General features: G+C 71.8%; 51 protein-coding genes, 1 tRNA gene and 1 pseudogene (1 of these 53 cut by a window edge). 31 read left to right on the forward strand and 22 right to left on the reverse strand.

The annotated features are described in order from the left end of the window. Positions 1-780 precede the first annotated feature (780 nt). The 3 genes from ACFWUQ_RS02895 (at position 781) to ACFWUQ_RS02905 (ending at position 4,094) form a co-directional block, all read left to right on the forward strand. Positions 781-1,572 carry an IclR family transcriptional regulator gene (locus ACFWUQ_RS02895; protein WP_384532139.1) on the forward strand — a complete coding sequence of 264 codons (792 nt, stop codon included), beginning with the start codon at positions 781-783 and terminating at the stop codon, positions 1,570-1,572. Between the two features lie 412 nt (positions 1,573-1,984). After that, positions 1,985-3,109 (forward strand): tryptophan 2,3-dioxygenase family protein, encoded by a 1,125-nt coding sequence (locus ACFWUQ_RS02900; protein ID WP_384531885.1) that lies wholly within the window; start codon positions 1,985-1,987, stop codon positions 3,107-3,109. A gap of 85 nt (positions 3,110-3,194) precedes the next feature. Continuing rightward, positions 3,195-4,094, forward strand: coding sequence for an aminoglycoside phosphotransferase family protein (locus ACFWUQ_RS02905; RefSeq protein WP_384531887.1), 900 nt, complete (start codon positions 3,195-3,197; stop codon positions 4,092-4,094). Positions 4,095-4,124: 30 nt separating this feature from the next. Here ACFWUQ_RS02905 and ACFWUQ_RS02910 read toward each other — a convergent pair whose 3' ends face one another. Next, a complete protein-coding gene (locus ACFWUQ_RS02910; RefSeq protein ID WP_384531889.1) occupies positions 4,125-4,556 on the reverse strand; it encodes a GNAT family N-acetyltransferase in 432 nt (143 codons plus the stop codon). 141 nt (positions 4,557-4,697) lie between these two features. Between ACFWUQ_RS02910 and ACFWUQ_RS02915 the strand changes: the two genes are divergently transcribed. Beyond that, entirely contained in the window at positions 4,698-5,735 is a 1,038-nt protein-coding gene (locus tag ACFWUQ_RS02915) for a magnesium and cobalt transport protein CorA (RefSeq protein WP_384531891.1), read from the forward strand. A gap of 24 nt (positions 5,736-5,759) precedes the next feature. On the opposite strand, the gene ACFWUQ_RS02920 is transcribed toward ACFWUQ_RS02915, so the two are convergent. Beyond that, complete coding sequence (locus ACFWUQ_RS02920) at positions 5,760-6,188, reverse strand: ATP-binding protein (RefSeq protein WP_384531893.1); 429 nt, start codon at positions 6,186-6,188, stop codon at positions 5,760-5,762. 481 nt (positions 6,189-6,669) lie between these two features. On the opposite strand from ACFWUQ_RS02920, the gene ACFWUQ_RS02925 reads away from it, so the two are divergent. Further along, a complete protein-coding gene (locus tag ACFWUQ_RS02925; protein ID WP_384531895.1) occupies positions 6,670-7,002 on the forward strand; it encodes a MerR family transcriptional regulator in 333 nt (110 codons plus the stop codon). 282 nt (positions 7,003-7,284) lie between these two features. Next, positions 7,285-8,505 (forward strand): PP2C family protein-serine/threonine phosphatase, encoded by a 1,221-nt coding sequence (locus ACFWUQ_RS02930; protein WP_384532141.1) that lies wholly within the window; start codon positions 7,285-7,287, stop codon positions 8,503-8,505. Positions 8,506-8,651: 146 nt separating this feature from the next. On the opposite strand, the gene ACFWUQ_RS02935 is transcribed toward ACFWUQ_RS02930, so the two are convergent. The 3 genes from ACFWUQ_RS02935 to ACFWUQ_RS02945 form a co-directional block, all read right to left on the reverse strand. Continuing rightward, positions 8,652-11,066, reverse strand: coding sequence for a glycoside hydrolase family 2 protein (locus ACFWUQ_RS02935; RefSeq protein WP_384531897.1), 2,415 nt, complete (start codon positions 11,064-11,066; stop codon positions 8,652-8,654). A gap of 955 nt (positions 11,067-12,021) precedes the next feature. Then, on the reverse strand, positions 12,022-12,189 hold the full coding sequence (locus tag ACFWUQ_RS02940; RefSeq protein ID WP_384531899.1) for a hypothetical protein: 168 nt from the start codon (positions 12,187-12,189) through the stop codon (positions 12,022-12,024). Positions 12,190-12,260: 71 nt separating this feature from the next. Beyond that, positions 12,261-14,243 (reverse strand): amino acid transporter, encoded by a 1,983-nt coding sequence (locus ACFWUQ_RS02945; protein WP_384531901.1) that lies wholly within the window; start codon positions 14,241-14,243, stop codon positions 12,261-12,263. 523 nt (positions 14,244-14,766) lie between these two features. Between ACFWUQ_RS02945 and ACFWUQ_RS02950 the strand changes: the two genes are divergently transcribed. Then, a complete protein-coding gene (locus ACFWUQ_RS02950) occupies positions 14,767-15,258 on the forward strand; it encodes a hypothetical protein (protein ID WP_384531903.1) in 492 nt (163 codons plus the stop codon). Here ACFWUQ_RS02950 and ACFWUQ_RS02955 read toward each other — a convergent pair. The 3 genes from ACFWUQ_RS02955 to ACFWUQ_RS02965 all read right to left on the reverse strand — a co-directional run bounded on the left by ACFWUQ_RS02955 (position 15,255) and on the right by ACFWUQ_RS02965 (position 17,863). Then, entirely contained in the window at positions 15,255-16,484 is a 1,230-nt protein-coding gene (locus tag ACFWUQ_RS02955; RefSeq protein ID WP_384531905.1) for a hypothetical protein, read from the reverse strand. The two genes, ACFWUQ_RS02950 and ACFWUQ_RS02955, sit on opposite strands and share 4 nt — an antisense overlap. 122 nt (positions 16,485-16,606) lie before the next feature. Continuing rightward, positions 16,607-17,002, reverse strand: a complete 396-nt coding sequence (locus ACFWUQ_RS02960) for a hypothetical protein (RefSeq protein ID WP_384531907.1) — start codon at positions 17,000-17,002, stop codon at positions 16,607-16,609. Positions 17,003-17,323: 321 nt separating this feature from the next. Further along, on the reverse strand, positions 17,324-17,863 hold the full coding sequence (locus tag ACFWUQ_RS02965; protein WP_384531908.1) for an EF-hand domain-containing protein: 540 nt from the start codon (positions 17,861-17,863) through the stop codon (positions 17,324-17,326). Positions 17,864-18,372: 509 nt separating this feature from the next. Here ACFWUQ_RS02965 and ACFWUQ_RS02970 point away from each other — a divergent pair. Continuing rightward, entirely contained in the window at positions 18,373-18,519 is a 147-nt protein-coding gene (locus tag ACFWUQ_RS02970; RefSeq protein ID WP_384531910.1) for a hypothetical protein, read from the forward strand. A gap of 97 nt (positions 18,520-18,616) precedes the next feature. Here ACFWUQ_RS02970 and ACFWUQ_RS02975 read toward each other — a convergent pair whose 3' ends face one another. Further along, on the reverse strand, positions 18,617-19,030 hold the full coding sequence (locus tag ACFWUQ_RS02975; RefSeq protein WP_384531912.1) for a TraR/DksA family transcriptional regulator: 414 nt from the start codon (positions 19,028-19,030) through the stop codon (positions 18,617-18,619). 147 nt (positions 19,031-19,177) lie between these two features. Beyond that, the gene (locus ACFWUQ_RS02980) at positions 19,178-20,008 is read right to left on the reverse strand and encodes an alpha/beta fold hydrolase (RefSeq protein ID WP_384531914.1); all 831 of its coding nucleotides are present in this window, start codon (positions 20,006-20,008) and stop codon (positions 19,178-19,180) included. Positions 20,009-20,083: 75 nt separating this feature from the next. Between ACFWUQ_RS02980 and ACFWUQ_RS02985 the strand changes: the two genes are divergently transcribed. Next, complete coding sequence (locus tag ACFWUQ_RS02985) at positions 20,084-20,686, forward strand: sigma-70 family RNA polymerase sigma factor (RefSeq protein WP_384531916.1); 603 nt, start codon at positions 20,084-20,086, stop codon at positions 20,684-20,686. On the opposite strand, the gene ACFWUQ_RS02990 is transcribed toward ACFWUQ_RS02985, so the two are convergent. From ACFWUQ_RS02990 to ACFWUQ_RS03000, 3 genes are all read right to left on the reverse strand, one after another. Continuing rightward, on the reverse strand, positions 20,671-21,663 hold the full coding sequence (locus ACFWUQ_RS02990; protein WP_384531918.1) for a Rieske 2Fe-2S domain-containing protein: 993 nt from the start codon (positions 21,661-21,663) through the stop codon (positions 20,671-20,673). The two genes, ACFWUQ_RS02985 and ACFWUQ_RS02990, sit on opposite strands and share 16 nt — an antisense overlap. Positions 21,664-21,913: 250 nt before the next feature. Beyond that, positions 21,914-22,159: a hypothetical protein gene (locus ACFWUQ_RS02995; protein ID WP_384531920.1), complete on the reverse strand. Its 246-nt coding sequence runs from the start codon at positions 22,157-22,159 to the stop codon at positions 21,914-21,916. A gap of 225 nt (positions 22,160-22,384) precedes the next feature. Beyond that, positions 22,385-22,942, reverse strand: coding sequence for a pyridoxamine 5'-phosphate oxidase family protein (locus ACFWUQ_RS03000; RefSeq protein ID WP_384531922.1), 558 nt, complete (start codon positions 22,940-22,942; stop codon positions 22,385-22,387). Between the two features lie 292 nt (positions 22,943-23,234). On the opposite strand from ACFWUQ_RS03000, the gene bla reads away from it, so the two are divergent. Beyond that, positions 23,235-24,182: a class A beta-lactamase gene (gene bla / locus ACFWUQ_RS03005; protein ID WP_384531924.1), complete on the forward strand. Its 948-nt coding sequence runs from the start codon at positions 23,235-23,237 to the stop codon at positions 24,180-24,182. A gap of 12 nt (positions 24,183-24,194) precedes the next feature. Here the strand turns inward: bla and ACFWUQ_RS03010 are convergent, their stop codons facing one another. From ACFWUQ_RS03010 to ACFWUQ_RS03035, 6 genes are all read right to left on the reverse strand, one after another. Continuing rightward, complete coding sequence (locus ACFWUQ_RS03010) at positions 24,195-24,626, reverse strand: pyridoxamine 5'-phosphate oxidase family protein (RefSeq protein WP_384531926.1); 432 nt, start codon at positions 24,624-24,626, stop codon at positions 24,195-24,197. A 148-nt stretch (positions 24,627-24,774) separates the two neighbouring features. Next, positions 24,775-24,849: transfer RNA gene (locus tag ACFWUQ_RS03015), tRNA-Trp, on the reverse strand. Positions 24,850-24,960: 111 nt separating this feature from the next. Continuing rightward, the gene (locus ACFWUQ_RS03020) at positions 24,961-25,419 is read right to left on the reverse strand and encodes a hypothetical protein (RefSeq protein ID WP_384531927.1); all 459 of its coding nucleotides are present in this window, start codon (positions 25,417-25,419) and stop codon (positions 24,961-24,963) included. 159 nt (positions 25,420-25,578) lie between these two features. Then, positions 25,579-26,316, reverse strand: coding sequence for a D-Ala-D-Ala carboxypeptidase family metallohydrolase (locus ACFWUQ_RS03025; protein ID WP_384531928.1), 738 nt, complete (start codon positions 26,314-26,316; stop codon positions 25,579-25,581). 122 nt (positions 26,317-26,438) lie between these two features. Further along, positions 26,439-27,674 carry a PucR family transcriptional regulator gene (locus ACFWUQ_RS03030; protein ID WP_384531929.1) on the reverse strand — a complete coding sequence of 412 codons (1,236 nt, stop codon included), beginning with the start codon at positions 27,672-27,674 and terminating at the stop codon, positions 26,439-26,441. 376 nt (positions 27,675-28,050) lie between these two features. After that, positions 28,051-28,692 carry a hypothetical protein gene (locus tag ACFWUQ_RS03035; protein ID WP_384531930.1) on the reverse strand — a complete coding sequence of 214 codons (642 nt, stop codon included), beginning with the start codon at positions 28,690-28,692 and terminating at the stop codon, positions 28,051-28,053. Positions 28,693-29,162: 470 nt separating this feature from the next. Here ACFWUQ_RS03035 and ACFWUQ_RS03040 point away from each other — a divergent pair, with 470 nt between their 5' ends. After that, positions 29,163-29,618: a phospholipase gene (locus ACFWUQ_RS03040; protein WP_384531932.1), complete on the forward strand. Its 456-nt coding sequence runs from the start codon at positions 29,163-29,165 to the stop codon at positions 29,616-29,618. A 605-nt stretch (positions 29,619-30,223) separates the two neighbouring features. Here the strand turns inward: ACFWUQ_RS03040 and ACFWUQ_RS03045 are convergent. After that, positions 30,224-31,435 carry a glycosyltransferase gene (locus ACFWUQ_RS03045; protein WP_384531933.1) on the reverse strand — a complete coding sequence of 404 codons (1,212 nt, stop codon included), beginning with the start codon at positions 31,433-31,435 and terminating at the stop codon, positions 30,224-30,226. Between the two features lie 482 nt (positions 31,436-31,917). On the opposite strand from ACFWUQ_RS03045, the gene ACFWUQ_RS03050 reads away from it, so the two are divergent. The 14 genes and pseudogenes from ACFWUQ_RS03050 to ACFWUQ_RS03115 all read left to right on the forward strand — a co-directional run bounded on the left by ACFWUQ_RS03050 (position 31,918) and on the right by ACFWUQ_RS03115 (position 46,685). Continuing rightward, the gene (locus tag ACFWUQ_RS03050; protein WP_384531935.1) at positions 31,918-32,673 is read left to right on the forward strand and encodes a hypothetical protein; all 756 of its coding nucleotides are present in this window, start codon (positions 31,918-31,920) and stop codon (positions 32,671-32,673) included. A 596-nt stretch (positions 32,674-33,269) separates the two neighbouring features. Next, on the forward strand, positions 33,270-33,755 hold the full coding sequence (locus ACFWUQ_RS03055; protein WP_384531936.1) for a lamin tail domain-containing protein: 486 nt from the start codon (positions 33,270-33,272) through the stop codon (positions 33,753-33,755). 136 nt (positions 33,756-33,891) lie between these two features. Then, the gene (locus ACFWUQ_RS03060) at positions 33,892-34,263 is read left to right on the forward strand and encodes a hypothetical protein (RefSeq protein WP_384531937.1); all 372 of its coding nucleotides are present in this window, start codon (positions 33,892-33,894) and stop codon (positions 34,261-34,263) included. 169 nt (positions 34,264-34,432) lie between these two features. Continuing rightward, positions 34,433-34,798: a hypothetical protein gene (locus ACFWUQ_RS03065; RefSeq protein ID WP_384531938.1), complete on the forward strand. Its 366-nt coding sequence runs from the start codon at positions 34,433-34,435 to the stop codon at positions 34,796-34,798. A 206-nt stretch (positions 34,799-35,004) separates the two neighbouring features. Further along, positions 35,005-35,784, forward strand: a complete 780-nt coding sequence (locus ACFWUQ_RS03070) for an SDR family NAD(P)-dependent oxidoreductase (protein ID WP_384531940.1) — start codon at positions 35,005-35,007, stop codon at positions 35,782-35,784. Positions 35,785-35,932: 148 nt separating this feature from the next. Further along, the gene (locus ACFWUQ_RS03075) at positions 35,933-37,675 is read left to right on the forward strand and encodes an immunity 49 family protein (RefSeq protein ID WP_384532144.1); all 1,743 of its coding nucleotides are present in this window, start codon (positions 35,933-35,935) and stop codon (positions 37,673-37,675) included. A 247-nt stretch (positions 37,676-37,922) separates the two neighbouring features. After that, positions 37,923-39,301: pseudogene (locus tag ACFWUQ_RS03080) on the forward strand (hypothetical protein). Positions 39,302-39,525: 224 nt separating this feature from the next. After that, positions 39,526-40,815 carry an AAA family ATPase gene (locus ACFWUQ_RS03085; RefSeq protein ID WP_384531942.1) on the forward strand — a complete coding sequence of 430 codons (1,290 nt, stop codon included), beginning with the start codon at positions 39,526-39,528 and terminating at the stop codon, positions 40,813-40,815. Then, on the forward strand, positions 40,812-42,047 hold the full coding sequence (locus ACFWUQ_RS03090) for a VWA-like domain-containing protein (RefSeq protein WP_384531944.1): 1,236 nt from the start codon (positions 40,812-40,814) through the stop codon (positions 42,045-42,047). The genes ACFWUQ_RS03085 and ACFWUQ_RS03090 overlap by 4 nt, the downstream gene beginning before the upstream one ends. A 155-nt stretch (positions 42,048-42,202) precedes the next feature. Continuing rightward, complete coding sequence (locus ACFWUQ_RS03095; protein WP_384531945.1) at positions 42,203-42,610, forward strand: YciI family protein; 408 nt, start codon at positions 42,203-42,205, stop codon at positions 42,608-42,610. Positions 42,611-42,618: 8 nt separating this feature from the next. Further along, the gene (locus tag ACFWUQ_RS03100; RefSeq protein ID WP_384532146.1) at positions 42,619-43,785 is read left to right on the forward strand and encodes an RNA polymerase sigma factor; all 1,167 of its coding nucleotides are present in this window, start codon (positions 42,619-42,621) and stop codon (positions 43,783-43,785) included. 286 nt (positions 43,786-44,071) lie between these two features. After that, complete coding sequence (locus ACFWUQ_RS03105) at positions 44,072-44,917, forward strand: hypothetical protein (RefSeq protein ID WP_384531947.1); 846 nt, start codon at positions 44,072-44,074, stop codon at positions 44,915-44,917. A 4-nt stretch (positions 44,918-44,921) separates the two neighbouring features. Beyond that, complete coding sequence (locus ACFWUQ_RS03110) at positions 44,922-45,293, forward strand: GntR family transcriptional regulator (protein WP_384531948.1); 372 nt, start codon at positions 44,922-44,924, stop codon at positions 45,291-45,293. A gap of 72 nt (positions 45,294-45,365) precedes the next feature. Continuing rightward, on the forward strand, positions 45,366-46,685 hold the full coding sequence (locus ACFWUQ_RS03115; RefSeq protein WP_384531950.1) for a hypothetical protein: 1,320 nt from the start codon (positions 45,366-45,368) through the stop codon (positions 46,683-46,685). A 158-nt stretch (positions 46,686-46,843) separates the two neighbouring features. Here the strand turns inward: ACFWUQ_RS03115 and ACFWUQ_RS03120 are convergent, their stop codons facing one another. Next, positions 46,844-48,274, reverse strand: a complete 1,431-nt coding sequence (locus tag ACFWUQ_RS03120; RefSeq protein WP_384531951.1) for a pre-peptidase C-terminal domain-containing protein — start codon at positions 48,272-48,274, stop codon at positions 46,844-46,846. Between the two features lie 353 nt (positions 48,275-48,627). Between ACFWUQ_RS03120 and ACFWUQ_RS03125 the strand changes: the two genes are divergently transcribed. From ACFWUQ_RS03125 to ACFWUQ_RS03150, 6 genes are all read left to right on the forward strand, one after another. Further along, positions 48,628-49,584 carry an ABC transporter substrate-binding protein gene (locus ACFWUQ_RS03125; RefSeq protein WP_384531952.1) on the forward strand — a complete coding sequence of 319 codons (957 nt, stop codon included), beginning with the start codon at positions 48,628-48,630 and terminating at the stop codon, positions 49,582-49,584. Positions 49,585-49,587: 3 nt separating this feature from the next. Beyond that, complete coding sequence (locus tag ACFWUQ_RS03130; RefSeq protein WP_384531953.1) at positions 49,588-50,559, forward strand: amino acid ABC transporter permease; 972 nt, start codon at positions 49,588-49,590, stop codon at positions 50,557-50,559. An 8-nt stretch (positions 50,560-50,567) separates the two neighbouring features. Then, the gene (locus tag ACFWUQ_RS03135) at positions 50,568-51,320 is read left to right on the forward strand and encodes an amino acid ABC transporter ATP-binding protein (protein ID WP_384532149.1); all 753 of its coding nucleotides are present in this window, start codon (positions 50,568-50,570) and stop codon (positions 51,318-51,320) included. Next, positions 51,317-52,549 carry a M20 family metallopeptidase gene (locus ACFWUQ_RS03140; protein ID WP_384531954.1) on the forward strand — a complete coding sequence of 411 codons (1,233 nt, stop codon included), beginning with the start codon at positions 51,317-51,319 and terminating at the stop codon, positions 52,547-52,549. The genes ACFWUQ_RS03135 and ACFWUQ_RS03140 overlap by 4 nt, the downstream gene beginning before the upstream one ends. A 16-nt stretch (positions 52,550-52,565) precedes the next feature. Further along, positions 52,566-53,861, forward strand: coding sequence for a cyanophycinase (locus tag ACFWUQ_RS03145; RefSeq protein ID WP_384531955.1), 1,296 nt, complete (start codon positions 52,566-52,568; stop codon positions 53,859-53,861). A gap of 112 nt (positions 53,862-53,973) precedes the next feature. Next, positions 53,974-54,846 carry a MurR/RpiR family transcriptional regulator gene (locus ACFWUQ_RS03150; protein ID WP_384531957.1) on the forward strand — a complete coding sequence of 291 codons (873 nt, stop codon included), beginning with the start codon at positions 53,974-53,976 and terminating at the stop codon, positions 54,844-54,846. Between the two features lie 45 nt (positions 54,847-54,891). Here ACFWUQ_RS03150 and ACFWUQ_RS03155 read toward each other — a convergent pair whose 3' ends face one another. Beyond that, positions 54,892-55,555: the 3' portion of a hypothetical protein gene (locus ACFWUQ_RS03155; RefSeq protein ID WP_384531958.1), read on the reverse strand. It continues 536 nt past the right edge of the window; only the last 664 of its 1,200 coding nucleotides appear in the window; the start codon falls outside the window, past its right edge; its stop codon occupies positions 54,892-54,894.

A 55,555-nucleotide genomic window follows, 5' to 3' on the forward strand; every position in this document is an offset into this window, starting at 1 on the left:
ATGAGACTGGCGCGGGGACTGGGCGGGCCGCGGGCTGGGGCCGCCGCCGCCGCGGCGGCGGCCGACGCCCTCGCCCTGGACGCCGCCTGCCACGTCCGGGCCGCGCGCGGCCTCGACGACCTGACCTGGGCCCTCGTCGAGAGCCAGGCCTTCACCGAAATCGCCCTGGACGCCGCCTCCTGGCCGCACGGCCCGGACTCGGCCCTGCTGTTCGGCTGCCTCCTGCACCTGTCGGACCGGACGGAGAACGCGCAGTTCTGGCTCCGGTACGCGGCCGGATCCGGATCCCGGACCGCCGCCGACTGCCTGTACCTGCTCCACCTCTCACGCGCGGAGGTCAACACCGCCCGGCACTGGAAGATCCAGGCCGACGCCCTACCCCCCGACGACCACCTGCCACCCCTGCCCGCCGTGCCCGAGGACCTCGAAGACGCCCTCGTCGCCTCGGTCATCTGGACCTCGCCACCCCTCACCACGCAGGACCTGAGCGCCCTCACCGCCCTCAGCACCGCGACAGCGGGCGCCGGACGGCCCCCCTACCGGCTCCCCGCACTCCTGCGCCACGCCATCGCCGCGCTGCCCGTCGCGGAGCACCCCGACCTGGGTGAGATCCGCAGCCCCGGCCCCCCGCTCGCGGCCGCCCTCGCCCGCCACGCGCGGCTCGACCCGACGGGGCTGACCCCCGAGGCGGTCCTGTGGGCCCCCGACGCGCCCAAGCAGCCTCCACCGACACCCGCCGCCCGCAGGTGCCCGTCCGCCGCGCGGCCCGCGCCGGCCGCGCTGGAATCCGTACACCAGGCCCTGCGTGTCCTGGAAGTCATCAACCGCCACTCGGGGGGCGTCAACCTCCCGCAGATCGCACGTGAGACGCAGCTTCCGCAGCTCGTCCTCGCCCGTGCGACGGAACGGCTGATCCGCGCGAACCTGGCCACGGCCATCGGCCCCGACGCGTACATCGCCGGCGGCGCCCTCCTGTTGACCCAGCGGGCCGGCGCGGACGGGCGCGCCAAGGTGCGCGAGACCCTCGCCTGGGTACGGGACGCGGTCGGCGCCGCCGTCTACGTGGCCCGGTACACCGACGGCGAGGTCTCCATCACCCAGTACGCGGACGGCCCGGGCACACCCCTGGTCGACGAATGGGTCGACTTCCGTGCCGCCGCCCACGCCTCCGCCGTGGGCAAGGCCCTGCTGACCCAGCTCGACCGGGCGGAGCGCGAGGACCACCTCGCCCGCCACACCATGGCCCGGTTCACCTCCCACACGCTCACCAGGCGGCAGGACCTCTTCCACCAGCTCGACACCCGCCGCCCGAACGCCCCGCTCCTCGACCTCCAGGAGTACGCGACCGGCACCGTCTGCGCGGCTGTCCCGATCACCTCCGGCCCCAACGCGGAGTGCGTGGCCCTGTCCATCCCGGTGCCCGACCCGCACCGCCTCAGGCAGGCCGCCCGGATCCTGCAGAGCGAGGCGGCGGCCGTCCTGCTCGCCCTCATCGTCGCCGGACAGCACCACGAGCCCGAGGAGGAGCTCCCGGCCGGGCGGGAGCACATCATCCTGCCCACCACGGTGTAGACCGCCGCCGTCCCCCCCCACGACCACCGTCCGGCCCCGCCCCGCCTCCGTGCGGCGCGGGGTCGGACGCCGTGGCGGCGGAGGGCCGGCCGGCCCGCGATACGTCGAGACGGATATCGGCCCCGCTGTCAAGACACGAATTCCCGAGTCATGACGTCCGGCGTCTCGATCATGCCTAGTGGAAACCGGAAACCCCCTCCACACGACGGCATGGGAGAAACAAATGGTGACGACTCCGGCGCACGGTCCGACCGAATGCGCGAAAAGGACGTCCGGAGGCTGCACGAGCGCCCTCCGCGACATATGCGGATCGCGGACCGCAGCCCTTCGGGACATCAGGCACTGGGCGACCGCGGACCGAATACCGGACGAATGCGACGGAATTTCTTTGGCCAGGTCCGTGACGGAGCACGTGCGGCGCACAGGAAAGCACTTCCTGTCCGAGCGGACGCTCGTCCGGTTGAGCGACATAAGGCGCCGCCATACCGCGCACCGCCCACTCCTCAGCACGTTTCTCGACTGCGCTCTCGACAAGCACGAGGGGCGTTTCTGGAACCGCACGTACCTCGGCCTGCCGGTCCTGGAGCTCCTCGCGGACGGAGGCCGGGCCGCCCCGCTGAGCGCGGACCGGATGTCGACCCTGCTGATGGCCGATCTCGCCCGTTTCGAGATCGAGGCGGCTGCGGCCGGGACTCCCGGAGAGCCCGAACCGGGCCGATTGGACCCCGCGACACTCAGCACCCGGCTCCGGCACACCTTGCGACTCGTGGCGAAGGGGCTCGGCCGGGCGGAGGCCGGCGACCTGCCGTCCCGCATGGCGCAGACGCCCCGGTCGAGGCTGGAAGACCTGCTGGACCATCTGCCCCGCCCGCCGGCGACGGCGTCCGGCCGATGGTTCGACGTCACCGTCCAGCCCGTCTCCGTCGTGCATGACGAGTACTTCTTCATCCGTGTGCTCCAGACCCACGAAATGCATTTCACCGAGATAGCGGCAGCGATGAGAAAGGTCATCCAGGCGCTGCGAGCGGGAAACCTGCGGGAATCCGTCCGGCAGATCGACCATGCGGTAGCGATGTTCGAGCGTGCGGCCATGCTCTTCCGCATCGTGGCCACGATCCGCGCGGAGCAGTTCTCCGCCATCCGGCAGTACACGATGGGAGCCAGCGCCATCCAATCCGAGCAGTACAAGCGCTTCGAGGGCCTGTGCGGTGTTCCGCCCATCCCGCGCCTGCGGTCAGCCGCTTTCACGGGCGTGCCTGCCGTGCGGGCCGAGCTGGCGGATTCGGGTCACGACACCGTCACCCGCGCCTATCTCGACCTCCGGAGCGGGGGAGGTTTCGAGGATGCTCGGTGGAGCCGCCTCGACGCGGCGATCGGCCGCCTGGAGAGCGCGCACCAGCGGTGGAAGTCGGCCCACCGCGGCCTCGCCGCACGCATGCTCGGCGACGCGCACGGCTCGGGCTACACCGAGGGCGTCCCGTACCTGACGCAATGCCTGGAGAACCGCCTGTTCTGGCAACTCGGCGCCCCCGCCTGAACCCGCACGGCAGGCACCTACGCTCCCCCTGTCAGTGCCGGAAAAGGTTTGACGCCCAAAGCCCTGCGGTGGTCAGGTGGCGTCCATGAGCACAGGCCACATGCACTCCGGTATGCACCCCATTGACGTCGGCCTCGTACGGCAGTTGATCGCCGGGCAGTTTCCGCAGTGGGCGGGGCTGGCGGTGGAGCGGTGGCCGTCCGGTGGGACGGTCAATGCCATGTACCGGCTGGGCGACGGCATGGTCGTCAGGCTGCCGCTGGTGCGGGGCGGGGCAAAGGACGTGGCGCTGGAACAGGAGTGGCTGCCCCGCCTCGCGTCCCGTCTGCCCACGCGCATCCCCGAGGTGTTGGGAGCCGGAAAGCCCGCTCATGGGTATCCGTGGCCGTGGTCGGTGTACCGGTGGCTGGAGGGGGAGCTTCCCGAAGCGGGAGCATTGAGTGACCCCGTGCCGCTGGCCGAGGATCTGGCCGCGTTCGTGGCGGCGATGCGGGGTATCACGCTGCCGGCGGCGCCGAACGCGCACCGGGGTGGGCCGGTCGCCTCGCAGGACGCGGAGACCCGCGGAGCCATCGAGGAACTGCGTGGGATACCGGAAGAGGACGTCGACTGCGACGCCGCGACCGCCGTGTGGGAGGAGACGTTGCGGGCGCCGGGCTGGGACGGGCCGCCGGTGTGGCTGCACGCCGATCTGATGCCGGGCAACGTGTTGATCGACGGCGGCAGGCTGGCCTCGGTGATCGACTTCGGGTGCGCAGGGGTGGGGGATCCGGCCTGCGATCTGTTCCCGGCGTGGAATCTGCTGCCGGCGGATGGAAGGGAAGCCTTCCGCGAGGCACTGGCCGTGGATGAGGCGACGTGGATCCGCGGCCGGGGGCGGACCCTCTCGCAGGCGCTGATCGTGTTGCCGTACTACCGGGAGACCAACCCCGCGATGGCACACAATGCCCGGCATGTGATCCGGACGGTTCTGGACGAGATCTGAGACGTACCACCGCCGCGGCCTCCGACGGGATCAGGGTTGGAGCCGCTTGAGGAAGTACACGTCCTCGTGGCCGGCCGGGAAGCCCGGGACCCGGGCCGTCTCCTCGTAGCCGTGCCGGGCGTAGAAGGCCGGCGCCTGGAAGGTGAACGACGAGACCAGGATCGTGGCGCAGCCACGGCGCCGCGCCTCGGCCTCGGCGGCGGTCAGCAACTTCGCGCCCCAGCCGCCGCCCCGGCTGTCCTCGCGGACCCAGGTCATCCCGATGCCCGCCCGGTCGCCCCAGCTCCAGCCGGACAGCCCCGCGACCAGTGCGCCGTCCGCGTCCGTGATCCGTACGGTGAACTCGGACTGCTCGTGCCCGGCCGTCGCCGCCCGGTTGAAGGCGTCCAGTTCCTTGCTCAGCCGTGCGTCGAGTTCGGAGTCCGGTCCGCCGGTGGTGATGTCCGTTCCGCTGTCGTCCATGGCGCTCATCATATTGACGCCTCCGTGTTCGGCTGGGCCATCGCGCCGCTCTCATCAGCGCGGTCAGGGTCGTGGGTGATCACCTGGTGTTCGCGGGTAGGTTGCATCTCTACGCATCGGACAAGGGGCACGGAGCAGCACATGGTGGCGCAGCGGGGAGACAAGGGCGGTGCGGGTCTGCCGTCGGCGGTGGTGGACTGCGCGCTCTACGAGGACGGCCACCGCATCCCCGGCCAGGTGAGCCTGGACACGGTCATGAAGCGGATAGACCCGCAGGAGGGCCGGTTCGCGTGGATCGGCCTGTACGAGCCCACCGAGGAACAGCTGCAGGAGGTCGCCGAGGCCTTCGGCCTGCATGCCCTCGCCGTGGAGGACGCTGTCCACGCGCACCAGCGGCCCAAGCTGGAACGCTACGACGACATGCTGTTCCTGGTGCTGAAGACGATCGTCTACGTCGACCACGAAAAGGTCACCGCGACCAGCGAGATCGTCGACACCGGCGAGATCATGGTCTTCGCCGGTCCCGGCTACGCGATCACCGTCCGCCACGGCAGTGCCCCGCCGCTGGACGACGTACGCCGACAGCTCCAGGACGACCCGCGGCAGCTGGGCTGCGGACCCGCCGCCGTCCTGCACGCGGTCGCGGACATGGTCGTCGACCGCTACATGGACGTCGCGGACGCCTTCGCCGGCGACGTCGACAGCCTGGAAGCCGAAGTCTTCTCCCCCGACCACCCCGTCGACGCCGCCCGCATCTACCAACTCAAGCGTGAACTGCTGGAGTTCAAGCGCGCCGTCATGCCACTCGCCGGCGCCCTGCAGCGCCTCAGCGACGGCACCGTCCCCGGCATTCCCCCGAAGGTCGCCACGTACTTCCGGGACGTGGCCGACCACCACCAGCGGGTCAGCGAACAGATCCTGTCCTTCGACGAACTCGTCACGGGCATGCTCAGCGCCAGCATCGCCCAGCTCGGCGTCCAGCAGAACGCCGACATGCGCCGCATCAGCGCCTGGGCCGCCCTCATCGCCGTCCCCACCATGATCGTCGGCGTCTACGGCATGAACTTCGACCACATGCCCGAACTCAAGTCCCCGTACGGCTACCCCGCCGTCTGGGTACTCATAGCGATCGTGTGCACCGTCATCCACCGCGCGCTGCGCCGCAACAAATGGCTCTAGCGGCGCCTTCGGACCCCGGACCGACTAGCGGGGGAGGAGGGCGCTCACGGTCTTGCCGCCGGTGGTCAGGTGGGTGACGGCGGTGGCCTGTGCGAGCTGGTTGACCATGGACCAGCCGAAGCCGCCGCTCCCGCCGTACAGGTCGGGGGTGCGTGTGCGCGGCGCGTGCGGGCTGGGGTCCTGGACCGCCACCTCGATACCGTCCGCGTGGGCGGTCAGGGTCAGGGTGCAGGTTCCCCCGCCGTGGCGCAGGGCGTTGGTGACGAGCTCCGAGACGGCGAGCACCGCGTCATCGGCCGCCCGGGTGGAAACCGGCGGCTGTGCGAGACGGTCGAGGAAATTCCGCGTACCGGCACGCGCGTCGCCGAGGGAGGCCGTGGACGGGTCGGCCGACACATCGAGGCTCATCCTGTGCCCGGTCATGATCGGAACGGCGATGCTCGTGGTGCCCATCAGGTCCCCCTGGCCTCTCCGGGCCGGCGACGTCGGCCCGCGTCCGTTCTTCTGCCCGTCGCTGAGGCGCTCAACCCGAAGCGACTCCCGTGTGCCCTCTCGGCATCTGTAGCCGATTACCTCCTCATCGCACACGCGAAAATCTATGGTGTGCGGAGTAGACATTGGGTCGTGGTGTGGTTACGATTTCTCCCGTAACGCAGAGAGACCGCAGGGCCCGGCGGAGACGAAGTGCCGGGCGGAGGGACTGGACGCCACCAGGATCGCCCGGACGCCACGCGAGTCCGGGTACCGCAGGACATCGTGAGTGAAGTGGTCTCCGGTCACGCATCCGCGATCCCCGCACCCCCGACGAAGTGCAGGTCGGGCGAGCGGAAACCCACGGCCGGCGCAGTACAGGCCGGCAGATGGTGCTGCAGTTCCTCGGGGCCCTGGTGCCACAGGCATCAGGGCCCCTCCACATGCCCCACAGAGAGGTGTGATGACCGCAGACGACTCCTTCGGCCGTCTCGACGACGACGACTACCCCGCCTTCACCATGGGCAGGGCCGCCGAGATGCTCGGCACCACCCAGAACTTCCTGCGCGCGATCGGGGAGCACCGTCTGATCACCCCCCTCCGCTCACCTGGCGGGCACCGCCGCTACTCCCGCTACCAGCTGCGCATCGCCGCCCGCGCCCGCGAGCTCGTCGACCAGGGCACCCCCATCGAGGCCGCCTGCCGCATCGTCATCCTCGAAGACCAGCTCAAGGAAGCCCGGAACCGCAACGCGCAGCAGCGCGGTGGTCAGGTGCGGGACCGGGCCAACGCCTGAAGGGCGGTCTTTCCGGGCGCGGGCGAGGATGGAGTGGAAGGGCGGGCGGGGCTGCCCGCAGGTCGTCGGTGTCCGGCGGGCTGGTGCCCGCGGCTCCGTGTCCACGTGGTGCAATGTGGTCGGTCCGGGGCCCTGCGTGCGCGAGGCCGGCTGACTGGTGGGCGCGTTATCGATTCATCTGGAGGGGCTGTGATCGCAGGAGAGCCGGGCGGGAGCGGTGGGCCTGGTTCTGGTCTTCGCGTGAACGGTGGTCCTGTCCGCCAGGGGACGACGCTGGCGGGGATGCTGGAGGCGGCGGAGGCCGCGCCACCCGTGGAAGCCCTCGATGTGGTCGCGCGGATGCTCAAGGAACGCCTCGGGGCGGTGTCGGTGTCCTTCCTGATCACGGACTTCACGGGGAGCTCGGTCGTACGGCTGGGAGCCGCGGGCAGCGTCGACACGGGTGAGCGCGCCCAGCGCATCACGCTGCGCGGCACGCTGTACGACGACGTGATCCGCAGCCAGCGCCCCAGCGTGCAGGACGAAGGCCCGGGGATGCTCGTACGGGTGGTCGTTCCCGTGACCAATCGTGGGGACGCCATCGGGCTCCTGGAACTGTTCCTGCCCGCGCCGCCCGACGCGGAAGTGACGCGGGAGATCGGTGAGACGGCGCACGCGCTGGCCTACATCGTGATCGCGAACCGGTCCTTCACCGACGTCTACCAGTGGGGCCGTCGTACGCGGCCGCTCAATCTGGCCGCGGAGATCCAGCACCGGCTGCTTCCGGCGTCGTTGGCGTGCGAGGCCGCGCAGTTCGCTGTGGCCGGTGCGCTGGAACCGGCCGACCATGTCGGAGGTGACACCTTCGACTACGTGGTCGACCGGGACACTGTCCAGTTGTCCGTCACCGATGCCATGGGGCACGACGTCGCCGCCTCACTGCTGGCCACCCTGGTGGTGGGCGCCCTGCGCCGGGCCCGGCGGGCGGGGGAGGGCCTGCGGGAACAGGCCCGACAGGCCGACGCGGCCATGCGCGAGCACGGCCGCGAAGGCTACGTGACCGGTCAGCTGCTGCGGATCAGCCTGCTCGACGGTGCCACCGAGTTCATCAACGCCGGGCACCCCTGGCCCCTGCGGATGCGGGACGGCGAAGTGACCCAGATCGTTCCGGAGGTCGATCTGCCGTTCGGCATCCTCAGCCCGCGCGACTACCGGGTGCAGTCACTGGACCTGCGGCCCGGCGACCGGCTGGTGATGCTGACGGACGGCATGCTGGAACGCAACGCCGTTACCGTGGACCTCTCCAAGCTCATCGTCCGCACCCGCGACCTGCATCCCCGGGAAGCCGCGCGCACCCTCATCGGGGCGATCGTCGAGGCCGGCGACGGGCACCTGGAGGACGACGCGACCGTCATGTGCCTCGACTGGCACGGCGTCGCCCCGACCCAACGGGACGCCGCCACCGGCGCCGACCTCGCCGACGCCTCTCGCCCCTCAGCCCCAGGGACCCCTCCCGAACGGTGACTCCCGGGGTGACGCGCCCCACATCGGCCGCCGCGGTTCGTTCTGCGACCCGTTCCCCTCGGCGGTGGCCGTGCGCCACCCGATGCCGGGCGGGGCGGTATACCGCCTCGTTGATGGTGACGCGTGGAGGGGGAACACGCACGCCGTCACACGTTGAACAGGGCGCCGCGGACGGCATCGGCGCCGGCATCGGCGTCGGCTTCGGCCCCGGACCAGCCCGTCACGGTGATGCGGGTCTCCTCGCCCGGGAGCAGAGTGACCAGCCCCCGGTCCGCCACAGCTGCGGGCCCGAGCCGGTCGGCCTGCAGCAGGAGATCGCGAACGACGGTGCGTGCCGTGACGACGACGACCGGGCCGCCGTCGCCGGCTCCCGCCTCGATCCGTACGTCGTACTCCGCGGCGGTGTAGCCGAACTCCCGGTCGACCACGGGGAAATGCACCGCGCGCAGGCTGTCGCAGTCGGCGACGAGGAACTCCTTGCGGGAACCCTCTTCGGGTAGCAACTCCACCGGGACCGCCTGCCTCACCACCGTGCGCGCGTCGGCCTCCAGTACGAGGCCGGTCCTCCGCAGCACCGTGCCGCCGGCATCGAGGCGGCGCAGGGTGACCGTGGTGCGCCAGGGCGTGCCGGACTGGTTGTCGAGGACCAGCACCGGCCCGTCGTCCGTGGGAACGAGGGCGAGCACCCGGTCGGCGTACACCCGGCGCAGCTCGTGGTAGAGCGGCTTGCAGCGGCCGTCGCCGTCGATCGCGGACCAGGAGCTCACCGGCCAGCAGTCATTGAGCTGCCACACCACCGTGCCCGCGCACACGGGCCAATTCGACCGCCAGTGTTCGATGCCGGCGGCCACGGCCCGCGCCTGGACCACCTGGGCCAGGTAGTGCCAGCGGTCGAAGTCCCCTTCGGGGAGGTCGAAGTGGCGCTCGATGCCCCGGTTCAATTTGCCGTTGCCGTCCTCGGCCTTCTGGTGGTGCAGCATGCCGGGCGATTCGGGGGCGAGTTCCTCACCTGGAAGCGCGCGGCGCAGAGTCGCGAGGGCGGCCGGGGCCTGCCAGCCGAACTCGGCGCAGAAGCGGGGGACGTTCGCCCGGTAGTCGGCGTAGTCCCGGCGGTTCCACACCTCCCAGGAGTGGTGGGTTCCGTGGCGGGGGTCGTTCGGGTGGTGGTCCCAGGAACCGGACCAGGGGCTGCCCGCCGTGTACGGGCGGGTGGGGTCGAGCTCGGCCACGACTCGGGGCAGGAGTCCGAGGTAGTAGCCCTCTCCCCAGGAAGCGCCCGCGAGCGGCTTCTCCCAGTCCCAGTCGCGAAATCCCCACAGGTTCTCGTTGTTGCCGTTCCACAGGACCAGACTCGCGTGCGGCATCAGCCGGACAACGTTGTCGCGCGCCTCAGCCTCGATCTCGCGGCGCAGCGGCTGCTCTTCGGGGTAGGCGGCGCAGGCGAAGAGGAAGTCCTGCCAGACCATGAGGCCGAGTTCGTCGCACACGTCGTAGAAGGCGTCGTCCTCGTAGATGCCGCCGCCCCACACCCGGACCAGGTCGACATTGGCCTCGGCGGCCTGCGTGAGGCGGGTGCGGTAGCGCTCGCGGGTCACGCGCGAGGGCAGGACGTCGTCGGGGATCCAGTTGACGCCCCGGGCGAAGATCCGCACACCGTTGACGACGAAGGTGAAGGACGTGCCGTGCTCGTCGGCTGAGCGGTCGACCGCGACCGTGCGGAAGCCGACGCGGCGTTCCCAGCTGTCGAGGCGCTGCCCTCCCTCGTCGAGCAGGACTACTTCGAGGTCGTACAGCGGTTGGGCGCCATGTCCGCGCGGCCACCACAGCTCCGGTTCGGCGACGTCCAGGATCAGCACGGTCTCGTCGCCCTCGAAGGTGGTCCGCGCGACGGTTCCGCCGACGGTGGCGCGCAGGGTGAGCGGCCGACCGGCGCCGCTCGGGGCGCGTTCGGTGCGGATCCGCAGTTCGACCCGGCCGGCGGCGCCGTCCACGTCCACCGTGACCAGGGGGCGGACTTCGGCGAGCCGCCCGGTCGACCAGTGTTCCAGGCGTACCGGCCGCCACATTCCGGCGGTCACGACGGTGGGCCCCCAGTCCCAGCCGAAGCTGCAAGCCATCTTGCGGATGTACTGGAAGGGCTCCGGGTAGACGTTGGGACGCTCGCCCGTCAGGACGCGGACACGGTCGGCCTCCTCGTAGGCCGAGCCGAAGCGGACCTCCAGCGGACCCGTACGCCCGGTGACGTCGAAGCGGTGGACGCGGTGCATGTTGCGGGTGGTGCCGAGGCTCTCGCCTGCCAAGACGACCTCGGCGGCGGTGTCGAGACCCTCGAAGACGAGATGGGCGCGCTCGTGCTCGCTGTCGTGACGCAACTCGGTGACATAGGTCCAATGCCGGCGTCCTACCCACGCGATGCCGTTCTCGTTCTGTCCGACGCAGGGGTCGTCCAAGACCCCTGCGGCCAGCAGATCGGTGTGAACACAGCCCGGGACCCGGGCGAGGAGCAGGGCGTCCTCGTGGCGCAGGCTCCATCCCTCGTTCAGCTGCGTGACGTCCCTCATGGTGTGCGGCTCCAATTGCCCTCGTGCGGGCGGTGGTACGGGGGTACGCCGACAAACTAGCCGCACGGTCATGGCCCGCGGGGCCGCCTTCGCTCCGGAGCGCGATGTGCCGGTCGGCCGTCATGCGGACCATGAGCGTTGGACCACGACCCGGACCACGCCTCGCGGGGGAGGGCCACCATCCTGCCGGCCAAGCGGCGCGACCCGGCGATCTGGTCGGTAGCCGCAGCGCTGAGCACGCATCCGGCACCGTCCCACAGGCCGTTCGGTGCCGAAGTGCTGCGGCTGACACATCTCCTCGTTGACGGCGACGAGGACGCGCTCGCGCCTCGCCCTGCACGACGACGAGCGCTGCTGATGCTGCGCGCCAGCTGGGGCCTCGGCTCGGTCGCGTGGCACCCTTGTCAGTAGACCTGATGGCCGGAGTGAAAGTTGAGCCGTTCGTTGATCCGTGTCGCGCGAGGAGCCACTGGGTTCCGGGGGCAGGGCGATGATCCGTTGCCGCGGTCGGACGTCGTGGCCTTCAGGACTTCCTGCCACGCTGCGGCCCGATCGATTCTGGGCACGGTCGGCGAAGTGACCCCGGCCGGAGCCGCGTCGAGCTTCCATACAGCCCTGGTCATCACCTCGTTCAGTCGGTTCACAGTCCTGTGCCACGGCGTGCTCCCGGTGGTCGCCTTTGTGGCGAGCCCACCGCGGGCTGGTGCGCCGTTGCCGGCCTTCACGCCCCCGCCGGCATGGGCGGCCGCGCTTGCGGTGGGCGGCTTTCGGCTGCTGGGAGTCGGTGAACTGAGCATTGCCGTTGGCTTCGGCTGACACCAGTGAGCTCACCGCAGAAGAGCTGAAGCAAGTGGGCTACTGGCGCCCGAGCACCGTCGGCGAGCTGATGTTCAACTGGTGGGACTGAACGGGGTCGGCCGGGGCCGGGCGGGCAGCGAGGCGACGGGTCACCTGCTCAGGGACGGTAGATCAACTGCATGAGGGATGCCACGATCAGGGTCCACACGCCGATACCGAGCAGCCACCACCATTCGGCGACCGCGCCCGCCGTGATCATGGCGGTCGCGCCCACTGTGAGGGCGATGATCCTGAGCCGCATGCGGCGGTCCGGTGTGGAGGTCATGGTCTGGCATGCCTTTCGGTCCCCCCCCCGCCTCGGCGTCCTCGCCGGTGGCGGGTGCGGCGCGTGGTTTGTCAGCCTCCGACGTGGATGCCGGGGCGGCGTCCGGGGTCGGGTTCGTGGCTGCGAATGATCTCGCGGGTGACCGGCGCGGTGTCACCGCGTCCCAGGAGGAAGTAGCGGACCATGTGGACCAGCGGACTGCCCTCCGCCCAGGCGAAGTAGCAGTGCGGTTGGACGCCGGTGGCATCCCGCAGGGCCAGCAGGATGGCGGCGATGGCGTTCGGCGCCGCCGGCGCGGCCGCCCGTAGGATCCGGTGGCCGCCGACCTCGACTCCCTGGACGGTGAGGGTGTCGCTGAAGTCCGAGGGGTCGACCACGTCGATCTCCAGGAAGAGGACGTCTGCGCGGCCGGGCACCGGGTTGACGCCGCGCTGTTCGCGTTCCTTGTCGCTGTACTCGGCGACGTCGCCGGCCTGACGGCGGTTGGCGATGATGTTGATCGAGTCGTCGTGGGCCAGCGTGGCATCGATGAACCGGCGTGCGTCGGCGTCGAAGACGATGCGGTCGGCGCGCAGTTCGGTGGTCCGGGAGACGCGCGAGACCAGCGACACGACGATGATTCCGGCGATGAAGAAGGCGGAGATGACGATGCCGTCGGGCTTGTCGATGATGTTCGCGACCAGGGCGTAGAGCAGGACAGCGGTGAGCAGCGCGAAGCCGACCGTGGTGGCTCGGCGGCGGTGGCGGGCGGTGGACACGGTGACGGCGAAGGCGCCGGAGACCATCATGGCGAGAATGCCGGTGGCGTAGGCGCCGGCCTGATCGTCCACGTCGGCGTCGAAGGCGATCGTGATCGCGATGCACAGGAGGGTGTAGACAATCACGACCGGGCGGACGGCCCGTCCCCATTCGGGGGCCATGCCGTAGTCGGGCAGGTAGCGGGGGACGATGTTGACCAGTCCCGCCATGGCGGAGGCGCCGGCGAACCACAGGATCAGGATGGTGCTGATGTCGTAGACGGTGCCGAACGCCTCCCCGACGTGCTCGTGGGCCAGCCAGGCCAGGGCACGGCCGTTGGCGGCGCCACCCGGTTCGAACAACTCGTGCGGGATGAGGAGGGTGGTGACGAAACTCGCGGACAGCAGGTAGACGCTCATGATGAGGGCGGCGGTGGTCAGCAGTCGGCGGGCGTTACGGATCCGCGAGCGCAGCCGCTGCTCCGCGTCGTCGCCCTCGGCTGCGACGAGCGGCATCATGCTCACGCCGGTCTCGAAGCCCGACAGGCCGAGCACCAGCAGCGGGAAGGCGAGCAGTGCCGGGCCCATGAGGTCGCCGAAGCCGCCTCCGCCCGCTGTGAGGGCGTCGGTCCACGCCGACCAGGCCCCGGGGGTGGTGAACACGTGGACCAGGCCGATGCCGATGACGATCGCGTTCAGTGCGAGGAAGACCGCGACCAGGGGGATGGCCACGCTGACGGCCTCGCTGAACCCGAGCAGGAACACCCCGCCGAGTACGAGCAGAAGCGCCACCGTCAGAGCGACCTCGTGGCCGTGCAGCGCGGCGGGGAAGAAGGGGTTCTCCACCACGTGCACGGAGGCGTCCGCGGTGGACAGGGTGATCGTGATGATCCACGAGGTGGCGACGAAGCCGAGCAGGACCAGCACGAACAGCTTGCCCCACCAGAACGGCAGCAAGTCCTCCAGCATCGCCACCGACCCGGCGCCGTGCGGGCTCTCCTTCGCCACCCGCCGGTACATCGGCAGCATGCCCAGCAGGGTCAGTGCCACGATCAGCAGCGTCGCCAGCGGCGACACCGCCCCAGCCGCCAGGGCGGCGATCGCGGGTACGTAGGCCAGGCTGGAGAAGTAGTCGACGCCGGTCAGGCACATCACCTTCCACCACGGGTGCGGCTTGGCATGCCCCTCATCGGCCGCCGGCCCCACGGGCTGCACCTGGTGCCGCAGCATCCACCGTCCGAACCCGCCCGACGGCTGAGCCCGACGGGCAGGACTGTCCACCACCTCGGGCATACCCGTGTGATCCGCGTCCCTCATGTCCCCATCAACCTTTCCCTACCCGCCCACATCACCGCCGCCAGCTCGGGGCCGCACGGCGATCATCGAGTATGTGCCTGCCCCCGACGCGGACCGGCACCGGCCAGACCAGCCCCATTCCCCGCCCTCCCCGAGCGCCAAGCGCACCGCCCGCCCAGCCGGCCACGCTCGCAACACGCCGCGCCATAACGGGAAAACCCCCGGCCAGTGCCATGCCACCGCCTCCGAGCGCCACCTGCCCTGCGGACGCCACGGCGCTTCTGGGCACACCTCAGCCCGCAGAAAACCCTTACGCATCCCTAACGCCCGGAACGGCGCGCGCCACTCTGCCGGCGCAGCCTGCCGCCGCCCCCGGCCCGCCGACCTGGAACCGCAGGCAAACGGGCCGGTGTGACTCGGAGTGCTCGGAGTACTCGTGCCGGTCGGGGGCGGGAGTCTGCGGAGAGGGACCACTCATCAGGACGGTCGGGCCCAGGTCGCAATGTGTTCGACGGGATCAGCTCGTGCGGGGGATCATGTGCGGGTGTCGCCGATCGAAGCAGCAGCCGATGACCTGCAGGACCTCGCCGCGCTCTGGAGTATCGGCGAGGCCCGAGCGCACGATGTCGTCGAGGCCGCCTGCGCGGCACTCGTCGCCGGACTCGACAGCCCCGCACTCCGCATCCTGGCCGGATACACCCGCGCCGAGGCGCAGTACGAGTTGCCCGACCTGCTTCCCGTCGTGCTCGATGAGCTGGGCCTGACCTTCTACCCGCGCGACGGCGAGGCCGGGCCGGAGGCTGCCGTGCGGGCGTTCGCGCACCAACTGCTGGCCGGCAAGGTGACACCGCGAGAGCTCGCCCTGCGTATCCACCAGCGGTTCGGTCATCAACTGCCCCTGGCCGAACGTCTTGCCGAGCTCGATGACGAGTGCGACAGCATCGAGTACGGAGACAGGACGTTGGTCCAGCTCGATGCCGAGGTCACGGTCGAAGCCCGGCGTCTGGTGTACGGCCCGCCATCAGACACGGCCTAGTCCTGCCAGTAGAACAGCAGGGTCGCGATGTCGAGTGGTTCGCGCGCCCCGAAGTAGTAGACGCCGAGGCCGGTGACGCGGATCGATCCGGTGGCCCCGTCGATCCAGCGGAAGCCGGCCGCTTCGAGGGCAGCGCGGGCCTCCGGATGGTCCCCGTGGCCGCCGGCGAACCGCCCCAGCGTGCTGATGAGTACTTCGCGGCCGCCGGCCAGGCCCCCGTACCCGATCACGTGGTACGTACCGCCGCCCTGGTGGTGGGCGTCGCCGCAGGAGACCGCGGGGCGCGGCGCCAACCCGGCCGACGTCAGCGCGGCTCCGGCCAGGGCCAGTTGCCGCTCCTCGTCCGGCGGTTCCGGCGGCTCGGTGCACAGGGCCTCAATCCGCCAGCGCGGATCGCTCTGCTTCTCGCAGTCGCGTCCGTACTCGTGCACGATCGCCCGACGGAGTTCCTCGTCCAGTCCCTCCACCTCCACCCGCGGGCATCCCAGCTCCTCGTACACGGTCCGGGTCTGTGCCACGTCACCCGTCAGCCGGTGCAGTGCGTACGCGGCCCACAGCTTCGCGTCGACGGTCGGCGCCTCGGCGAGGTAGGCGGCGACCCGCACCGGGCAGGTCAGCAGGGACTGGGTGAGGTGGGCGACCTGAGTGTCGGGGTCGGCCAGCGCGTCGGTGACGTCCTCGCCGGCGCGGTGCCGCACGCGGACGGCGACGGCTCGATCCTCCGGCCGCGCGGCGTCGAGCCCGGAGAGTACGGCCCGCACCCCGTGCCGGTCCGCGAGCGTGTCCAGTCCGGCCTCCCCGACCGCCCGACGGGTCGGCCAGTGACTGAAGGCGAGGGTGGCCAACTCGGGTGCCGCCGTCAGGTCCCCGAGCGCCCCGCGCGCCTGGAGGACCGCCTCAGGCATCCCGTACGCGGCCTCGTGGCGCCGGTCCTCGTGACGCAGCCAGGGCAGGAGCTCGGCCCGGTCCGCGAGGAGGCCGAGCAGCGCCTTGCGGACCGTCCCCGAGTCGTCGGTGTCACGGACGCACGCGAGCAGCTCGCCGACCCGCGCCGACGGCACCCGACCGGCCAGAGCGTCCACGCAGGCCGTCCGGCGCCACCAGGGCTGCGTGCGCTCGACGGCGCACCGTGCGAGCAGGTCGGGGTCGTACGCCCGCAGCCCGACGGCGTCGGTCCGGCCGGCCTCGGGCGTCAGGGTCTCGATGTTCGGGGTGCGGTGCGGCATCCCGGGATGCTACTGCGCTCCGCGGCACGGCCCGAAACGGATATGCACCGCACCCCGACGCGACGTGCACCGGTGGTGAGCCTGAGGTGGTCCGGGTGCGGACGCCAGTTGCGCCCGGTGGGTCAGAGCGCGGTGAAGAAGTGGTCCGGCACGTCGTCGAGGACGAAGCCGTTGTCGAGGCGGACGCGGACCGTGACGCTGGGGCCCCGCTTCTCGTACTCCCTCCACTCGGGCCGCAGAGAGGCGATCTGCTCTTCGAGCCGCCGCCTGCTCTCGGTGGGCATGTCACTGCCGAACGAGTCGAGGAGTGACGTGAGCCGCGCGAACTCCCGGACCCCCTCGCTCTGGGGCCGCTCCTCGACCACCCGCTCGACCGTCCCCTCCGTGCCCGCCGCCAAGGACAGGGATCCGACGAGAGACACCACGGGCTCGGGGGAGGCGTCGTCCGCCCATCCCGTCGAGTCGAACAGCTTGGTGTCCGTCGCCAGTCGTACCCGCCGGCCTTCTGTCAGGGTCATCGCTTCTTCTCTTCATCTCTCGCGTCGGGACTCGCACCGGCCCCGTGCCGCTCGCCCGGGGACGATGCCAGTATCGGTGCCAGGCACCTACCGGTCCGGCCACCCAGAGCGGAAGCCCTACGCCGTAGGAGGGGCAGCGCCTACCCGCCCCACCAGTCCCCGGATCAGTTCTTCGTCATGCCGTACACGATCAACCCGACCATGACGATGCCCACGACCTTCAACGCGCGCCGCACACCGAGCAGTTTGATCAGCACAGGCAGTCCCTTCTCGAAGCGCCGGCGGGCGCCGACCCCACCGTCCGCGTCCGCAGGATACGACCTAGCCGGCGAACCGGCCGCAGAGCCAGTTGCCCGGTTCCGCCGGGTCGTCGCTGATCCAGAACTGGCGCCACAGCAGTGCGAACTCCTCGCGGCTGAGGTGGCCGTCACCGTTCAGGTCGAGCAGTTCGAAGACGCCCGTCATGTCCGCGGACTGCCCGTTCCAGGTCTCGACGAGCATGCGGTGTTCCTCCGGGGAGATGCGGCCGTCGCCGTTGGCGTCCACGGCGTCGAAGACGGTATCGGCGGTCGCGGTCACATCCGCGACCATCGCGGGCAGTTGGTCGACGAGTGAGAGCAGCTCTCCCATGTCGACCGCGCCGTCCCCGTTCGCGTCCCCGGCCTCCAGCAGCGCCGCCCACCAGCCCATCAGCAGCGCTTCGACCCGTGCGCCCAGTTCCGTTCCGGGTCCCGCTCCCGGCAGCCGGTTCCACCGGGTGACGAGTGCCTTGAAGTCCTCCTCGCGCAGGTAGCCGTCTCCGTCCGCGTCGAACGCGGCGAACATCCCCCTGAGCTTGCGCTCCTGGAACACACTGGCCATGAGCGGCCTCCCTCGACGCCGAACCGAACCGAGCCCTACGAACCGAACCCTGCCGTCCGCCCGCCGCCCACCGCGGACGCGGACAGCTCGTAACCATAGGTCGCGACGCACCTCGACCCCCACGGGCACATAGGCGCGAGCGGTCACCTGTTCTGCCGCCGCGGGACACCGCACCGGGACACCGCGGCGCCGGAACCTGAGCAACTCCCGTGCCGGGGGCGCCGCCGCGTTGGAGTACGTGCTTGCCGAAGCTCCCGACATCAACCGTGAACTGGGCGAGATCGCCACCCGAGCCGCCGAGGAGACCCGAGTCATGGCGCAGAACAACTTCCACTTCCACGGCCGGACCACGTTCATCAACCAGCCGGTGGACACGGTCATCAGCGACTTCCAGAACGACCACCGCACAGGCGCCGGGGTCGCCGAGCTGGTCCAGATGCTCCGACTGGTGCTGACGAGCAGGGACCTGGCCGACGCCGAGCGGCAGGAGGCGGTGTCCCCAGTCCACGGTGGCGGCCGACCTGGCGACCGGGGCCCCCGACCGCCAGGTACCGACGCGGCTCGAACGGCTGCACACCCTGGTGGCCGGGGCGGCGGACATCGCCCAACCGGCCGCCGTGCTGATCGGCGCTGTCAGCGGGCTGGCACCGCTGTAGCCCGTCACGGCACGCCACCGGGCGACTCGATATCCCCACCGGGCCCGCGCGGGCGGCCCCCGCCTCCCCGCCGCCGGCACCCCGGCACGTAACGGCGTCAACCGGGGCGCGGCGGCCGGCGGGGGCCGGGGCCGGCGCAGCGGACGCAGGTGGTCGCCGCCGGACGGATCTCCAGCCGCTCGGGCGGGATCGTCCGGCCGCAGGCTTCGCACTGCCCGTACTCGCCGCGTTCGAGCCGTTCCAGCGCCCGGTCCAGTTCTTGCAGGTGTTCGCGTGCCTGCGCCATCAGGGCGGCTACGTGGGCCCGCTCGAACGCCGTGCTGGCCCCCTCCGGGTCGTGCTCGTCGTCGACCGCGACCAGGGCGTTCGCCGCGACGATCCCGTCGAAGTCCTGGCTCAGCGCGGCCGCGCGCGCGAGCGTGTCGGCACGGTCGGCCGCGAGACGTGCGCGGACGCCCGCGAAGACGGCCTGTCCGCGCTCGTCGCGGTCATTCCGGGATGCATCGCCCATATGCGGCACAACGCCGGCCAGCGGTCCCCGATTCCCCCGCCCGCCGCACAGTCGGCCGGGGCAGCCAGCGCACCGTTACCCACAGGGAGCTCATGCTGTCGTTTCGGTGGTACTGGGAGGTGTTGCCCTTTCCGTACTCGCGGATGACTACCCGCGGAGGAATGCCGCCGTGGTCGCCACGAACCAGTCGGCGTCGTCGAGCCAGGGAGAGTGGCCCGCACCGGGCTGTACCGCGAGCGTGGCGTCGGGGAACGCAGCCGCGAATTCGGCGGCGGACACTGGCGGGCTGTTCAGATCGAACTCCCCGGTCAGCAGCAGGACACGGGCGTCACAGGCGGCGAGTGCCGCGCGAGTGCTCGCCGGACTGAAGGCGCCCTCGGCCGCGAAGAGAGCGACAGCTTCCCGGTTGGTGGGTCGACTGGCCGCGTGGTGTTGCCGGGCCGGCTCGTCCCACCGGCCGCAGAAGAAGGGTGCGACGGCTTCCCAGTCGCTGCCCGTGCCCTCGTTGATCGCCTGCAAGGCGGCGAACGCCGCCGGGAACCACGGCTCGTCCTTACGGAGCTGCGCGAGTTCGAGCCGGGTCTCGGCGGTGATCGCTATGTCGACAGCTCGGGCGCTGGGGCCGATGAGGGCGAGCTTGCTGACTCTCTGCGGATACCGGGCCGCGTACTGCGTCGCGATGTTCGTGCCGGCGGAATGGCCGAGCAGGTCCATCCGCGGAAGGCCCACGTGCTCGCGCAGTGCCTCGACGTCGTCGACCAGGCGATCGCAGCGGTAGGACGAGGCATCTCGGGGAATCGCGGAGCGGCCGGTCCCGCGCAGGTCCAGCACGATCAGCCGGTAGTACGTGGACAGGCCGCCGAGGTCGCCGAGGTAAACGGAGTCGGCAGGGCCTCCCGGGACGCAGAGGACCGGGTCGCCGTCACCGATCACCCGGTAGGAGAGCTCGGTTCCGTCAGGAGCATAGAAGGTGGGCATGAAGCGGATCCTGCCACCCATAACCTCGTTGTACAACCAGGTTATAGTGAGGACGTCCTGGTGTATAACCAGGTTGTGACATACGACGAGAGCGCCCACCGGATCCCCGCGACGCTTACCGAGGAACAGGCCGAGCGGATGCTGGCCCGCATGAACGAGGTCATCCGTGCGGGCGAGGAGATGCGAAAGCTGCGGGCCGAAATGATCAAGGTGTTCGCCGGCTTCGGCTGGACACAGGAACGCATCGCGCAGCTCACTGACATGAGCCAGCCCGCCGTGTCCAAACAGATGGCGAAGCACAGGACCGATGGGCCGGGACCACCGGTGGACGTGTCCCTCGACCAGCGCGATATCCCCTGGCTCGAAGGGCGGCTCTGGGGGCTCGGCCAGGAGATCTCCGAGACGCTCGATGAAACCGCGCGCTGTACCCGCTGCGTCAACGCACTCACCCGGGGGAGGAAGCGCTTCACACCCCAGACCGTCGACGAGCTGCGACGTCTCGTCGAGGAGGACCTGAGGCTGCACCGGAGGGAACTGCACGCCGGTCACCGGGCGGCGTACGACGAGATCAGCCGCGGTCTCGACCAGCCTGCCAAGGCCACTGGCGCCGCCACCGCATCAGCATCCCTACGCCGCTCCCTCGCCCACCGGATCCAGCGCGATCAGCTCAGCGGGTGACGCGTTGAGCCATTCTCCACCGGGCCCTCGTCCCCGCCGGCGGTGTCGGCTTTACCCGTCTGCCTGATCCGGGCCTCCACCCGGGTGCCGCTGACGCGGGTCTCGAACGCCGGTTGCGGCGCGGTGGCCGGGCCTGTCGTGTTCCAGCCGTCCGCGAGGCGGAAGGTGCTGCCGTGCCACGGACAGCGGATACAGCCGTCGACGAGTTCGCCCTCGGACAGCGGACCGCCCATGTGACTGCACCGATCGGCCAGCACCCGGAACGTTCCGGACACCTCGTGCACCACGACCACCGGCTCGTCGCCCAGACGGCCGCGGACGGGCCTGCCCGCCGGGAAGTCGGCCACGTCCCCCACCGCGTGCCAGCCCGGCCCGACCGCATCCGGAACGTGCTCGGCGTGATTGGCGCCTGCCGCCTGCCGGAAGGCCATGTGACCGCCGACCGCACCGCCGACGCTCACCGCGGTGAGCCCGGCCAGACCCCACAGGCGGCCGCGGGCGAACCGTCCGCGGGCACGGGCGGCGAAGGAGACCGCGTACAGGGCGACGCCTGCCGCATTCGCCGCGGCATGCACCATCCCGACGCGCATCTGAGGGCGGCGCAGCTCGGCCCAGTCCGTCCAGCCGGCCACCGCCGCGGGGAGCGCGGCCACGAGCCCGACGCCGACCAGAACCTGTGCCGCCCGCTTCTGACCCGGCACGAGATCGAGCACCGCGGCGGACATCCAGCTGCCCAGCGGCAGTTGCACCATCAGCGGATGCAGCGGATGGCCCAGCCACCTGCCGTGCAGGACGTCCCTGCCCCGTCCCAGGGGTACCGCGCGGACCGCCGCCCGCGCGGCGTCGACCAGCCGGTCGGCGCGCGGGGAGCGTTCCACGCGGTCCATCGCGCGCAGAACCCGTCCCGGCCCGGCATCGGACGGCAACACCGTGCCGAGGGCACACGTCAACCGGTCCCATGTCCCTGAGGTATCCATGCCTCCCGTACTAACCCACCGCGGCTCCCGGGAAACGACCCCTCGCCGTGCGCCACCGCCACGGAGGACCTCTCCGTCAGCCCAGCAGCGGGTACCGGCCGCCGAGGGACTCTCCTGTACGGCGAGAGGCTTCCACCCGTTTGACGGCTCGACCTCCCCGTCGTACGCACCACGCACCACGTACCACGCACCACGCACCGCGGGGGCGGTCGGGACCATGCCCGACCGCCCCCGCACCGCAGTCCGCGGGTCAGTGAGCGGCGGAGTGACCGAACTGCGCCCACTCACCTTCGCCCTGGGCCGAGCAGGTCGACGTGTAGACGGGACCGAACTGGGCGGGCACGGCGGCCGCCGTCGAGCAGGAGGCCGCGAAGCCCGCGTGGCCGCTGGAGAAGTACTCGCCTTCCGACCCGTCGTTGGCCAGGGCGGCGCCGGCGCCGCCCAGCAGGATGCCGGCGGCCAGGACGGAAGCGGTGAGGGCAGAGCGCATACGCATGTCTACTCCTGAGGATCCATGGACGACGCGCCAGGAAAGGTGCGCGTCACCCGGATCAACATCACAGGCAGGTCACGGGAAACGGCATGTCACTCGAATGCCGAACACAGAAGGCGTAGCGCCCCGGATGGCAACGCCCGTACTGCCCTCTCGGCCCCGGTCCACGTCCATGGCCCGCGCGCCACTCTCATCGGCGTGCTCAACCACCACCGGTAGCGGAGTCGATCAGAACGTCCACCGCGTGTGCGTGTAGACCCCGTTGTCCCGACCGAACCCGTACGCCGTCGTCGGCGCCACCGCCAACACCAGCGCCGCCCCCGTTCGCAGTTCGTCCCCGAGCCCGTGGAAGGTGCCGTCGGGTGAGGTGATGTGCGCCCCGTACTTCGCCTCGTACGCCGCGATCACCTCCTCCAGCACCGCGGGATCGGTGACCGGCTCCGCCTTGCCCTCGACCACCAGGTCGAGCCCCGCGGTGAGCGAGTTCCCGCCGGTCGTCAGCGCGCAGTGCCCGTCATGGGCGAGGTTCCGCGCCTTCTGCTCGTCCTTGCCGGTGGAGAAGTACAGCGCCCCGTCGTGCCAGGCGGCGATCACCGGTGTGACATGCAGTCGGCCCTCGGGCCGCACCGTGGACACCCAGAAGATCTCGGCGGTGTCCAGCAGCCCGCGAGCCTCGGACCACTCGGTGGCGGTGACGTCCGAGGCGCCCGGGCGCGGATTGAGCGCGGAACTGTACCGCGCGTCGAGTTCGGTCGTGGGCTGCTCGGCGGGTCCCTGCGTCGGCATCGCGGCTCTCCTTCGTTCTCCTTGTTCTCCTGCCTCATCGTGACCGGTTCGTCCACACCGTTCGCCGCCGCCGCGCTCGGGTGCGTCCGTATGCCCGCCCGATCCGGGAGAGGAGAGGCGGCTGCGGCCCCGAGGCTTGACTTCCGCGTCCGCCTGTCCGTACAAGGGCGAGCGGTCTCGGGGGAGCGGTACGGCGCAGCCGTCCGGGAACCGCTGTGATCATGTCCTGCGTCATGGAAGGCACATCATCAGACCGGGCAAGGCGGACCGAAGCGAAAGAGGAGAGATCTACGTGCGAACTCCGGGAACGACCCCCTCCCGTCGCGTACTGCTGACCGCCGGAGCGGGCGCGGCGCTGGCCGCGGCGCTGACGACGGGAACGGCCCGTGCCGCGACGCCGCGCGCCGAGGCGCGTACCGTGGCGCGGCTGCGACGGTTGGAACGCGAGCACGGGGCACGGCTGGGCGTCTACGCCCACGACACGGCTACCGGCCGGACGGTGCTCCACCGGGCCGACGAACTGTTCCCCATCTGCTCGGTGTTCAAGACCGCCGCGGCGGCGGCCGTGCTGCGGGACCTCGACCACGACGGCACCTATCTCGCCAAGCGCATCCACTACACGTTCAAGGACGTCACGGACGCGGGCGGCGGCGAGGTCACCCAGCGGGAGGAGAACATCGCCGCCGGCCTGACCGTGGCGGAACTCTGCTCCGCGGCGATCTCCCAGAGCGACAACTGCGCCGCCAACCTCCTGCTGCGCGAACTGGGCGGTCCCACCGCCGTCACCCGCTTCTGCCGCTCACTCGGCGACCGTACGACCCGGCTCGACCGGTGGGAGCCCGAACTGAACTCCGCCGAGCCCTCGCGGACCACCGACACGACCACACCCCGCGCGATCGGACGGACGTACGCCCGGCTCGCGCTCGGCGACGCTCTGGCCCCGGCGGACCGGGAGCGGCTGACCGGGTGGATGCTGGCCACCACCACGAGCGGGGAACGGCTGCGGGCCGGCCTGCCCCGCGACTGGGCCGTCGCGGACAAGACCGGCGCCGGTTCGTACGGGACGAACAACAACGTCGGCATCGCCTGGCCGCCGGGGCGGCCGCCCGTGGTGCTGTCCGTGTTCACCGCCAAGGCAGAGGCCACAGCGCCGCGTGACAACGAACTGATCGCCGAGACGGCGAGGCTGCTGGCGGACGCGCTGGTCGGCGACGCGGACCCGAGCGAGGGGCCGCGGTGACGGCCGCGGCCGTCAGACCGCGCCCAGGTCCGAACTGAGCCACCGCTCCGGACGCATGTGGATCACGAGCTGCTCGCCGTGGTCCCTCCAGGCGAAGTCGACATAGCCGTCGACCTTTTCCGCCGGGAGGTACCGCGAGGCGACCTCCACCAAGTGCTCGCGCGACGCTGCTTCGATCGACACGACCGGTCCCTCGACCGACACGTACCGGATCGTCGGGTCCAGGCGGTCGACCATCAGGCTGAATCGGCCGGCCTCCTTGATCAGTTGTGCCTTGCGGGAGTCCCGGCCGGTCATGATCCAGATGTCGCCCCCGGGAGCGTACTGGTACCAGATCGGCAGGGTCAGCGGTGCGCGTTCCCCATCAGCTCCCGAGCTGATGGCGATCGCGGCCACGTGCGGCTCGGCGAGGAACTGCTCGCGTTCGGTACGGTCCAGGGCCACGGCGTACTCCTTCGGCGGGGAAAGCCTACGCAGGGCACAACCGAACCCGTCCCCGGCTCATTCCGCGGCGGCACCCGCGCGGGCCAACGGCCGCCGAGGTATGCGTCGTCGGCCGGGACGGACGCCCCGCGGGGTACGGGCGGGAGGGCGGATCCGACCGGAGTCGAACCGGCGTCCTCGCGGTTTTGGAGACCGCGCGCGTCGACCTCTGCGCTACGGCCCCGCCCGCCGGGCATCGTACGCCGCGGCCGCCCTGTCAGGCGGTTCGGGGGTAGTCGATGAGGGCCGCCTTTGCGTGCCGGGGAGGGCCGGGGGTGAGCTGCCGCGCGTCCGGTCAGGGCGTGGCCCGGCGCAGGGACAGGGCGAAGGCGCAGCTGGTGACGGTGAGGACGACGATGGGCGGCGGGGGGAGGAAGAGGGCGGACACCGCGAGGCCGATGACCGAGGTGGCGAGGAGCGTCCAGCCGAAGGCTGTGCGCCGCTGGACCAGGGCGGGGGAGTGCCGGGCGGCGAACAGGGCGAGCAGCGCACAGGAGATGACGAACAGGGCCATGACCGAACTCATGCCGTGGACGACGTCGAGGGTGCTGCGTTCCAGACCCAGCAGCGTCATGCTCGTCGACCGCATGGCGGCCGAGGAGGCCGCTTGCTCCGGGGTCGATCCACCCCACGCCGCCACGGCGGCCAGGGCCAGGTGGCCCGTACCCAGCAGCACCAGGCCGCCCGCCCCCACCTTGAAGGGTCGCAGTGGCTCCGGCTCGCGCCGGACGGCAGTGGGGGCGGTCGCGCTCATCGTGAACTCCTCGGGCCGGACAGAGCGCCCTCTACAGGTGTAGAGGGCGGGACGATCCGCACTCTACACCTGTAGAGGTGATGCGGTGCGTGCGAGGTGTCCACGGGCATCGGGGGAGGCTCGGCCGCGGGATCTACGGCCGGCCCGGCACCGGCCCGGTCAGATGCCGCAGGACGGCGCCGACCAGAAGCGACTCGGCCGGTAGTCCACGTGGGTGTGGTCGTTGTGGCCCGGGTAGCCCGGCCCGAGGATGCCGCTGAATCCGTGGTGGCGTGCCTGCTGGGCGAGCTTGCACAGGGAATGCGGTCCGGCCGCGAGGTCGGCGGAGTCCCCGTACAGGTGACGGCTGTCCGTGGCACCGCCGACCGCCGCGTTGCACGCACGTGAGCGGAAGCCGCTGGTGACCGTGATCGGCAGGTCGCCGAGAGCGTGCCGCATCGCCTGCAGCTTCCACATGGTGCGCAGGGCGTTGGACTGTGCGGTGGCGGCGGAGACGGCGCCTCCGGACCAGGTGGTGTTGCAGTCGTTCAGTTCGGCGTAGGAGAAGTTGACGGGCGTGCAGTCGTTGTCCTGCAGGGCGTAGATCCTGCTGAAGGTGGCACTGCCGGCGACGCCGTCGGCGGGCAGCCCGTAGGCCTGCTGGAAGCGGGTGACGGCAGCGGCGGTCGCGGGGCCGTAGGAGCCGTCGATGCCGAGGACGGCCCCGGAGCCGGGGTAGCCGGCGACGCGGATCTGCAGCTGAGTGACGTCCGCGCCGGAGGCTCCCTGCCGCAGGGTGCGGGTCCAGGTGAAGCAGCCGTCGGCATGCGCCGCTCCCGCCATCGCCACGGTGGCGGCGGACAGGCCTGCGGCGAGCAGGACCATGGTCAGGCAGAGGCGCAGAAGACGAAGAGTCATGGGGGTCGGGTCTCCTTGGATCGTCGAGCGGCGGATTTCTCGCGTGGCGCGGGCATGCGGTCGGCCGACCGGCGGGCGGCCGGGAGCTGCGGACGGGCCGGTGGGGCGCCGAGGCTCCTTCGTCAGGGCACGCCTAGGGAGGCTGGATGGGTGTCGGAGTCGTTGGGGCCCGACGACGAGAGGTTGGCTGCCGTCATCGCCGCGCGTAGCAGCTGGATGCCGTGCGGGCTGCTGGGATCGAGGCCGCTGAACTCCCTTATCTTCTGCAGGCGGTAGCCCAGGGTTCTGCGGTGGATGTTCAGGGCTTTGGCGGTCTTCTCCCGGTCGAGCTCGTGGAAGAACAGCGCGTCGAGCGTCAGACGCAGGTCGGTCCCCTGTTCGAGCGGACCGAGGAAGTCGACGAGCCGGTTCCGCAGCGCCGGCTGGCGCGAGATCGCCAGCTCTATGACCAGTTCGGTCGCCCGGTAGGGGCGCGCCAGCGCGTCGGGCATCGCCACGACGACGGATACGGTCTGCCGCAGCTCTCGGACCGTGTCGGGGATCGCGCCCACGGTGGCGGCCAGGGCGTGGGCGGCACGTACGGAACGGACCTTGCGCGATGCCGCCGTCACCAGCTCCGCGGACAGGGCCTCCGCCGCCTCCCCGTCACCGTTCACCGGTAGCAGCACCATCAGCTCGTCCCGGCGCTCCTGGGTGGACCAGAGAATCCCCGGTGACGACTGGAGCAGGCCCCGGCTCTCGTCCAGCGCCCGGTCGAGGGCGCCGCCCTCCGGCAAGAACCTGCACAGGACGATGAGATAGCCCTCGGGGAGGAGGATGCCCGCCGCCGCGGCGGTGGCCGCGCAGTCGGTCGACGCGCGTAGCAACTCGGCAAGCAGCTGCCGCCGGGCCTGGAGGGTCTCTCCTCGTTCGACGCGCGCCGTGTCGTGGTAGCCCGCCATGGCGGCGGCGAGGATCCGGGCGTTCTCCTGGGCCCCGTATGTGATCAATTTGGCGAATTCCGCGTAGTTCTCGGTATTCGCCACCGACAGGATGTCCCGCAGTCCGGCCAGATGCCCCACCTCGAATCCGTCGCGGAGGTCGGACGCCTCGAACGAGTCGAACAGGCATCGGTGGGATCCCATGTTCCGGAAGACTTCCAGATCGGAGTCGAGGAAGGGAGCCTGGCCGTTGTCGAACAGGTCGAGCATGCGAACCGTCACGAAATGCAGTTCACCCGGTATCTCTTCGGGCCGTTTCGCGTGCAGCCGCGCCACCGCTGGTATCTCGCTCGTCGTCATGTCGAGAATCTTCGAGACCGTGATGTCGCGTCGGGACCGCAGCTCCCGCACGAGCTTGGATTCGTTGATGTGACACACCCCCATCGGGAACCGAAGGAATGCCCGAATCGCACCGGATCGGTGGGCTCCGAGCTTGTGGCAGGTCGTTCCCAGCGCGTTGGCACCACGTTCGCCAACACCGAGGGATGAGCCGCCGACCTGGCGGAGGAGGCGTACGGGCCCAAGGGCCTCGGACATGGGTCTGACTCGGCCCCGGACATGCGGATGCGGGTACTAGTGCCGTGGCCGGAAAGGTTCACCGGGTCGCGGCGCCCTGCACGGCACCTCGCGGCGTTGGCGGACCACGGCGGTACGTCCAGTACGAGCCGTGGTCCGCCGTCTTGCGATGCACCGCACAGGACACCGCGACCCGGCAAACCTTTCCGGCCACGGCACTAGAAGCCGTGGTTCCGCGTCATTGCGACGGCGATGCTAGTGGCCGGGCGGCCTGTCCGGGAAGGGCGGCGGGAAGGCAGGCGCGCGCGATGAAGTACCACCCCTGCTGCCCGGCGCCGTCCGTGCCGCCGGCCCGTGGGTCGCGGATCATCACCCAGGCTCCGTCACGCGAGACGTAGCGCCACAAGACGGTCTGGCCGACCGCGATCCGGCCGTTCACCGGCGAACTGGCCACCGAAGGAACCTTCCAGGGCCGCACATTGCCGTACCCCCTGATGTGCGCTCCGTCCCAGGTCTGGCACCCGGCCCGGGCGACCGTGGCCACGGTCGCCCCGTCGTCGGCGGAGCCCCCGATCTGGCCGTTGGTGAACAGGGAGGTCGGCAGTGTGGCCGCGGCCCCGCAGCCGGCGTCCGCGGACGAACTGCCCGCGAGCGCTCCCGCGAAGGTCCACAGACACACGTTGAGGTCCCCGTAGACCCGGCCCCACCGGTACCCGCCGCTCTGCTCGCCGTGGACGTCGACCGTCCAACCGCGGTACGCCGTGCCCAGGACGTACGAGTGCGGGCCCCGGCGCAGGAGCGTGTAGTCGGCGGACACGTGTTTGCGGACCGCCGCCTCGGCGGAGGGCGCGTGCATGAGCAGCGGAACGGTCGTACTCATGGCCGCCAATGACATGGCGACGACCGACGCACGAACACGTTTCGACATGGCGATTCCCTTGATCGGTATGAATGGGGTGCCTGCCGGCGAACCGACCGCACGGCTGCGCGTTCTCGGCATCGTGCGGCGCGGTGCTTGCGCGGTCAGGGCTGTTGTACGCCACCGGTGCGGCACGCACTGGACGCGGGCGCATTTCTGCTGCCGGGCAAGAGGCGAGAGGCGGTGCGCTTCTTCTCCTCCGCGACGACGCGCATCGAACACCCGGCAGGCGAGGCCAGCATTCATCACGCCGGGCGCGGTCGGCAAGGGTTACCGAGGAGAAGATCCGCATCCGGATGTGTTCTGCGCAGAGGGGCAATTGCCGCACGTCCAGGTCTTCCTGATTGCGCATAGGCCGACGCCGCTGAACGTGATGCACTCCTGCCGATACGGGCCGCCGAAACACGGCCCGCCACTCCCGGAGGTAGCGCGTGATACGTCGTAAGTCCGCAATCCTGGCCATTCCGGCCGCGACCCTGCTCGCCTGGGCGGCCGCGGCACCGGCCTCGGCGGCTCCCGCCGACGCATCGCGGGTCCTGTCCAGCTGGACGCAGACCAGCGCTTCCAGCTACAACGCCTTCATCGCAGCGCGCAACGACCAGGGCTCCTGGTCGGGGTACGGCTTCAACTGGTCCACGGACTACTGCTCCTCCTCGCCCGACAACCCGCTGGGCTTCCCGTTCAACCTCTCCTGCGCCCGGCACGACTTCGGCTACCGCAACTACAAGGCGGCCGGGCAGTTCAGCGCCAACAAGCCCCGGCTGGACACGATGTTCCACGAGGACCTCAAGCGGGTGTGCGCCTCACACGGCTACAGCTCCGCGAAGAAGGCGAGCTGCAACAGCCTGGCCTGGACGTACTACACGGCGGTGAAGCGGCTCGGCTGACGGGAGGACGGGAGGACGGGAGGACGGGAGGACGGGAGGACGGGAGGACGGGTTGGCGGGTTGACGGGCGGACGGGACCCGGCCGGACGGGGACCGGCGAGCCGGCCGATCCGGCGTCCGAACCCCGGCCCAACATCCCCGCATCCACACGTGCATGCGCGGAAGTTCGGGGTACACGGGCGGGCATGGCACCCAAGCGCGAACCTCTCACGTCCCTCAGGACCGCACGCCAGCTCCGCCGGGTCCGCTCCCTCTACCTGGCTGGAACCGCGTTGTGGGCGGCTGCCGCCATGTGGGCGGGATGGCTGCAGCCGGGTAGCAGGCCCATGTGGGTCTCGGTCCTTCTCCTGACGGTGTTCACCGGCCTGCTGGTCACGACCACCGTATGGCTGCGTCGCCTCCCGACCGCGCCCAGGCCGACCCACCACGCCGCTTCCCGCCGGTCTGTCACCGCACGCCCGGCCCGGTGATCGGCGACGCCCCGTACGCGCGGCCGGGACCGGTCCGCTCCGCGTGGCCGGAGTTTCCGTAGGCGCACCACGGAGGGGCCGAGCCCGTTGGGATCCGGCGGGCGGCGGGTGGTGCCCACCGCCCGCCGCACCTTCTCAGCCGGCTGCGTCGAGGAGCAGCCTCGCGGCCACCGCGGCCCCGTCGGTGCGGACCGTACCCGCCACTGTCGCCGCCCGCGCGCGCGTCGCGGGCGCCAGAACCGTCTCCAGCGCGGTCGACAGGGACTCGAAGGTCGGCGTCGGGCCGTCGTGTGCCACGCCGATGCCCAACTCGGCCACCCGGCCGGCCCAGTAGGGCTGGTCCGCCATCTGCGGCACCACCACCTGCGGCGCACCCGCCCGGGTGGCCGTCGTCGTGGTGCCGGCGCCGCCGTGGTGGATGACAGCGGCTGTGCGCGGGAACAGCGCCTGCTGGTTGACCTCGCCGACCACGAAGCAGTCGGCCCCGTCGTCGATCAGGGCCAGATCGGCCCAGCCACTGGACACGATGACGCGGAGGCCCTGCGCCCGGACCGCCTCGATGGCCACCTGCGCGGCGTCCTTCGACGCGTGCAGGGGCATGCTGCCGAAGCCCACGTACACCGGCGGCGCACCGGCCTCCAGGAACGCCACCAGCTCGGCCGGAAGCGGGTTGGTGTCGGGCAGGATCCACGCGCCGGTCTGGACGATGTCGAAGCCCAGCGCCTCCTGCGCCGGGTCGAGTGCCGGGTCGGTCGCCAGCCACGGCTGGTCGCCGATCACGTAGTCGCGGACGTTCTCCACCGGCGGCAGCCCGAACGACGCCCGGTTCGTGTTGAGGGCCTCCCCGAAGAGCGCGTGGATGCTCTGGGCGTCCAGGTCCCACAGCGTCCGGTTGTCCGTCACCTCCGACGGGAACGGCCGGCCCGGGTACGCCAGCGGCGCTCGCCGCGGTGACGGCAGGGTGAGCTGCTGGAACGTGACGGACACCGAGGGAATGCCGAGCTTCTCGGCCACCGACCGGGCTCCGGCCGCGGCCGGCATCGCGCCCGTCGCCAGCAGCACGTCGCAGCCCTCGGCTGCCTCGGCCCCCGCCTCGAACTGGCTGGCGATGATCTCGGCCGCCCGCTGGGGCAGCGACGACGGCTGGGGCTTGGCCTGCATCGCGGCGCGGGCCGACGGCCCGATGGGCACCATCGGCACGCCGATACCGGCCAACCGCTGCGCGAAGTCCTCGTCCGGAGGCGCGCACACCCGCACCTGCGCGCCGAGCGCACGCAACTCCACCGCGAGTCCGGCCAGCGGTTCGATGTCACCGCGCGACCCGTAGGCCATCAACAGCACACGCATTCTCTGGGCACTCCCGTTTCGTTTCGAAGGTCCCGTCCTCGGCCGCCGATCCCGCTGCGCCTGGGCAAGCCGGGGGTGGCGGCGGCGGATTCCGGGTGGATGATCATGGCCTCCACCCTACGGTCGGCGGTGTCAGTGGCGGCGTGCGGTCCCGCAAGTGCGCCGGGATCGGGCGTCAACGCGTACGTGGACGAGGTCGGTTGCCGCGCTGCGGGAGGGCGAGGGCGCGCGTTGGTGCGACCGGTACGGCCCGCAGCCCCCGCGTGCCCTTCCGCGTCGTCGGAATCCGTCGTCGGAATCCGGCGCCGGCGTCGGCCACCGCGCCCGGGCCGCGCCCGATCGTCAGAGAAGGCTGGCGGATCCTTTCCCCAATACGACTGATCCCCCCGCACGGGTGGAACCGGCGCACCACGCCCGGGCCGGTCCGGAACCCGCCCCTATAAATGGGCCCCGTCACGTTGATCGACTGATGGGTTCCCACCATGCAGCAGACTGCTCTGAGGGTGCTCGCCGCCCTCTCCCTACTCTCCGCCGTCGCCCCGGCAGCGGCGGCCGCCGCTCCGGCCCCCGCCTCCGCCGCCCCGGCGGCCGCTCCGGCCTCCGCCCTCGCCACTCCGGTCGCCGCCGCGGCGGACGACCTGACCACCCCGTGCGGTCCGACGGTCGACTACCGCGCCTGGGACTGGTGGCGTACGACGACCGACCCGTCGATCGCCCGCCCCGTCGCCGCCGCCGCGGCCGCCGAGCGGTGGCAGTGGCGCACGGACGTCAACACGCTGTGGCGCGGCGACACCCGTGAGACGGTCGAGGAGATCTTCGAGACCGGCTTCACCCCGCGGGGCGAGCAGGTGACCCCGCTCGCCGAGTACATCGTCAAGGGCGGAGGCCAGAACAGCGCGCACCTCAGTACCAGCTGCGAGAAGTGGGTCGCCCAGAAGTTCGCCACCTACGGCAGCGCCCGGACCGGTTGGGTGTACGAGATTCACGCGCCCGGCGGCATCGACGTCAACGCCACCGCCCGCCTCAACGACTACAGCTCGCCGTACCTGTGGAACAAGGAGATCGACTTCCCCGGCGGGGTCAAGGGCCGCTACATCAAGGGTGCCTGCAAGTTCCGGTTGAGTCACACCGATCCGGAGACCAGGGTCAACACCTACGAGGAGCTCGGCTGCAAGGACAACGCCGGCTTCGCCCCCTACGCGACGGACCGCGTCGCCCTGGCGGCGACCGCCCGCTGACACCTCCCGAACGGGGGCGGGGGACCGGCCGCGCGCAGGGCCCGCAAGGCTCCGCCCGGATCCTCCTCCCCCCTCCCTGAGCCCGGCCGCCCCGGCCAGCCCCTACGGCTGGCCGGGGTACTGCTGTAAGCCGGCCGCCCGCGAGTACGACCGTCACGGAGGCCAGGAGCTGCTGCTGTCCGGCCCCGAGGCGCCGACCCGGCACCGCACAGCCGAAATGCCCGAACGCTCGCACGCTGGTGCGTGAACAGTTCGAGAAAGCGGTACCAGCGCCTGTTACAGAGCCCCGTCCTCATTCGGCGCAGAGGATGGGGCAGGCGCGAATGAGCTGCTTATCTGGCCGAAAACGCCTCGTTCCGACAGCAGTAGGGCTGCGCCGCATCCCGCCCCGTCGACGTCAACTGCGTCTTGACCCTTGCAGCATGCAAGGGAGAGTTACGGACATGTCCGCATTACGCAACGTGAGTCGTGAGTTGTGGCGGTTGATGGCGGGTGCGGGCCACAGTGTGACTCCTCGGCAGGACGCCGGGAACCGCACGGAGCCCGCCCGGTCCACCTGAGGCCGAGTCGGCTGACTGTTTGAAGGAGCTCTCCGCATGTCTGCTTCTCTCGCCACACGCCGCGCCGTCACCACACTCCTGGCAGCCGGCGCACTGATCGGGGCGGCCGCTCTGCCGGCCGTCGCCCACAACGACGACCGGCGGGACCACCGGGGCCCGCACTCCTCGGTCGTCATCGGCGACGTCCAGCACGACACCCGCGGCCGGGACCGCGGCCGGGACCGCGACGACCGCGCCCTGAACCGCGAATGGGTCGAGGTGAAGAACACCGGCCGCCACTCCGTCAACCTGCGCGGCTTCACCCTCACCGACCGCGACGGCAACCGCTACCGCTTCAGCAACCTGCGTCTCGACGGGCGCTCCAGCGTGAAGGTCCACACCGGCCAGGGCCGCGACACCCACCGCGACGTCTACCAGGACCGCCGCCAGCAGATCTGGGACGAGCGCGACACCGCCACCCTGCGTGACGACCGCGGCCGCGTCGTCGACACCGAGAGCTGGGGCCGCCGCGGCTCCCGCTGATCAGGCCCGGCAGTCACCCCCTCGGGGACCGTGAACTGCCGGCCACCAGCAACGAAGGGCGTGCCGCGGCCGACAACCGCGGCACGCCCCACCCCCTCATCGCAACAGCGGCTCACCCGACGCAGGGAGGTTCCCCGTGGAGTTCTGGCAGTACGCCCCGTCCGATGTCACGGTCCCTCAGCTGGACCTCGACCCCTACCGCTTCCCCGGCGCCGACACCGCCCCGCCCGCGGCCTACGACGCCTGGCCGCCGAACCGCCCGGGTGACACGGACTGGCACCTGCCGCCGCCTCGCGAGGAGCATGCGGCGGCGCACGGGACGGCGTCCGATCCGCGTCTGGCCTGGCCTCTGACGCCCGTGGACCGGCGGAGGCTGGACCTGCAGGCGGCACTGACCAGCATCGGCGTCGCACCACTGCCCGGTGACCTCGAATCGATCAACATCCTGTCGTCGCTCGACGACACGACGCACGCCACCCTCGTACGGTGGATCACCACCAGCCGCTGACGAGCTCGGCGGCAACTGAGGGCGGGACGTGTGGGCCTGTCGGCCCGGCCGGTGGGTGATCAACAGGTCTCTCGACCCCAACTCGATATCGCGCTGTGCTGCTCCCGGGTCCAGGCTGGAGGGGAGGGAGTTTTCCCTGTGTCCCTCAGTAGGTGAGCAGGGAGGAGCTATGACAGCAACCACGCGGAAGGACACTCCTGTCGCCATCGAAGGTGGCGGGGTGGAACTGCGTGTTCAGGACGTCGGTGGAGACATGTCCGTTGCCTTTGTGACGTTTCCCGAAGGCACCGACATGGGGCCGGCTCTCAAGGGTCTGGCCGGTGACCTCTGTCCGTGCCCGCACTGGGGCTACCTCTTCAAGGGGCGGCTGAAGATGCGGACGCCGGACGGCGACGAGTTCTACGAAGCGGGTGAGGCCTTCTACTGGCCGCCCGGCCACGCCCCGGTGGCGCTCGAAGACTGCGAGTACATCGACTTCTCGCCGACCAAGGACTTCAACGAGGTTATCGAGCACGTCAAGGCGCAAGGAGGATAACGGCTGTCTCGCCAGGGCCGACGAGCGGGCACCACGGGCCTGGCCCGGCCGTGACGCTTGGGAAGGGCCGACGGGTCGGGCCGGGTGTGGAGCCGACCTGCGCCCCGTACGACCTGTTTGCATCGACGCCGGCCGGCAGTGCGTCGCGCCCCGGGCACGGGCGCCCCGGGCACTGTCGCCGCGGGCGTGCTGTCTAGGGTGCGGAGATGACCTCGCAGCGCTATCTCTCCGAACTGTTCTCCCTGGACGACCGGGTGGCCGTGGTGACGGGCGGAAGCTCCGGCATCGGCCGGGCCGTCGCCGCGGCTCTCGCGCGCGCCGGGGCGCGCGTGGTGATCGTGGCGCGCACCGAGTCTGCGCTGGCCGCCACGGTCGACGAACTGGCGGCGGACGGCTGCCGGACCGCCTGGGTGAGCGCCGACCTGAGTACCCGTGACGGGGTGCGCGCGGCCGCAGAGCAGGCAGCCGGGGTGTTCGGCGAGCCCGACATCCTCGTCAACAGCGCCGGGATCAACCTGCGCCCTCCGATGGGCGAGCTGGGCGAGGACGTATGGGACGCCACGATGGCGGTGAACCTGGAGGCGCCGTACCTGCTGGGCCAGCGGTTCGGGCCCGGCATGGCCGAGCGGGGCTTCGGGCGGATCATCCACATCACCTCGCAGCAGGCGCACCGGGCGTTCGTCCAGAGCGGCGCCTACGGAGTCTCCAAAGGGGCGCTGGAGTCGCTGGCCCGCTCCCAGGCCGAGGCGTGGTCGCCGCACGGCGTCACCTGCAACACGCTGGTGCCGGGGTTCGTCATGACCCCGCTCAACGCGCGGCTGTCCTCCGACCCGGAGGCGGTGGCGGCGCTGGCCGCGCGCACGATGGTCGGCCGCAACGGCCTCGCCGAGGACTTCGCTGGAGCCGCGGTGTTCCTGGCCGGCCGCGCCTCCAGCTACGTCACCGGGCAGGCGATCTTCGTCGACGGCGGCTTGTCCGTCCACTGAACCCCGCCCGAGGTCGCGGAGAAGGCGTCGAGGCCGGACGGCGACCTCGGTCCCCGGCCCCGTGCCTGCTGGGCTGTCAGATCCCCCGCATAGGCTGCTCGCAGGGTTTCGATCAAGGAGCAGAGCAGTGCGGATAGAGCGTCACCAGGTGGGCGGCACCGCCGTGTCGGCGGCACGCGAGGACTTCACCGACCGCATCGGCGGGCAAGTACGGTCCATGTCCAGGGGCGGCCGGATGGCCACCTACGAATGGCAGGCCCTCGCAGACGAGTTCCTCGACTACCTGGGCGCCCTGTCCGTCGAGACACCCGACCTCGACACCCCGGAGGCCCAGGCCGTCCTCAAGGACGCCTCCGAAGCCGCGGCCGGGGCTGTCGCCTACGCCGCGTACCACCCGCACAGCAGCTTCCAGGTCTTCCTGGACTACGTGAACTTCGGCATGAGCTACGACCCGGGTGACGACGCCCCCGAAGAGAGCGTCAGGCCCTCCGCATGGATCGACGCGCTCTGCCTGTCAGTCCTCAGGAACAAGGCCAAGTGGCACGGCGAGGCCTTCCACTTCGCCCGGGAGAAGTTCGCCGAGCGGGTGCGGGGGACACCCGCCGGCGAACTCGCCACCGGGCTGATGGCCATAGTCCTGGACGACACCGGTGACGACGGGGAGTACCCGCCGAGCGCACAGGCCAAGCTCGCCGCCGTCGACGCCGCCTCGGACCGCGTCCGTACCCGGGCCCAGGAAACCGGCGAGCCCCTCCTGGACCGGCCGGACAGCGTAGCGCTGCAGGTGCTGCGCGCCCTGGCCGCCGAGGACCGGGAGGCCTTCGACGCCGCGCTCGCCGACCTCCTCGTCAGGCACACGACCCTGCACGGCCCCGCGGCCTCCCCGAGCACCCTTCTCCCGCTTGTCCCCATCGCCCTCGCCGCCCTCGCGTACCGGACCCTGGGCTGGGCGCCTGCCGTCCGCACCGACTACCTCCCGCACGCGTTGATCACCGGCTTCGAGAGCCGGGGCCCGCGGGTCGCGGGCTTCGGCCGGGACCGGCGGCCGGACGCGGTGGCCGCCCTCGCCGCCGGCCCGCTGGTGGTGGAGCGGCCGGCCGGCGACTGGACGGTGGGCCCGCAGATCCAGGCCAGGTACCAGGAACACGCGCGGGAGGCGTTCACCCCCGCCGACGGGAAGCCCCCCGCCGTCTGGCGCCTCGGGACCGTCATGGGTGATCAGGAGCGCCTCTTCAAGTGGCGCGCGGGAAACCCCGACGCCGACGGCGCTACGGACGCCCAGCTCGCAACCCTGCGCCTGGCCTCTCAGACGGGGGCGGCCCTGTTCCGCATCGCGTTGGCGGAACCGGGCACCGAGGTCGAGGTGACCATCGACGGCCGCACCCTGCGCTACCCGGCCGAGCGGCGAGCCGAGGCCGGAGCCGCCGGCTGGCAGAAGGCGACCGCCTTCGCGCTGATCACCGGCGTACGCGAGGACCTCGCCCCCCTGGTCCTCACCGGCCCCGCCTTCGCCCGCCCGGACGGCTCCGCCTTCACCGCGTACCGCGAAGCCCTCCACGCGTACCTGAAGGACGCTGATCCCGTACCGGCCGCGCAACTGGCCCTGCAGCAGGCCGAGAAGGCCAAGGACTGGGGCTTCGCCATGCCGCCGGCCGTACTGCTGTCGCAGCTCGTCGAGGGCGACGAGGAGAGCTTCAACCTGGCCCTGGCCGACGCGCTCGAAGCCCACCGCGCCTACTACCAGGTCGCCGACCGCGCCGACGGTCCGGATGCTTCGGTCAACCTCGACATCCTCGCCCTGGCCTGCCACGCCCGCCGCCGCGGCTGGGACATCCGCGTCGAATCCCCCTACCTCCCGCAGGGCGTCCTCCAGGCCGCCGAACCCTTCTAGGAGCCGGGTCGCGGCGCGGATCGGACGACCCCACTGAACCGCTCAGTGGGGTCGAGCGCCGGATGCCGTGGCGTACGGGCGGGGGAGGAGGGAAACCTCGACCCCTTGTAGCCGGCGCGGGCGGGCCTGGCGCTCAGGCGCGGGAATATTCGTTTGACGCCCCCGCACGGGCGCGGGCTAAGCTCACCGCGATGATCACTCTCCGCCTCCACCGATCGGGGGTCCTGTCCGCACACGGTGAGCGCTGATGAGCACTCACCCCGCGTACGGGGATCCCCGCCCTTGCTTCTGGCCGCACGTGCGCGAGTTCGCTGTGCCGGCCTCCATGATCGAGGCTGCCACCGCCCGACGCCGTACCGGTGACTGGGCGGGCGCCTGTGCGGCCGCCGGTGCCGACATCGACTTCCGGCTCCGGTCCGTGGCCCGCCTGTACGGACAGGAGACCGCTGCCCGGCTCCGCGCCGACCTGCGGCACCTTGCCCCCGACCTGCTGCGCTGGCACCTGCCCCGGATCGCCCCGGACGGGCTGCTACGGCCCGGCCTCACCCTGACGCTCGCCCGCTACCCCGCCGCAGGGCCGGGGCAGCACGTCGCTCCGACCCTGCACCTCGTCGTACGAACACCCCCCGCCTGGGCGGACGCCGGGCAGCGCGTCAGCCTCGCCCTCTGGGGCGGCACCCGCCGCCACCCGCATCCGCCCGCCCACCCCCATCCCCGCCCCGACCGGCGGTTCCGGTTCGACCTGCACCGCCACCTGTGGGACTCCCGCCGCACCCTCGAACTGCGGGAGCGCGGCGGGGCGGACGCGGCGCCCGCCCCGCCGCCCGGCACCGACGGCCGCCTGGCCGTGAACCGGTGGGCGCAGGAAGCCGAGCTCCTGCTGCGCGCCGACGGCGCACCGCCGGACAGCCCCTTCGTCGTGCGCACGGGTGCCCGGCGGCTGTACCTGGTCCTCGATCCGGCCCGCCCCGGAACCCCGCGGGCCGCGCCCCGGCCCGCCCACGGCGACGCCGGACTGCCGGTGCTCCCCGACGCCGCCACCTGGGTTCCGCCCGACCTCGTCCTGCTGCGCAGCGGCGCGATCGGACCGGACGGCCTGCACCCGCTGGTCGCCGAGGCCTTGGCCCCCGACCACGTCCCGACCGGCACCGCGGCCCCGCCCGCGAAGCCGGGCGGCCCCCGCTTCGTCGAATGCCGCGGGGCCCGGCACCGGATCGCCCTCGTCGACGGCGTACTGGTCGCGCTGGACCACGATCCGGCCGAACTCCGGCGCGAGGAAATCCTCGTCGCCCTCTCCGGGACCCCGCTGCCCTGTCTGCGCGTCATCGACCAGATCCACCGCCACCCGGCATCACTGGCCGACGTGAGCTCCCGCCTCGGGCACGGCGACACCACCGTTGGGCGCTCGCCGCGGTCGAGGCGCTGATCGGTCCCGGCGCGGTGCTGCGTTCGGGCGCCCTGCGCGAGGAGTTGGAGCGGGCGGCCCGGCAGCGGGTCCTCCACGGCATGTTCCGGGCCGGCCTGACCGGCCTCGGGCTCGGCCCCGGAACGGGGCACGGCCCCATCCCGCGCGCGGTCCGCCCGACCACCCGCCGCACGCACCCGCGCCACACCTCAACCCGCTGACCCGGCCCGCGCACGCCCGTACCGCTACGTCCCCGCCCGTACCCGCACGCCCGTCCCTCTGCGTCCCCGCCCGTACGCGCACGCCCATTCCGCTACGTCCAGACCCGGTCCGCGCAGGCCCGTACCGCTGCGTTCCCGCCCGTACGCGCACGCCCGTGCCGCTACGTCCGTACCCCGCCCCCGCACGCTCCGACGCCCGTCCTCCACACCGAAGGTGACCGCCCATGCCCACGTCCACGTCCACGCCCGCAGCCACGCCCACGCCCGCACCCACGCCCGCATCCCCCCTCACCGCCGGCCGACTCGACGTCGCCGCCGAGTTGCTGACGCTCCTGCGCGACACCACCACCGAACCGCGCCCCGATCCCCGGCTTGAGGCGCTTACCCTGGCCGTCGCGGCCGACCTGCCCGTCCTTCTGTGGGGCGAGCCCGGTATCGGCAAGACCGCCGCCCTCACGCAGCTCGCCGCGACGCTCGACCTCCCCCTCACCACGGTGATCGCCAGCGTCCACGAGCCGTCCGACTTCTCCGGCCTGCCCGTCATCGGCGCGGACCCGGCCCGGGACGGCGTCCCGATGGCCCCGCCGGACTGGGCCGTGCGCCTGGTGAGGGCGGGCCGCGGGCTGCTGTTCCTCGACGAGCTGTCCACCGCCCCGCCTGCCGTGCAGGCGACCCTCCTCCGGCTGGTCCTGGAGCGGCGGATCGGCGCGCTGCGGCTGCCGCCCGGCGTCCGTATCGTGGCCGCCGCCAACCCGCGCTCCTCCGCCGCCGACGGCTGGGAGCTGAGCCCGCCGCTGGCCAACCGGTTCGTCCACCTCCAGTGGACGCACGACCCCGAGACCGTGGTCCGGGGCCTCGGCGGGGTCTGGCCTCGGGCGACCCTCCCGACCCTCGACCCGGACCGCCTGGCGCACGCCGTCGAGGTCGCCCGCCGCGCCGTGTGCGGCCTGCTCACGGCCCGCCCGGCGCTCGTCCACCGGCTGCCCAGCGGCGAGACCCACCGGGGCGGTGCCTGGCCGTCGCCGCGGAGCTGGGACATGGCCCTGTCGCTGATCGCCTTCGCCACCGCCGCCGGCTCCTCCCGGGACGTGCTGGCGCAGCTGGTCCGCGGCACCGTGGGCGACGGGCCCGGGCTGGAACTCCTCGCCGTACTGGACCGGATGGACCTGCCCGACCCCGAAACCCTGCTCGCCGATCCCGCCGGCGCGGTGCTGCCCGACCGGGGAGACCGGCGTCAGGCCGTCCTGGAGGCGGTGGTGGACGCCGTGCACCGACGACCGGAACGGGAGCGGTGGGACGCCGCCTGGGCGGTGCTGGCCCGTGCCGCCGAGACCGGGGCCCCCGACCTCCTCGTCGTCCCCGCGCACACGCTCGCCTCCCTGCGCCGGGACGACTGGGAGGTTCCCGCCGCCGTCGAAGGGCTCGCCGGGGCGGTCGCCCTGTCCCGCCGTGCCGATCGGGCCGCGGCCCGTACCGCGGGGGCCGACGCCGGCCGGGCGGCGGGCCGCCCGTGAACCAGGAACCGCCGCGGAGCCTGGACCTCGACAAGCTGTACGCCGCCCGCCTCCAGGCCGTGCGGGCCCGCCCCTTCCTGGCGACGGCCCTGTTCGCCCTGCACGTCGTGGAGTCGCGCGCCGTGCCGACCATGGGGGTGGACCGGTACTGGCGGTGCTACGTGTCCCCTCACTTCGTGGACCGGACCCCGGTCGAGGAGCTCGCCGGCGTATGGGTGCACGAGGTGTCCCATCTGCTGCGCGACCACCACGGGCGCAGCGACCGCTACGCCCGTGCGAACGCGCTGACCGGCGCGGCCGAGCGCCTGCGCATGAACATCGCCGCCGACTGCGAGATCAACGACGACGTCTTCGGTGACGGTCTCACCCGCCCGACGGGCGCCGTGCTTCCCCACCACCTCGACGTGAAGTCAGGTGAGTTGATGGAGGACTACCTGCGCCAGTTCCGGCTCGGCAGCCGTACCGACTTCCTGGCGTGGCTGGACTGCGGAAGCGGCGCCGACGGTCTCGAACGCCCTTGGGAACTCGGGCCGGACGGCGCCGACGGACTCACCGCACAGGAGCAGGACGGAATCCGCTTCCGGGTCGCGGAGGGCATCAACGGCAGGCCCGGCAACACTCCGAAGAGCTGGAAGCGGTGGGCCGAGGAGGCCTTCCACCCGCCTCAGCCGTGGCGCGACCTCCTGGGGGCGGCCCTGCGCGCGGCGGCCTCAGGTTCCGGTGCGGGCGAGGACTACTCCTACGGCCGCCCGTCGCGGCGCTCGACCTCCCTGCCCGGGATCGTCCTGCCCAGCCTGCGCCGCCGTCCGCCCCGGGTCGCCATCGTCGTCGACACCTCCGGCTCGGTCAGCGACGCCGAGCTCGGCAGCGCCCTCCTGGAGGTCGCGGCGATCTCGCGCGCCGTCGGAGGCCGGCGCGACCTGGTCTCCGTACTGCCCTGCGACGCGGCCGCGCACCTGGTGCACCCGCTCTGCACCGGCGAGGGCATCCCCCTGCTGGGAGGCGGCGGCACCGACCTGCGCAGCGGATTCGCCCGAGCCCTGCGCACCCGGCCGGCGCCCGACGTCATCGTGGTGCTGACCGACGGCCAGACCCCGTGGCCGGCCGCCCCGCCACCGTGCCGCACGGTGGTGGGCCTCTTCCCCCGCCCCCGCCGGTACTCCGAGGACGGCTCGGGCCGCATCCCGCGCCGACCCCCGCCCTGGGCGAGGGTGGTCGACATCGGTAAGTAGCCCCTTTCGCCCGCGCCCCCGACGGGACTGCTCACCCGGCCTGAGGACATGGTCGAGGAAAATAGGTCGGGCGATGATGTCGAGAACCGATGTCGGGCTCCGTCCCCGGGGTGTACGCGACCACAATGGGTCGCACCACACCGAGGAGAAGCATCATGGCCAAGTACCTGCTGCTCAAGCACTACCGCGGCGCCCCGGCGGCCGTCAACGACGTGCCCATGGACCAGTGGACGCCGGAGGAGATCTCGGCGCACATGCAGTACATGAGCGACTTCGCGGCCCGGCTGGAGGGGGCCGGCGAGTTCGTCGACGGTCAGGCGCTGGCACCCCAGGGAGCCTGGGTGCGCTACGACGGCGAGGGGCGCCCGCCGGTCACCGACGGCCCGTTCGCCGAGACCAAGGACCTCATCGCCGGCTGGATGGTGATCGACGTCGACAGCTACGAGCGCGCCGTCGAGCTGGCCGGGGAGCTGTCCGCCGCGCCCGGCGCGGGCGGGAAGCCGATCCACGAGTGGCTTGAGCTGCGCCCCTTCCTGACCGCGCCGCCCACCATCACGGAGTGACCTCCCCCATGGACGAGGCCCTGCTCAGGGACCTCACCCCGAGCGTGCTCGCCGTCCTCGTCCGCCGCGGAGCCGACTTCGCGGCGGCCGAGGACGCCGTGCAGGACGCGCTGGGCGAGGCGCTCCGCGTCTGGCCCGCCGACCCGCCACGGGATGCCAAGGGCTGGTTGGTCACCGTGGCCTGGCGCAAGTTCCTCGACGCGACCCGGGCGGACGCCGCACGCCGCAGGCGGGAGGACCGCCTCCGCGAGGAGCCGGCGCCCGGGCCCGCGCCCGCGGCCGACGACACGCTCCAGCTCTACTTCCTGTGCGCCCATCCGTCGCTCACTCCGGCGTCCGCGGTCGCGCTCACGCTCCGCGCCGTCGGCGGGCTCACCACCCGCCAGATCGCCCGGGCGTACCTGGTGCCGGAGGCGACCATGGCGCAGCGCATCAGCCGCGCCAAACGCACTGTGACCGACGTACGGTTCGACCAGCCCGGCGACGTCGCCACCGTGCTGCGGGTCCTCTACCTGGTCTTCAACGAGGGCTACTCCGGCGACGTCGACCTCGCCGCCGAGGCCATCCGGCTCACCCGGCAGCTCAAGGCTGCCACGGACCATCCCGAGGTGGCGGGCCTGCTCGCCCTCATGCTGCTCCACCACGCCCGGCGGGCCGCCCGGACCGCCCCCGACGGCAGCCTGGTGCCGCTCGCCGAGCAGGACCGCGGCCGGTGGGACACGAAGGCGATCGCCGAGGGTGTCGGCATCCTGCAGGCGGCCCTCGCCCGCGACCGGCTGGGCGAGTTCCAGGCCCAGGCCGCGATCGCGGCACTCCACGCCGATGCGCCGACCGCCGGGGAGACCGACTGGGTGCAGATCGTCGAGTGGTACGACGAGCTCGCGCGCCTGAACGACAGCCCGGTCGTCCGGCTCAACCGCGCGGTGGCCGTCGGAGAGGCCGACGGACCGCGCGCCGGCCTGGCGGCGCTCGCGGCGCTGGACGCCTCACTGCCGCGCCACGCCGCGGTGGCGGCGTACTTCCACGAACGCGACGGCGACCTGGCGACGGCCGCCCGGCTGTACGCCGAGGCGGCGGCCGAGGCACCCAACCTCGCCGAACGCGACCACCTGACGCGCCAGGCCGCCCGCATCAACGCCCGCATCAACGCCGCCGTCAGACGCGGGCGCGGGTGAGCCAGGTAGACCCCTGGGCGCACCTCTTCCCCTCCGTCGGCGTAGCTGGCAGCGGCTACGGCACCCACGGTACGACGACGACGGCACACGGTCGCCAGCCGATGCGGCAGAGCGGGCCGACCGCCGCCGAGCGGGCAGACGCGACGCTGCGGCGCACGTTGACTTGACGCAACCCTTGACGCACTCTCTTGCGACAAGGCTTGCGTCAAGGTGCGCAAGTCGTGGCACAAGCAGTCGCACACGTCGAGGCACAAGGTGTGAGACAGGTGTGAGACCAGGAGGCATGATGTCGACGGCGACTCCGCGAGGCGACCAGCCCGTACGACCGCCCGATCTCGAACGGGCCCGCCTGTGGCTGGTCGGACACGGCCTGACCGATGTCCGGCCGACCGCCCTGCTGGCGAAGCGTCTGGCCGCCCGTCAGAGCAGCCGATTGGCCGGCCACCTCCTGCTGGCCGCGTTCATCATCACGGTCGCCCTCGTTTACACCACCACCCTCAGCACCATCAGCCGCCCCGACGCCGTGACCGGGTCGCCCCCGTACGGATCGCTGCTGCTCCTGACGGCCGTGGTGGCCGCGTTCGTGGCAGCCCAGGCACTCCTGGAGCGGCGCGTGCGGCGCATCGACCGGCAGGCCGGCGAGGCGCTGACGCGCCGCGCGGCCCACCCCGTCCGCCTCGGCTGGCGCACCGTGCTCGGAGTGCCCCACGCCGCCCTCGCGGGCGTTACGTTCGCCGTCGCGGTGGCCTTGACCATCAGCGCTCTGACCGTGCCGGAATCCGGGGTCCGGTACGCGGCGGCCGTCCTGCTCATCGGGCTGTGCGGAGCGGCGGGCGTCGTGGTCGTCCAACTGCGCCACGTACTGACACACCCGGCCGTGGCCGACGACGAGGCCGCGCTGACCGCCGACGCCATCATGCGGACCGAGGACGCCCGGGAGATCGCCGCACCCACCACGGTGTGGTGCCTGCCCTGGTTCCTGCCCGCCGCGGCAGCCGACACCGGCTTCGGCTGGTGGTACGCCGCCTGGTTCGTCCTCATCGGCGGCGGCGCCGTCACCCTCGCCCTGATCACGCTGCGGACCGCGAGACGAGGCGCGGCGACGGCCCGACGCGCCGCGGCCGGCGGGTGACCGCGTGATCGTCATCGACGCGGCCTCCGCCGTCCCCCCGTTCGAGCAGCTCCGCGCCCAGCTCGCCCGCCAGATCCAGGACCACACGCTCGCCGTGGGCACCCGGCTGCCGACCATCCGCCGTTTGGCCGCGGACCTCGGCCTGGCCGCCAACACCGTCGGCCGGGCCTACCGGGAACTGGAGGAGGCGGGACTGATCGAGACCCGCCGCGCGGCCGGCTCCTTCGTGTCCGCGGCCGGCGAGGACGGACGCGCACAGGCACACCGCGCCGCCACCGAGTACGCCGCGGTCATCGCCCGCGTCGGCATCGACCCCGACGAGGCCCTGCGCATCGTCCGAGCCGCACTCACCACCACACCCACCCCCGCCCTCTGACCCCCGGCCCCCCCCACGCCAGTCCCGGCCGTCGCGGCGGGAGTTGTCGGTGCCAGGAGAGAGGATGCCGGTATGAACCTGCTGCCGATCACCGCGCCCGCGTCCCTGCTGGACGCCCACCGTCTCGACCCCGAAGCCGGCGGATGGGGATTCAGGGTCGATCACGCGGTGGCGACGACGGCCGGCGACACCTACGTGCTGACCGGCCTGCGCCGCTACCGCGGGCACGCGGCCGGCTCGGCCGACCCCGCCGAACAGAATTTCGGCTACCAGTTGATCACCCGCCACGGCGCCGACGGAAAACCCACCGCCACCGCCGTGTTCGGACAGGCGGCGCCGGGCGGCGGCCCGACAGCCGTACCGGAGCGGGACGGCACCACCCTGGCCGTCCTCCCGGACGGCGCGGTCGCCGTCAGCTCCCCACCCGGTAGCACCCACCTCCTGTCCGCGGAACTGGACGAGGTCCTCGCCTCCTGGCCGATGTCCTGGGGCTGGGACAACAGGCAGGCCCCCGGGGAGGACCCGTTCGCCGCGTCGATCGCAGTCACCCCCGCGGGCCGGCTGCTGTGCATGACCTCCGAGTACGGGCTCAGCAACTGGGCCGGCGCCCACGCCAACACGGTCGCCGTCTCCGAACCAGGCAGCGCCCTCGGCCCGGGCCCCAAGCCCCTGCTGCGCGCCATCGCGACCCTGGACGCGCGCACCGGCCGCCAGAGCGACGCCGACTCGTACGCGCACGTGCGGTACGGCGATGGGCCGGTGGGGCGGGACAACCGGCCCTCGCCGTCGTTGACCGAGGCCTTGTCGGAGCTCACCGGCACCAGTGGCAGCCTCCACGGTTACCTCGACTCCACGATGACCCGCCCGGCAGCGCTCGGCGAGGACCTGTTCGTCGTCCCCGTCTTCGGGAAGACCTACCGTTCGAGCAACCGGGGGCAGGAGTTCAGCTTCGCCCTCGTCGACGACCGCGGAATGCTGCGGGGCCGGCTGGGAGGCCTGCACCTGCGCGAGGACAGCCCGTTCACCGGCTTCGACTTCACCGTGGTCGCCGACCCGCACCGTGCCCGCGCCTTCCACCTCAACCGCTACGGCCTGTACGCGTGGAGCGCTGACGGAGTGCTCCGCGCCCGGATGTCCACCGCGGAGAAGCCATTCAAGCCCCTCGTCCACTTCGCCCTGCTGGAGTGCACCCCTGCCGGGGAGCTGCTCCTCGCACACCGCAAGCAGCACCTGCTGCTGCGGGTACCGGTACCGCAGGACCTGGACGACCTGGGGCCGGCGGTGGAGACCGCCCTGAAGGGCTACGGGCGCGAGCGCACCGTACTGAAGAAGCAGTACGAGCCCGTGAACTGGCTCTGGTCGGATCGCGCGGCCACCGTCAACCACCTCTGACCGGCACGCCCACGGACCAGTCCCTCCGGCCCGACCGCCGCAGCCTCGCGGGGCGTCTGACGCCCCGAGCACGTCCCGGGCCGCGCCGGAACGGCACAGGCGGGGCGCTGTGACCGCGGTCGGACGCCGAACCTGTGCCGCACCGGCCCGGTGTCATGTCAGGCTGTGGCCATGGCGCAGCTGTAGGCCGAGGCGCCCGAGCCGCTGTAGGCCTCGACGCTGACGTAGTAGGTGCCGGCGCCGCCGGCGGTGCGGGTGAAGGCCACGGCCTCGTCGGTTCCGGCGCCGTCGTTGACCGACCGTACGAGGGTGCTGCCGGTCGCGTCGAGCAGGTAGAGGTCGGCGTCGTAGGCGTCGGGGACCGCGCACCGGACGCTGAGCCTCTGGTTCGAGGCGAGGGAGATACGGAAGTAGTCCCGGTCGGTGGTGGACTTCATGCTGCCGGTGAGGCTGGACGGGGGAGTGAGGGCGGTGGCGTCGTCGGCCGTGGCACGGGTGTCGTTCGCCTCGCTCTCGGCGAGGGTGCTCCCGCTGGGCGGTGTGCCGCAGTCGGTGCGCGGCGTCCCGTTGTAGAGGTCGGGGTCGGCGACGCCGTTGGTGACGCTGCGCAGGTAGTAGCCGCAGGTGGGACGGTTCCCGAAGTCGTATGTCTGGCCGGCGGTCAGGTGCCAGATCTTGTAGTCGGAGAAGGTCAGCGGCTTGCCCGCGGCGGCCTCTTCGGGCTGGTGGTCGCCGAGGACGACGTAGGCGCCCTTGCCGTAGAGCGTGGCCAGTCCGGAGCTGTCGAGGAACAGCGAGCTGCCCTCGTCCACCCCGACGCCCCAGGCCTTGCCGCCGGCGGTCCGCCCGTCCTTGACGGCCCGGGCGATGAACGCCATGGTGCGGCCCATGCGGTCGCGGGCGACGAAGTGCGAGTCGTTGATGACGCCGCTGTAGTCGGCCCACTCGAACATGCCGGTGGTGAGGGAGATGTAGCTGTCGTAGGGGTCGGCGAGGGCCTCCGGGCTGGTGACGCTGCCGTTGCAGGCGTCGTAGACGACCGGGCTGTTGATGTGGTGGCCGGCGCTGCCGCCGCCCGAGCCGCCGCCCTTGGCGACGACGGACTCCACCGACGACTCCAGTGCGGTGCCCTTCCACGCGGCGTAGCGGCACTGGTCGCCGCCGGCGAAGAAGACGAACTCGGCATTGCGTATGTCCGTGTTGACCTGGGCGTTGTCACCGTCTCGGGCGGCGGTCAGGGTCCAGGTGGTACAGGAGTTGACACCCGTCAGGGCGATTACGGTGTCGCACTCGGGGGTCTTGCTCCCCGAGGTGGGCGCCGAGCCGCCGAGGACGACGACGTCCAGGCTGCCGGTGCCTCCGCGAATGGCGTCGATGGCGCGCGCCATCGGGGCGGTGAGGATCTTGCCGTCACCGTTCATGGTGTACGCGGGGCCCTGCCAGGAGGTGCGGCTCACGTCGGAGGCGCTGCCCAGGCGGACGCGTGTGGCGGCCGCCTCGGCGGGGCCGGTCGAGTAGACGGTGGCGGCGAGCGTGAGCAGCGCGAGGGCGGCACAAGCCGTACCCAGGCGTGGAGTTCTGGTTCTCATGGGGGTCTCCGGAGATCGGGGAGAGGGCCCGCCGACGGGCGGGAGGTGACAGCGCCGCGGGGGAAACGGCTGTGGCTGGCGAGCTTCCACAGCCGCGGCGGCATGCTAGCGGAACGTACAAGCCACGCAATCCCAGCGGTAGATGTAAGACGGAAACCGTGTGAATCACGCGGCCGTCGGCGCATACATGGGGCTTGGGCAGGGGCTGAGCGAGGGGCGCACCGCCCCGCTGTGCTCGTTACATGAACGTAACAGGCGATACATCTAGCCAAGCTTTGAAGACATCTGTAACTTCCCTGTCTGTAGACGACGGCGAACACTTCCGTCGGCCCGACCGGAGAGGCTTCAAACCGATGAACGCTCACTACGCCCGCCCCCTGACGGCGCTCCTCGGTGCGGCTACCGCGCTGGCCGCCCTCACGGCCTGCGCGGACCCGAACGCCGCCCCGACCGCCGCGGGCGGAGGCGGGGGCGAGATGAAGATCGCCGGCGTGGCGATCAGCAAGGACCCCGCGCTCCACGACGCCCTGCCCGCCGCGATCAGGAAGGCGGGGACGGTGCGGGTGGCGACCGATGTGCCGTACGCGCCCTTCGAGATGTTCGTCAAGGAGGGCGAGAGCGCGCTCACCGGCGTCGACTACGACCTCGGCCAAGCGCTGGGAGCCAAGCTGGGGGTGAGGTTCGCCTTCACCCCGCAGAAGTTCGACGGCATCGTGCCCGCCATCCAGGCGGGCAAGTTCGACGTGGCGATGTCCGCCATCACCGACAACGCGGAGCGGCAGAAAGTCGTCGACTTCGTCGACTACTCGCAGTCCGGCTCCGGCATCATGGTCGCCGAGGGCAACCCCGCGAAGATCGCCACCCTGGACGACCTGTGCGGCAAGCCGGTGGGCGTCCAGGCCGCCACCAACCAGCTCGACCTGCTCAAGGCCCACCAGAGCCGGTGCACGTACATGGGCAGGGGCGAGATCGCCATCCAGACCTTCCCCAAGGACTCCGACGCCCAACTCGCCCTGCGCGCCGGAAAGGTCGTCGCGGACGTCCTGACCAAGCCCGCCGCCGGCTGGACGGCGAAAACCGCGGACGACGGCGCGGCGTTCGACCTGGTCGACGACCCCGCGGCGCTCGGCGGCTACAACGCCTCCCCGAACGGCATCGCCGTCTCCAAGAAGCTGCCCGAACTGACCGACGCCATCCAGAAGGCACTCCAGCAGCTCATCGACGACGGCACCCTCGAAAAGATCTGCGACACCTACGGCGTCGCCTCCATCGCGCTGAAGGAAGCCACCAAGAACGCGTCGGTGAACTGAGCCATGGTCCTCCTCGCCCCCGCGGACATGAAGCCGGACCCGCACGGCCCGCCCGGCTCCCCCGCGAGCCTCGACGTCGTACCGCTGCGCCACTACGGCCGCTGGTTCGCCGCCGCCGCCGCGATCGCCGCCCTGGTCGGGCTGACCGGGTCACTCGCCAAGAACGACAACCTGCGCTGGGAGGTGGTCGGGAACTACCTCTTCGCCGACCTCATCTTCGAAGGCCTGGCCACCACCCTGTGGCTGACCGCCGCGGCCATGGCCCTGGGCCTGGGGCTGGGCACCGTCATCGCCGTCATGCGGCTCTCCAGCAGCCCCATCCTCTACGGGATGTCCTCCCTGTTCGTCTGGGCCTTCCGCGGAACCCCGCTCCTGGTCCAGATCATCTTCTGGGGATACGCCGCCGCCCTCTACTCCCAGATAAAGATCGGTGTGCCGTTCACCGGCATCACCTTCGCCTCGTGGGACACCAACAGCGTCCTGACCCCCGCTGTCGCCGCCCTCCTCGCCCTCGGCCTCAACGAAGCCGCGTACGCCTCGGAGGTCGTCCGCGCCGGCATCCAGTCCGTCGACCCGGGTCAGACCGAGGCGGCCCACTCGCTCGGCATGCGCCCCGCCCTGACCACCCGGCGGATCGTCCTCCCCCAGGCCATGCGCGTCATCATCCCGCCCATGGGCAACGAGACCATCAACATGCTCAAGATGACCGCCCTCGTCTCCGTCATCGGCGCCCACGACCTCATGTCCAACATCCAAGAGGTCTACGCCCAGAACTACCAGGTCATCCCGATGCTCGTCGTCGCCAGCCTCTGGTACCTGGCCCTCGTCTCCCTGCTCAGCGTCCCGCAGGCATGGCTGGAGCGCCGTTACGGCCGCGGCACCTCCCGCGCCGGGAGCGCCCCCGTCATGCGGCGCATGCTCGGCGGCGCGAGCACCGCGCTGACCCGCCGCACCCGGAAGGAGGCCGGCCGATGACCACACCCATGGTGCGGGCCGAAGGCGTCACCAAGAACTACGGCAAGCTCGACGTACTCAAGGGCATCGACCTCACCGTCGAACGCGGGCAGGTCTGCTGTTTGCTGGGCCCCTCCGGATCCGGCAAGTCCACCTTCCTGCGCTGCATCAACCACCTGGAACGCATCAACGGGGGCACACTCACCGTCGACGGCGACCTCGTCGGCTACCGCCGCCACGGGCACAGACTGCACGAGCTGCGCGAACGCGAGATCGCCCAGCGGCGGCGCGACATCGGCATGGTCTTCCAGCGCTTCAACCTCTTCCCCCACATGACCGCGCTGCAGAACATCACCGAAGCACCCGTCAACGTCGCCGGCACCCCCCGCGCGCAGGCCGCGCACGAAGCGCACCGCCTCCTTGAACAGGTCGGGCTCGGCGACCGCGCCGACCACTACCCCGCCCAGCTCTCCGGCGGACAGCAGCAGCGCGTGGCCATCGCCCGCGCCCTGGCCATGAAACCCAAACTGATGCTGTTCGACGAGCCCACCTCCGCACTCGACCCCGAACTGGTCGGCGACGTCCTCGACGTCATGCGCACCCTGGCGGCCGAAGGCATGACGATGATCGTCGTCACCCACGAGATCGGGTTCGCCCGCGAAGTCGCCGACACCGCCGTCTTCATGGACGAGGGAGTCGTCGTCGAAGCGGGCGACCCCCGCCGCGTCCTCGTCGAGCCCGAGCAGGAACGCACCCGCGCGTTCCTCTCCGCGGTCCTGTGACCGCCGCCCTCGGCAGGCAGCTGCACGCGCACACGCTGCGCAGCAGGGCCGACGCCCGCCACGCCGAATACCTGGCAGACCTCAGCGCCCTCGTCGCCATCGACTCCGGCTCCTACAGCCCCGACGGCATCGACCGCGTCGCCGCATGGCTGCAGGCCCGCCTGCGACGGATCGGCTTCACCACCGAGCGCACCGCACTGCGAGAACACCGCGGCCGCCCCCTCGGCGACGTACTCGTCGCCCGCAAACAAGGGACCCTGCCCGCCTCCGCAGGAGGGCGGCGCATCCTCCTCGCCGGCCACATGGACACCGTGTTCGACGACGGCACCGCCGCGGCCCGGCCCTTCACCCTGGCCGGATCACTGGCCCACGGACCAGGCGTCAGCGACGACAAGGGCGGCCTCCTCGCCGGCCTCACCGCCCTGGAGATCCTCGAAGAAGCCGGCTTCCACCAGTACGCCGAACTGGTGTTCCTCGCCACGCCCGACGAGGAGATCGGCTCTCCCGGCAGCAGCGAGACCACCCGGCAGACCGCCCGGGGCATGCACTACGCCCTGGCCCTGGAGTGCGCCCGCGAGAACGGCGACCTCGTCATCGCACGCAAAGGCGTCGCCGACTTCCTCATCACCGTCACCGGACGCGCCGCCCACGCCGGCATCGAACCCGAACGAGGCGCCCACGCCGCCCTGGCCGCCGCCCACCTCACCCTCGGCCTCCAAGCACTCAACGGGCAGTGGGACGACGCCACCGTCAACGTCGGCATCGTCCGCGCCGGCACCCGGGCCAACATCGTGCCCCCGCGGGCCGAACTCCACGTCGAGGTCCGCGCCGCCACCGCCGCAACGGTGCGGCGCGTCCGCTCCGCCATCCACGAGCTGGCCGGCCGCACCGACGTACCCGGCACCACAACCCACGTCCAGCAACTCGACCTGTGCCCGCCCATGGAGGACACCCCCGCGAGCCACCGCATGTTCGATCTCGCCCGCGCCGAGGGCCGCAAGCTCGGCCTGCACTTCGGAGCGACGGCCACCGGCGGCGTCGGCGACGCCAACACCATCGCCGGCGCGGGCGTACCCGTGCTCGACGGCCTCGGCCCCGTCGGCGGAGCCGACCACACCCCCGAGGAATGGCTGGACACCGACTCCATCGCCCCGCGCATCGCACTGCTCGCCTCGCTGATCGTCTCCCTCGCCGACGACCGCAACCCCGCTCCCACCCCCCAGCCCTGACCCGCAGGAGGACCTCGTGCGCCACCCCGCCACCCCGCCCCGACGCGCCGTTCTCGCGGCCGGTGCCGCCGGCCTCGTCCTGGCCCTGACCGCCACCCCCCTCACCCACGCCGCCCACCACCCCGAGCCCCCCACCAACGGCTCCCTGGTACTGGTCGGCGGCGGCCTCAAGGCGGACAACACCGCCGTGTACGGCGAGATCATCAAGCGCGCCGGAGGCCCCGGCGCACGCATCGGCGTCATCACGGCGGCCTCCGTCCCGGCCAGCCAGGACCCCCACGCCGACGACCCCCGGCTCTGCAGCAACTCCGCGTGCAACGGCGCCTACTACGCGGACCTCTTCAAGCAGCACGGGGCCGCCGACGCCCAATGGATTCCCATCGACCTGGACCACATCGCCGCCGCCGACTCCGGGGAGGTCGTGGCCCGAATCGCCGGCATGACGGGCTTCTTCTTCGGCGGCGGCGACCAGTACCGCTACATCACCACCCTCCTGAACGGCGAGCGGCACACCGACTCCAAGGCCCTGGCTGCGATACGCGCCAAGCTCGCCTCCGGAGCCGTCGTCGCCGGCTCCTCCGCCGGCGCCCAGATCGCCGCGGGCCGCGACATGGTCACCGGCGGGGACTCCTACCGGGGACTGCGCGACGGAAGCACCCCCGGCTACTTCGACGACCCCGCCCGCCTGGGCTACCTGCCCGCCGGCGGTTTCGGCTTCCTCACCTCGGGACTCATCGACACCCACACCGGCGCCTACGGACGCGAAGGGCGAGCCCTGCGCCTGGCCGCCGACACCGGCCACGACCGCGTGTACGGGCTGCAGGAGAACACCGCCCTCATCGTCGACCGCCCCGGCACCGCGACCGAACACATCACGGTCCGCGGCGACAACGGCGTCACCATCATCGACCTGCGCCGAGCCCGCACCCAGACAACGCCCCAGGGTTGGTCGCTGCACGGCGCCCGCTACCACCACCTCACCGACGGCGACCGCTACAGCGCCCACACCTGGACCATCCACCCCGGCGCCGGCAAGCGCCGCCTGCACGCACTCGGGTGGACCCCCGTACCCGCCAACGCGGACGTCTTCCACTCGGCCGACCATCCCGAGGGCCACGCCTACTCCCTGCTCGGTACCGCCCGCGCCCTCGCGGCGACCCGCGCCCAGCGGACCGCCACCGCCACCACCCACGAAACCGCGCCCCGCTTCACCGTCACCCTCACCAAGGCCGGCCCGTACGCGACCTGGACCACCGACGGCCGCACCCCGGCCACCATCACGGGACTCGACATCTCCGTCGCCGCCCGGTAACACCCCGCAGGGCTCCCGGCGGGCGGCGGCCCGCCGGGACACCGCATCCGCCGGGCCGGCGCACTAAGCTCGGCGGGTGCGGTCCGCACCACCAGGAAGGACTCCCCAACCGATGAGCAGCACCCTCGCCGACGACATCCGCAACAGACTCGGCACCCTCAGCCCCGCCGAGCGCAAGGTCGCCCGCGTGCTCCTCGCCGGATACCCCTCCGCCGTGTTCGAGACCGTCGCCACCATCGCCGAACGCGCCGCGGTCTCCGCCCCCACCGTGCTGCGCTTCGCCGCCCGCCTCGGCTACCGGGGCTTCCCCGAACTGCAAGCCGCCCTGCGCACCGAACTCGACGCCCGCAACGCCTCCCCCCTCACCCTGTACGAGAGCACCGACTTCGCCCGCGACGGCGAAGCGCGGGACGGCAGCCGTCCCGGCGCCCTGGAGCGGGCACGTGCCGTACTGCCACCCGCCCTCGTGCAGACCTGCGCCGAGATACCGCCCCACGACTTCGAACGCGCGGTGACGCTCCTCGCGGACCGCAAACGGCACATCACCCTCGTCGGCGGCCGCTTCACGCACCTGCTGGCCCAGTACCTCGGCCTGCACCTGATGCAGCTGCGCCAGGACGTCCGCGTCCTGCCCGACCGCCCGGTCGAACGCACCGCCGCCCTGGCCCAACTCACCAAGCGCGACGTGGTGGTCCTGTTCGACTACCGCCGCTACGAGGACGACAAGACGGCCATCGCCCAGCTCGTCCGCGAGAACGCCGGCAAGGTGATCGTCTTCACCGACCCCTGGCTCTCACCCGCCGCGACCCACGCCGACGTCGTCCTGCCCAGCCAGGTCGGCACCCTGTCGCCCTACGACAGCCTCGTCCCCACCCTCGCCGTCGTCGAAGCCCTGGTGGCAGGCGTGATCGACGCGCTGGGATCCGGAGCGCACCAGCGGATGAAGAGCTACGAGGAGGTCGCCCGCCGCTCGGGACTGGTCTGACCCTCCGCGGCCGGTCCCCGGCCGCGGCCCCGAACCCGGGATCCCCTACGGCCGCCCCGGGACCAGGGCGTGGAAGTGGGCCGCCGCGCGCTCAGCCACAGCCTCGACATACGGCACGTAGGCGTCGGGATCCGCGTGGTCCGTCATCGGGAAGGTCAGGTGGTCGCGGCCGCCGCCGAGCGGGCGGGAGGCGATGATCTTGAAGTCGAGCAGCCTCTCCGCGAACTGCTCCGTGCTCGGCTTGGCCCACTCGTACGTGTAGCCGTAGCCCCCCGGGGGCCGCATGATCTTGAGTTCCGAGGCGAAGCCGAACGCGCCGCGCGGGTCCACGGTGAAGATCGTGTCGGAGGGCAGCGACAGGTAGTAGTGCCAGCTGTTCTCGTCGACGCAGCCCGGCGGTACGTCCGGCGGCGTCCGGAGCCGGGCGGTGGAGGGCAGGTCCGACCAGTCGAAGCGGATCCGCCAACCGCGGAGCACCTCCACGGGCTTCCCCCTGACGGCTCCGGCGCCGGGCCGGCCCGCCTCCTCCAGCGCCGCGGCCGTCGCGGTGACAGCCTCGATGACTTCCCGCACGGCCCGTGCACGCGCCTGCCTGTTGCGCTCCGACGCGCGTACGCCGTCCCACCACACGGCGGGATCGCCCACCGCCGCGTGCACCTCGGGGGGCCAGGTCGCGGGCTCGTCACCACGCGCTGCCATCCGGCGGGGG

The sequence above is a fragment of the Streptomyces sp. NPDC058662 genome, assembly GCF_042716255.1.
In the GTDB taxonomy this organism is placed as follows: domain Bacteria; phylum Actinomycetota; class Actinomycetes; order Streptomycetales; family Streptomycetaceae; genus Streptomyces.

What these genes read in the sequence shown, in the direction of transcription:
- ACFWUQ_RS02905 (WP_384531887.1), top strand. Translation starts at nt 3,195, where the DNA reads ATGAGCACAGGCCACATGCACTCCGGTATGCACCCCATTGACGTCGGC.
- ACFWUQ_RS02910 (WP_384531889.1), bottom strand. Translation starts at nt 4,556, where the DNA reads ATGGACGACAGCGGAACGGACATCACCACCGGCGGACCGGACTCCGAA.
- ACFWUQ_RS02915 (WP_384531891.1), top strand. Translation starts at nt 4,698, where the DNA reads ATGGTGGCGCAGCGGGGAGACAAGGGCGGTGCGGGTCTGCCGTCGGCG.
- ACFWUQ_RS02920 (WP_384531893.1), bottom strand. Translation starts at nt 6,188, where the DNA reads ATGGGCACCACGAGCATCGCCGTTCCGATCATGACCGGGCACAGGATG.
- ACFWUQ_RS02925 (WP_384531895.1), top strand. Translation starts at nt 6,670, where the DNA reads ATGACCGCAGACGACTCCTTCGGCCGTCTCGACGACGACGACTACCCC.
- ACFWUQ_RS02930 (WP_384532141.1), top strand. Translation starts at nt 7,285, where the DNA reads ATGCTGGAGGCGGCGGAGGCCGCGCCACCCGTGGAAGCCCTCGATGTG.
- ACFWUQ_RS02935 (WP_384531897.1), bottom strand. Translation starts at nt 11,066, where the DNA reads ATGAGGGACGTCACGCAGCTGAACGAGGGATGGAGCCTGCGCCACGAG.
- ACFWUQ_RS02940 (WP_384531899.1), bottom strand. Translation starts at nt 12,189, where the DNA reads ATGACCTCCACACCGGACCGCCGCATGCGGCTCAGGATCATCGCCCTC.
- ACFWUQ_RS02945 (WP_384531901.1), bottom strand. Translation starts at nt 14,243, where the DNA reads ATGAGGGACGCGGATCACACGGGTATGCCCGAGGTGGTGGACAGTCCT.
- ACFWUQ_RS02955 (WP_384531905.1), bottom strand. Translation starts at nt 16,484, where the DNA reads ATGCCGCACCGCACCCCGAACATCGAGACCCTGACGCCCGAGGCCGGC.
- ACFWUQ_RS02960 (WP_384531907.1), bottom strand. Translation starts at nt 17,002, where the DNA reads ATGACCCTGACAGAAGGCCGGCGGGTACGACTGGCGACGGACACCAAG.
- ACFWUQ_RS02965 (WP_384531908.1), bottom strand. Translation starts at nt 17,863, where the DNA reads ATGGCCAGTGTGTTCCAGGAGCGCAAGCTCAGGGGGATGTTCGCCGCG.
- ACFWUQ_RS02975 (WP_384531912.1), bottom strand. Translation starts at nt 19,030, where the DNA reads ATGGGCGATGCATCCCGGAATGACCGCGACGAGCGCGGACAGGCCGTC.
- ACFWUQ_RS02980 (WP_384531914.1), bottom strand. Translation starts at nt 20,008, where the DNA reads ATGCCCACCTTCTATGCTCCTGACGGAACCGAGCTCTCCTACCGGGTG.
- ACFWUQ_RS02990 (WP_384531918.1), bottom strand. Translation starts at nt 21,663, where the DNA reads ATGGATACCTCAGGGACATGGGACCGGTTGACGTGTGCCCTCGGCACG.
- ACFWUQ_RS02995 (WP_384531920.1), bottom strand. Translation starts at nt 22,159, where the DNA reads ATGCGTATGCGCTCTGCCCTCACCGCTTCCGTCCTGGCCGCCGGCATC.
- ACFWUQ_RS03000 (WP_384531922.1), bottom strand. Translation starts at nt 22,942, where the DNA reads ATGCCGACGCAGGGACCCGCCGAGCAGCCCACGACCGAACTCGACGCG.
- ACFWUQ_RS03020 (WP_384531927.1), bottom strand. Translation starts at nt 25,419, where the DNA reads ATGAGCGCGACCGCCCCCACTGCCGTCCGGCGCGAGCCGGAGCCACTG.
- ACFWUQ_RS03025 (WP_384531928.1), bottom strand. Translation starts at nt 26,316, where the DNA reads ATGACTCTTCGTCTTCTGCGCCTCTGCCTGACCATGGTCCTGCTCGCC.
- ACFWUQ_RS03035 (WP_384531930.1), bottom strand. Translation starts at nt 28,692, where the DNA reads ATGAGTACGACCGTTCCGCTGCTCATGCACGCGCCCTCCGCCGAGGCG.
- ACFWUQ_RS03045 (WP_384531933.1), bottom strand. Translation starts at nt 31,435, where the DNA reads ATGCGTGTGCTGTTGATGGCCTACGGGTCGCGCGGTGACATCGAACCG.
- ACFWUQ_RS03050 (WP_384531935.1), top strand. Translation starts at nt 31,918, where the DNA reads ATGCAGCAGACTGCTCTGAGGGTGCTCGCCGCCCTCTCCCTACTCTCC.
- ACFWUQ_RS03055 (WP_384531936.1), top strand. Translation starts at nt 33,270, where the DNA reads ATGTCTGCTTCTCTCGCCACACGCCGCGCCGTCACCACACTCCTGGCA.
- ACFWUQ_RS03065 (WP_384531938.1), top strand. Translation starts at nt 34,433, where the DNA reads ATGACAGCAACCACGCGGAAGGACACTCCTGTCGCCATCGAAGGTGGC.
- ACFWUQ_RS03070 (WP_384531940.1), top strand. Translation starts at nt 35,005, where the DNA reads ATGACCTCGCAGCGCTATCTCTCCGAACTGTTCTCCCTGGACGACCGG.
- ACFWUQ_RS03085 (WP_384531942.1), top strand. Translation starts at nt 39,526, where the DNA reads ATGCCCACGTCCACGTCCACGCCCGCAGCCACGCCCACGCCCGCACCC.
- ACFWUQ_RS03095 (WP_384531945.1), top strand. Translation starts at nt 42,203, where the DNA reads ATGGCCAAGTACCTGCTGCTCAAGCACTACCGCGGCGCCCCGGCGGCC.
- ACFWUQ_RS03100 (WP_384532146.1), top strand. Translation starts at nt 42,619, where the DNA reads ATGGACGAGGCCCTGCTCAGGGACCTCACCCCGAGCGTGCTCGCCGTC.
- ACFWUQ_RS03105 (WP_384531947.1), top strand. Translation starts at nt 44,072, where the DNA reads ATGTCGACGGCGACTCCGCGAGGCGACCAGCCCGTACGACCGCCCGAT.
- ACFWUQ_RS03115 (WP_384531950.1), top strand. Translation starts at nt 45,366, where the DNA reads ATGAACCTGCTGCCGATCACCGCGCCCGCGTCCCTGCTGGACGCCCAC.
- ACFWUQ_RS03120 (WP_384531951.1), bottom strand. Translation starts at nt 48,274, where the DNA reads ATGAGAACCAGAACTCCACGCCTGGGTACGGCTTGTGCCGCCCTCGCG.
- ACFWUQ_RS03125 (WP_384531952.1), top strand. Translation starts at nt 48,628, where the DNA reads ATGAACGCTCACTACGCCCGCCCCCTGACGGCGCTCCTCGGTGCGGCT.
- ACFWUQ_RS03130 (WP_384531953.1), top strand. Translation starts at nt 49,588, where the DNA reads ATGGTCCTCCTCGCCCCCGCGGACATGAAGCCGGACCCGCACGGCCCG.
- ACFWUQ_RS03135 (WP_384532149.1), top strand. Translation starts at nt 50,568, where the DNA reads ATGGTGCGGGCCGAAGGCGTCACCAAGAACTACGGCAAGCTCGACGTA.
- ACFWUQ_RS03150 (WP_384531957.1), top strand. Translation starts at nt 53,974, where the DNA reads ATGAGCAGCACCCTCGCCGACGACATCCGCAACAGACTCGGCACCCTC.